The 57,671-nt window shown below is 33.8% G+C and carries 61 protein-coding genes (2 of these 61 cut by a window edge); 7 read left to right on the top strand and 54 right to left on the bottom strand.

What is annotated here, in order from left to right; translation table 11 throughout:
* The 8 genes in view from hflC to rluD are tightly spaced (at most 58 nt apart) and all read right to left on the bottom strand, a layout consistent with a single transcriptional unit that may run on beyond the window.
* Window positions 1-547: the 5' portion of a protease modulator HflC gene (hflC, locus tag K6112_00605; protein QZP17894.1), read on the bottom strand. 323 nt of this gene lie to the left of the window's left edge; the window shows 547 of its 870 coding nt (coding positions 1-547); its start codon is at window positions 545-547; its stop codon lies beyond the left edge, outside the window.
* Between the two features lie 5 nt (window positions 548-552).
* The gene (gene hflK, locus K6112_00600) at window positions 553-1,794 is read right to left on the bottom strand and encodes an FtsH protease activity modulator HflK (protein QZP17893.1); all 1,242 of its coding nucleotides are present in this window, start codon (window positions 1,792-1,794) and stop codon (window positions 553-555) included.
* Window positions 1,787-2,908, bottom strand: a complete 1,122-nt coding sequence (hflX, locus tag K6112_00595; protein ID QZP17892.1) for a GTPase HflX — start codon at window positions 2,906-2,908, stop codon at window positions 1,787-1,789. Before hflX ends, hflK begins: the two co-directional genes overlap by 8 nt.
* Window positions 2,909-2,910: 2 nt before the next feature.
* Window positions 2,911-3,120, bottom strand: coding sequence for an RNA chaperone Hfq (gene hfq / locus K6112_00590; protein QZP17891.1), 210 nt, complete (start codon window positions 3,118-3,120; stop codon window positions 2,911-2,913).
* 22 nt (window positions 3,121-3,142) lie between these two features.
* Complete coding sequence (gltX, locus tag K6112_00585) at window positions 3,143-4,534, bottom strand: glutamate--tRNA ligase (protein QZP17890.1); 1,392 nt, start codon at window positions 4,532-4,534, stop codon at window positions 3,143-3,145.
* Between the two features lie 15 nt (window positions 4,535-4,549).
* Window positions 4,550-5,326, bottom strand: coding sequence for a ZIP family metal transporter (locus K6112_00580; protein QZP17889.1), 777 nt, complete (start codon window positions 5,324-5,326; stop codon window positions 4,550-4,552).
* 58 nt (window positions 5,327-5,384) lie between these two features.
* Window positions 5,385-6,092, bottom strand: coding sequence for a peptidoglycan editing factor PgeF (gene pgeF / locus K6112_00575; protein QZP17888.1), 708 nt, complete (start codon window positions 6,090-6,092; stop codon window positions 5,385-5,387).
* Window positions 6,092-7,057, bottom strand: a complete 966-nt coding sequence (gene rluD, locus K6112_00570) for a 23S rRNA pseudouridine(1911/1915/1917) synthase RluD (protein QZP17887.1) — start codon at window positions 7,055-7,057, stop codon at window positions 6,092-6,094. The genes pgeF and rluD overlap by 1 nt, the downstream gene beginning before the upstream one ends.
* 38 nt (window positions 7,058-7,095) lie before the next feature.
* Between rluD and K6112_00565 the strand changes: the two genes are divergently transcribed.
* On the top strand, window positions 7,096-7,902 hold the full coding sequence (locus tag K6112_00565; protein QZP17886.1) for an outer membrane protein assembly factor BamD: 807 nt from the start codon (window positions 7,096-7,098) through the stop codon (window positions 7,900-7,902).
* Here the strand turns inward: K6112_00565 and der are convergent.
* Genes der through ndk form a run of 9 tightly spaced genes read right to left on the bottom strand, consistent with a single transcriptional unit; the run spans window position 7,899 to window position 16,978 of the window.
* Window positions 7,899-9,308, bottom strand: coding sequence for a ribosome biogenesis GTPase Der (gene der, locus K6112_00560; GenBank protein QZP17885.1), 1,410 nt, complete (start codon window positions 9,306-9,308; stop codon window positions 7,899-7,901). The two genes, K6112_00565 and der, sit on opposite strands and share 4 nt — an antisense overlap.
* 36 nt (window positions 9,309-9,344) lie before the next feature.
* Window positions 9,345-10,724: an outer membrane protein assembly factor BamB gene (bamB, locus tag K6112_00555; protein QZP17884.1), complete on the bottom strand. Its 1,380-nt coding sequence runs from the start codon at window positions 10,722-10,724 to the stop codon at window positions 9,345-9,347.
* The gene (locus K6112_00550) at window positions 10,721-11,344 is read right to left on the bottom strand and encodes a tetratricopeptide repeat protein (GenBank protein ID QZP17883.1); all 624 of its coding nucleotides are present in this window, start codon (window positions 11,342-11,344) and stop codon (window positions 10,721-10,723) included. Before K6112_00550 ends, bamB begins: the two co-directional genes overlap by 4 nt.
* Window positions 11,345-11,349: 5 nt before the next feature.
* The gene (locus tag K6112_00545) at window positions 11,350-12,150 is read right to left on the bottom strand and encodes an ATP-binding cassette domain-containing protein (protein ID QZP17882.1); all 801 of its coding nucleotides are present in this window, start codon (window positions 12,148-12,150) and stop codon (window positions 11,350-11,352) included.
* On the bottom strand, window positions 12,147-12,986 hold the full coding sequence (locus K6112_00540; protein ID QZP17881.1) for an ABC transporter ATP-binding protein: 840 nt from the start codon (window positions 12,984-12,986) through the stop codon (window positions 12,147-12,149). The genes K6112_00545 and K6112_00540 overlap by 4 nt, the downstream gene beginning before the upstream one ends.
* A 5-nt stretch (window positions 12,987-12,991) precedes the next feature.
* On the bottom strand, window positions 12,992-14,260 hold the full coding sequence (gene hisS / locus K6112_00535) for a histidine--tRNA ligase (GenBank protein QZP17880.1): 1,269 nt from the start codon (window positions 14,258-14,260) through the stop codon (window positions 12,992-12,994).
* Between the two features lie 7 nt (window positions 14,261-14,267).
* Entirely contained in the window at window positions 14,268-15,479 is a 1,212-nt protein-coding gene (gene ispG, locus K6112_00530; GenBank protein ID QZP17879.1) for a flavodoxin-dependent (E)-4-hydroxy-3-methylbut-2-enyl-diphosphate synthase, read from the bottom strand.
* On the bottom strand, window positions 15,476-16,567 hold the full coding sequence (rlmN, locus tag K6112_00525; GenBank protein ID QZP17878.1) for a 23S rRNA (adenine(2503)-C(2))-methyltransferase RlmN: 1,092 nt from the start codon (window positions 16,565-16,567) through the stop codon (window positions 15,476-15,478). The genes ispG and rlmN overlap by 4 nt, the downstream gene beginning before the upstream one ends.
* A 6-nt stretch (window positions 16,568-16,573) precedes the next feature.
* On the bottom strand, window positions 16,574-16,978 hold the full coding sequence (gene ndk / locus K6112_00520) for a nucleoside-diphosphate kinase (GenBank protein ID QZP17877.1): 405 nt from the start codon (window positions 16,976-16,978) through the stop codon (window positions 16,574-16,576).
* A gap of 100 nt (window positions 16,979-17,078) precedes the next feature.
* Between ndk and K6112_00515 the strand changes: the two genes are divergently transcribed.
* The 3 genes from K6112_00515 to K6112_00505 are packed head-to-tail and all read left to right on the top strand — an operon-like array spanning window position 17,079 to window position 19,656.
* Window positions 17,079-18,020 (top strand): rhodanese-related sulfurtransferase, encoded by a 942-nt coding sequence (locus tag K6112_00515; GenBank protein QZP17876.1) that lies wholly within the window; start codon window positions 17,079-17,081, stop codon window positions 18,018-18,020.
* Window positions 18,017-19,021, top strand: coding sequence for a Gfo/Idh/MocA family oxidoreductase (locus tag K6112_00510; protein ID QZP17875.1), 1,005 nt, complete (start codon window positions 18,017-18,019; stop codon window positions 19,019-19,021). The genes K6112_00515 and K6112_00510 overlap by 4 nt, the downstream gene beginning before the upstream one ends.
* Window positions 19,018-19,656 carry an HAD family hydrolase gene (locus tag K6112_00505; protein QZP17874.1) on the top strand — a complete coding sequence of 213 codons (639 nt, stop codon included), beginning with the start codon at window positions 19,018-19,020 and terminating at the stop codon, window positions 19,654-19,656. Before K6112_00510 ends, K6112_00505 begins: the two co-directional genes overlap by 4 nt.
* 7 nt (window positions 19,657-19,663) lie before the next feature.
* Here the strand turns inward: K6112_00505 and K6112_00500 are convergent, their stop codons facing one another.
* The 30 genes from K6112_00500 to K6112_00355 all read right to left on the bottom strand — a co-directional run bounded on the left by K6112_00500 (window position 19,664) and on the right by K6112_00355 (window position 49,082).
* Window positions 19,664-21,553 carry a polysaccharide biosynthesis protein gene (locus K6112_00500; GenBank protein QZP17873.1) on the bottom strand — a complete coding sequence of 630 codons (1,890 nt, stop codon included), beginning with the start codon at window positions 21,551-21,553 and terminating at the stop codon, window positions 19,664-19,666.
* Between the two features lie 84 nt (window positions 21,554-21,637).
* A complete protein-coding gene (locus tag K6112_00495) occupies window positions 21,638-22,198 on the bottom strand; it encodes a sugar transferase (GenBank protein QZP17872.1) in 561 nt (186 codons plus the stop codon).
* Between the two features lie 21 nt (window positions 22,199-22,219).
* A complete protein-coding gene (locus K6112_00490; GenBank protein QZP17871.1) occupies window positions 22,220-23,101 on the bottom strand; it encodes a glycosyltransferase in 882 nt (293 codons plus the stop codon).
* A gap of 119 nt (window positions 23,102-23,220) precedes the next feature.
* Window positions 23,221-23,958 (bottom strand): glycosyltransferase, encoded by a 738-nt coding sequence (locus tag K6112_00485; protein ID QZP17870.1) that lies wholly within the window; start codon window positions 23,956-23,958, stop codon window positions 23,221-23,223.
* Window positions 23,959-24,060: 102 nt separating this feature from the next.
* Entirely contained in the window at window positions 24,061-24,987 is a 927-nt protein-coding gene (locus tag K6112_00480) for a hypothetical protein (protein ID QZP17869.1), read from the bottom strand.
* A gap of 3 nt (window positions 24,988-24,990) precedes the next feature.
* Window positions 24,991-26,964 carry a hypothetical protein gene (locus K6112_00475; GenBank protein QZP17868.1) on the bottom strand — a complete coding sequence of 658 codons (1,974 nt, stop codon included), beginning with the start codon at window positions 26,962-26,964 and terminating at the stop codon, window positions 24,991-24,993.
* Window positions 26,961-27,956 (bottom strand): hypothetical protein, encoded by a 996-nt coding sequence (locus K6112_00470; GenBank protein QZP17867.1) that lies wholly within the window; start codon window positions 27,954-27,956, stop codon window positions 26,961-26,963. The genes K6112_00475 and K6112_00470 overlap by 4 nt, the downstream gene beginning before the upstream one ends.
* An 8-nt stretch (window positions 27,957-27,964) precedes the next feature.
* A complete protein-coding gene (locus tag K6112_00465) occupies window positions 27,965-28,819 on the bottom strand; it encodes an N-acetylneuraminate synthase family protein (protein QZP17866.1) in 855 nt (284 codons plus the stop codon).
* Window positions 28,820-28,834: 15 nt separating this feature from the next.
* Window positions 28,835-30,064 carry an ATP-grasp domain-containing protein gene (locus K6112_00460; GenBank protein QZP17865.1) on the bottom strand — a complete coding sequence of 410 codons (1,230 nt, stop codon included), beginning with the start codon at window positions 30,062-30,064 and terminating at the stop codon, window positions 28,835-28,837.
* Window positions 30,064-30,810, bottom strand: coding sequence for a 3-oxoacyl-ACP reductase FabG (locus tag K6112_00455; protein ID QZP17864.1), 747 nt, complete (start codon window positions 30,808-30,810; stop codon window positions 30,064-30,066). The genes K6112_00460 and K6112_00455 overlap by 1 nt, the downstream gene beginning before the upstream one ends.
* A 2-nt stretch (window positions 30,811-30,812) precedes the next feature.
* Window positions 30,813-31,781, bottom strand: a complete 969-nt coding sequence (locus K6112_00450) for a transketolase family protein (protein QZP17863.1) — start codon at window positions 31,779-31,781, stop codon at window positions 30,813-30,815.
* Window positions 31,774-32,607, bottom strand: coding sequence for a transketolase (locus K6112_00445; protein QZP17862.1), 834 nt, complete (start codon window positions 32,605-32,607; stop codon window positions 31,774-31,776). Before K6112_00445 ends, K6112_00450 begins: the two co-directional genes overlap by 8 nt.
* Window positions 32,608-32,636: 29 nt before the next feature.
* On the bottom strand, window positions 32,637-33,356 hold the full coding sequence (locus tag K6112_00440; GenBank protein ID QZP17861.1) for a 2-C-methyl-D-erythritol 4-phosphate cytidylyltransferase: 720 nt from the start codon (window positions 33,354-33,356) through the stop codon (window positions 32,637-32,639).
* Window positions 33,353-33,784: an NUDIX hydrolase gene (locus K6112_00435; GenBank protein ID QZP17860.1), complete on the bottom strand. Its 432-nt coding sequence runs from the start codon at window positions 33,782-33,784 to the stop codon at window positions 33,353-33,355. Before K6112_00435 ends, K6112_00440 begins: the two co-directional genes overlap by 4 nt.
* Window positions 33,785-33,819: 35 nt before the next feature.
* On the bottom strand, window positions 33,820-34,617 hold the full coding sequence (locus K6112_00430) for a nucleotidyltransferase (protein QZP17859.1): 798 nt from the start codon (window positions 34,615-34,617) through the stop codon (window positions 33,820-33,822).
* A 127-nt stretch (window positions 34,618-34,744) separates the two neighbouring features.
* Window positions 34,745-36,115 carry an aminotransferase class III-fold pyridoxal phosphate-dependent enzyme gene (locus tag K6112_00425; GenBank protein ID QZP17858.1) on the bottom strand — a complete coding sequence of 457 codons (1,371 nt, stop codon included), beginning with the start codon at window positions 36,113-36,115 and terminating at the stop codon, window positions 34,745-34,747.
* Window positions 36,066-36,824 (bottom strand): glycosyltransferase family protein, encoded by a 759-nt coding sequence (locus K6112_00420; GenBank protein QZP17857.1) that lies wholly within the window; start codon window positions 36,822-36,824, stop codon window positions 36,066-36,068. The genes K6112_00425 and K6112_00420 overlap by 50 nt, the downstream gene beginning before the upstream one ends.
* Window positions 36,821-37,687 (bottom strand): aldo/keto reductase, encoded by an 867-nt coding sequence (locus tag K6112_00415; protein QZP17856.1) that lies wholly within the window; start codon window positions 37,685-37,687, stop codon window positions 36,821-36,823. The genes K6112_00420 and K6112_00415 overlap by 4 nt, the downstream gene beginning before the upstream one ends.
* The gene (pseC, locus tag K6112_00410; protein QZP17855.1) at window positions 37,684-38,850 is read right to left on the bottom strand and encodes a UDP-4-amino-4,6-dideoxy-N-acetyl-beta-L-altrosamine transaminase; all 1,167 of its coding nucleotides are present in this window, start codon (window positions 38,848-38,850) and stop codon (window positions 37,684-37,686) included. The genes K6112_00415 and pseC overlap by 4 nt, the downstream gene beginning before the upstream one ends.
* 46 nt (window positions 38,851-38,896) lie before the next feature.
* Window positions 38,897-39,910, bottom strand: coding sequence for a UDP-N-acetylglucosamine 4,6-dehydratase (inverting) (pseB, locus tag K6112_00405; protein QZP17854.1), 1,014 nt, complete (start codon window positions 39,908-39,910; stop codon window positions 38,897-38,899).
* Between the two features lie 112 nt (window positions 39,911-40,022).
* A complete protein-coding gene (locus tag K6112_00400; protein ID QZP17853.1) occupies window positions 40,023-41,822 on the bottom strand; it encodes an ABC transporter ATP-binding protein/permease in 1,800 nt (599 codons plus the stop codon).
* 16 nt (window positions 41,823-41,838) lie between these two features.
* Window positions 41,839-42,729 carry a dTDP-4-dehydrorhamnose reductase gene (rfbD, locus tag K6112_00395; protein ID QZP17852.1) on the bottom strand — a complete coding sequence of 297 codons (891 nt, stop codon included), beginning with the start codon at window positions 42,727-42,729 and terminating at the stop codon, window positions 41,839-41,841.
* A 9-nt stretch (window positions 42,730-42,738) separates the two neighbouring features.
* Entirely contained in the window at window positions 42,739-43,293 is a 555-nt protein-coding gene (gene rfbC / locus K6112_00390; GenBank protein ID QZP17851.1) for a dTDP-4-dehydrorhamnose 3,5-epimerase, read from the bottom strand.
* Window positions 43,290-44,174, bottom strand: coding sequence for a glucose-1-phosphate thymidylyltransferase RfbA (gene rfbA, locus K6112_00385; GenBank protein ID QZP17850.1), 885 nt, complete (start codon window positions 44,172-44,174; stop codon window positions 43,290-43,292). The genes rfbC and rfbA overlap by 4 nt, the downstream gene beginning before the upstream one ends.
* On the bottom strand, window positions 44,171-45,241 hold the full coding sequence (gene rfbB, locus K6112_00380) for a dTDP-glucose 4,6-dehydratase (GenBank protein QZP17849.1): 1,071 nt from the start codon (window positions 45,239-45,241) through the stop codon (window positions 44,171-44,173). Before rfbB ends, rfbA begins: the two co-directional genes overlap by 4 nt.
* Complete coding sequence (locus K6112_00375) at window positions 45,234-46,241, bottom strand: NAD-dependent epimerase (GenBank protein QZP17848.1); 1,008 nt, start codon at window positions 46,239-46,241, stop codon at window positions 45,234-45,236. The genes rfbB and K6112_00375 overlap by 8 nt, the downstream gene beginning before the upstream one ends.
* Complete coding sequence (locus tag K6112_00370) at window positions 46,238-47,653, bottom strand: mannose-1-phosphate guanylyltransferase/mannose-6-phosphate isomerase (protein ID QZP18437.1); 1,416 nt, start codon at window positions 47,651-47,653, stop codon at window positions 46,238-46,240. Before K6112_00370 ends, K6112_00375 begins: the two co-directional genes overlap by 4 nt.
* 10 nt (window positions 47,654-47,663) lie before the next feature.
* Window positions 47,664-48,002 carry a MarR family EPS-associated transcriptional regulator gene (locus K6112_00365; GenBank protein QZP17847.1) on the bottom strand — a complete coding sequence of 113 codons (339 nt, stop codon included), beginning with the start codon at window positions 48,000-48,002 and terminating at the stop codon, window positions 47,664-47,666.
* 181 nt (window positions 48,003-48,183) lie between these two features.
* Entirely contained in the window at window positions 48,184-48,759 is a 576-nt protein-coding gene (locus K6112_00360; GenBank protein QZP17846.1) for a D-sedoheptulose 7-phosphate isomerase, read from the bottom strand.
* Window positions 48,760-48,938: 179 nt separating this feature from the next.
* Complete coding sequence (locus K6112_00355; protein QZP17845.1) at window positions 48,939-49,082, bottom strand: hypothetical protein; 144 nt, start codon at window positions 49,080-49,082, stop codon at window positions 48,939-48,941.
* A gap of 255 nt (window positions 49,083-49,337) precedes the next feature.
* Here K6112_00355 and tdh point away from each other — a divergent pair, with 255 nt between their 5' ends.
* Genes tdh through K6112_00340 form a run of 3 tightly spaced genes read left to right on the top strand, consistent with a single transcriptional unit; the run spans window position 49,338 to window position 52,410 of the window.
* Window positions 49,338-50,372, top strand: a complete 1,035-nt coding sequence (tdh, locus tag K6112_00350) for an L-threonine 3-dehydrogenase (GenBank protein QZP17844.1) — start codon at window positions 49,338-49,340, stop codon at window positions 50,370-50,372.
* Between the two features lie 14 nt (window positions 50,373-50,386).
* Window positions 50,387-51,580, top strand: coding sequence for a glycine C-acetyltransferase (locus tag K6112_00345; GenBank protein QZP17843.1), 1,194 nt, complete (start codon window positions 50,387-50,389; stop codon window positions 51,578-51,580).
* A gap of 2 nt (window positions 51,581-51,582) precedes the next feature.
* Entirely contained in the window at window positions 51,583-52,410 is an 828-nt protein-coding gene (locus K6112_00340; GenBank protein QZP17842.1) for a redoxin domain-containing protein, read from the top strand.
* A gap of 7 nt (window positions 52,411-52,417) precedes the next feature.
* Here K6112_00340 and K6112_00335 read toward each other — a convergent pair whose 3' ends face one another.
* From K6112_00335 to K6112_00305, 7 genes are all read right to left on the bottom strand, one after another.
* Window positions 52,418-53,137: an rRNA pseudouridine synthase gene (locus tag K6112_00335; protein QZP17841.1), complete on the bottom strand. Its 720-nt coding sequence runs from the start codon at window positions 53,135-53,137 to the stop codon at window positions 52,418-52,420.
* An 8-nt stretch (window positions 53,138-53,145) separates the two neighbouring features.
* Window positions 53,146-53,757: a PqiC family protein gene (locus K6112_00330; GenBank protein ID QZP17840.1), complete on the bottom strand. Its 612-nt coding sequence runs from the start codon at window positions 53,755-53,757 to the stop codon at window positions 53,146-53,148.
* A gap of 1 nt (window position 53,758) precedes the next feature.
* Complete coding sequence (locus tag K6112_00325; GenBank protein ID QZP17839.1) at window positions 53,759-54,772, bottom strand: MlaD family protein; 1,014 nt, start codon at window positions 54,770-54,772, stop codon at window positions 53,759-53,761.
* A gap of 13 nt (window positions 54,773-54,785) precedes the next feature.
* The gene (locus tag K6112_00320; GenBank protein QZP17838.1) at window positions 54,786-55,538 is read right to left on the bottom strand and encodes an ATP-binding cassette domain-containing protein; all 753 of its coding nucleotides are present in this window, start codon (window positions 55,536-55,538) and stop codon (window positions 54,786-54,788) included.
* A 4-nt stretch (window positions 55,539-55,542) separates the two neighbouring features.
* Window positions 55,543-56,688, bottom strand: coding sequence for an ABC transporter permease (locus tag K6112_00315; GenBank protein QZP17837.1), 1,146 nt, complete (start codon window positions 56,686-56,688; stop codon window positions 55,543-55,545).
* A 24-nt stretch (window positions 56,689-56,712) separates the two neighbouring features.
* Window positions 56,713-57,393, bottom strand: coding sequence for a TIGR00730 family Rossman fold protein (locus tag K6112_00310; GenBank protein QZP17836.1), 681 nt, complete (start codon window positions 57,391-57,393; stop codon window positions 56,713-56,715).
* 191 nt (window positions 57,394-57,584) lie between these two features.
* On the bottom strand, window positions 57,585-57,671 hold the final stretch of the coding sequence (locus tag K6112_00305; protein QZP17835.1) for a DNA starvation/stationary phase protection protein. Its footprint extends 402 nt past the window's final position; the window shows 87 of its 489 coding nt (coding positions 403-489); its start codon lies off the right edge, out of view; the stop codon is at window positions 57,585-57,587.

The following is a 57,671-nucleotide window of genomic DNA, read 5'->3' as shown; positions in this document are numbered from 1 at the left end:
TCTGGTATACAGACTGGCTGACTTCTTCAGGCAGATCTACCCTTCTTAATCTTACATCTAAAATCTCAACACCTATGAGTCTTGACTCACTGTCTGCTCTTTCTTGCAAGATACCCATAATCTCTGACCTTTGACCAGATACAACCTCTTGTATTGTCCTTTTACCAAATTCAGCTCGAAGTCCATCATTGACTGTTTGAGTGATTCTTCGCTCAGCTTGTCTTTCATCGCCATTAACTGAAACGTAATATTTAGACGGATCAATGATTCTCCATTTAATATATGAATCTACCAGTACATTCTTCTTCTCACTCGTTATAAACCTATCTGGCTGCTCTGATTCATAGGTTAATATCCTTTTGTCAAAGAACTTAACATTCTCAACTATTGGTGTTTTAAAGTAGAGGCCAGGCTCTTTTTTAACAGAGACAATCTCACCTAATCTAAAAACTAACGCAAACTCTCTTTGATCAACGGTGAACGTCGATAGGCTGAGTAAAATTAGTAGAACGATGATTGATACGAGTACTCTTGATAATTTTCCCATAATATTTACCTTATATCCCTTTCACGCGCTCTAAATGCTCCTCTAGAACGATCTGTTAATGAATTAATGACATCTGATGCAGATATATCAGGGTCTGTTTGGCTTGATGCCTGACTTGGATCGAGAGCTTCATTGTTATTTTTGCTTGAATTCTGAATAATTTTATCAAGCGGAAGATATATAAGGCTGTTTGAACCTTTTTGATCGATAATAATTTTACTTACTGTTGACATGATTTGCTCTTGAGTTTCTAAAAATAACCTTTTTTTAGTTACCTCAGGCGCTCTTATGTATTCAGCTAAAATCTGATCAAAACGGCTAGCGTTACCTAATGCCTCGTTTTCAATTGATATTTTATATCCATTAGCTTCGGCTGTTAGTCTTGAAGCGGTACCTCTTGCTTTTGGAACTATATCGTTAGCATATGCTTGACCTTCATTCTTTTGTCTTTCAAGATCTTGTTTTGCCTTAACTGCATCATCAAATGCCGCTTGAACTTGTTGCGGTGGCTGTGCATTCTGCATTGTCACACTCGTAATATTAATGCCTGTTTGGTATAGATCAAGAATTGACTGCATCAATGATTTTGTTTTTATTGCAATCTCTTCCCTGCCCTCGTATAAAACAAAATCCATATCACTCTTTCCGACAACCTCTCTGATTGCTGTTTCAGCTGCTCCTCTCACGGAGCTCTCAACTGAACGATTATTAAAAAGAAAATCCTCGACTGACTTTAAATTGTATTGGACTGCAAATTGAAGATCGATAATGTTTTCATCACCCGTTAGCATTAAAGATTCTTTCAGTTGTTGAGTTGCTCCCTCACCAAGTGAGCGGTAGCCTACCTCAATAGTTCTAACTTGCTCTTGATTGACAATTTCAACAGTTTCAATTGGATAGGGAATATGCCATCTTGGTCCGGGTTGAGTGATTCCTGTATTTTTACCAAATGTTAGGACAATGCCCCTGGAGCCTTGGTCTACGATATAAAACCCAGTTGCCAACCACACAAGAAAGATGACAATGATTATTGGTAGGGGTTTTATAATTCCTGAATCCCCAGAGTTATTTGATGGAGGTTGAGAGCCATTACCATTGCTTGTATTTTTGGGTTTTAGTTTAAAAACGTTGTTAACCTTAGACTTTAGATCCTTCACTAATTCGTCTAAATCTGGCGGACCATCATTATTAGCGTTTCTAATTACATTTGAAATTTTGTTTCCAACAAATCCGAATAATTTAAGCATATTTTCCATTTCTTTGATTGATAAAATCTAGACTTCTTTCGACAATGGCTTTCTTTAAAAATTCAATTCCATCACCGTTAATAGCTGACAACTGAACCCGGTTGATTTTACCATACTCATCTCTATCATATCCAGCGTTAAGCTTTATTTTGTCTATTTGATTTAATACTAGTATCTGTTGAATATTGTTTGCACCAATCTCGTTCAAGATTTTATCTACTTGAACAATTTGTTCAGCCTTATTTGCGTTACTTATATCAACAATGTGCAAAAGTAAGTCTGCATCTGATGACTCTTCCAATGTTGACTTGAATGCTTCAATGAGTGTCGTCGGTAATTTTTTGATAAATCCTACCGTATCCGAAATAACAAGATCATGCCCATGCTCAATAAATAATTTACGTGAGGTGGTGTCAAGTGTTGCAAATAACTTGTTTTCAGCCAATATTTTCTCACTCGTTAGTTTATTGAACAAAGTGGACTTACCGGCATTGGTGTAACCAACAATCGCAATAGTAAATACTTTTGACCTTCTTCGAGCATTTCGTTGATTTGCTCTTTGTTTTTCAAGTTTTGTTAATTTAATTTTAAGCTGCTTAATTCTCTGCCCAAGCATTCTTCGGTCAAGTTCGATTTGCTTTTCGCCAGGACCCCCCCGCACTCCTATGCCTCCTTTTTGCCTTTCTAGGTGACTCCAACCTTTTGTTAACCTTGATGACAGATGGTTTAGATGAGCTAACTCTACTTGCATTTTGCCCTCATGACTTTTTGCTCTCATTGCAAATATAAATAAAATCAAGGCTGTTCGATCATAAACTCGCATAGAAGTCGCTTTTTCAATATTTCTCTCCTGTGAGGGAGTAAGTTCATGGTTGAAGATGATTGTTTTTATGTTTTCTAAAGTCTTGATTTGTTGTAATTCTTTTAATTTTCCTGAACCGATGAAAAATTTAGCATCAGGGAACTTTCTTTGACTCTCAATTAATTCAGCAACTTTAAAACCCGCACTGGAGGCAAGGAGTTTAAATTCACTCGTATTTTCTTTATGATCAATATCGTCAATATTAAGACTAACTAATATCGCACTTTCACCATTCTTGGGTCTTTCAAACATTTCTATGATTGAGTTATGCTCACTTTCTTGGATGGAACAATAGTTGAAATAGAATGTTTGTAGATAAGCTGTGGGGCTTGGCCGTTTAACACAATGACAGATTGATCAAACGAGTGGATATTTCCTTGCAATTTTATTCCATTTAACAAATATATTGAGACAGAAATATTTTCTTCTATCACTTTGTTTAAAAAATTGTCCTGTAAATGCATATTAATATTTTCTTTATAGAATTTAAAGGCAGTCGCTGACCCTAACTTTTAACTCGTCAAGACCTAAGACAAATATTATACTCCCAATGTTAGGTGTATTAAGATTTCCTGCTAACCTCACTCGGAGTGGCATTGCAATTTCAGGAAACTTTAACCCATTGTTTTTTACAAAATCTTTAATACATTGATTAATGTCCTCCTCTTGCCACTTTATGCGTTCAAGGCTATCAACTAATGCTTTAATACTTTTTTTACTTACTTCATTTATATACTTTGCCTCCAATTCAACATCCCGATCCGGTTTTTTAAAAAAATAAACAATATTTTTAAAAAGTGAATTAAGATTCGTTTCTCTGTCCTTGTATAAATTAAGGGCATTGCGGATAATTTCGATATTGTTAGTTGAGCAATTAATTTCATTAAGCTTTAAAGCGGCCATTTCTGTTAACTTGTCTATGTCGTATTCTTTAATATACTCACCATTCAGCCAATCCAGCTTTGCCCTATCAAATTGAGCAGATGATGATGTGACATGCTCAAAATCAAACCATTCACAGAAGCTTTCCATAGAAAATTTTTCATCGTCACCATGTGACCAACCCAGTCTAGCAAGATAATTATTTAAGGATTCGGGTAGATAACCATCTTCCCTATACTGCATAACGTTAACCGACCCATGTCTTTTTGAGAGTTTTTGGCCATCTGGCCCATGAATCATTGATAGGTGAGCGTAATTTGGAATTGGAGCTTTTAAAGAATTAAGCAAATTAATCTGTCTCGGAGTGTTATTAATATGGTCGTCTCCCCTGATTACATGTGATATTTCCATATCCCAGTCATCAATAACTACACAAAAATTATAAGTTGGTGTTCCGTCTGACCTAGCAATGATAAAGTCATCTAACTCCTCATTATTTATCTTGATTTCACCTTTAACTAAATCAACCCATTTAACAATTCCTGTTTTAGGATTTTTAAATCTTACTGTTGGAGAAATATCTTTAGGAGGTTGAGGTAAGGCTTTACCATTCTCCGGTCTCCAACGACCGTCGTAACGTGGCTTATCACCTTTTTTTATTTGGTCATCTCTCAGATTATCAAGCTCTTCTTTGGAGGCATAACAATAGTATGCGTCCCCACTTTTAATCATGGTGTTAATATATTTTTTATATAAATCTAAGCGTTTTGTTTGATATTGTATTGTTTTATCATGCTCAAGCCCTAACCATTTCATGCCGTTTAATATGGCATTGATAGCATCTTCAGAAGATCTCTCAATATCTGTATCCTCAATTCTTAATAAAAAATCGCCCTTATTTTTTTTCGCGAAAGCATATGAAAATAGTGCCGTCCTGACACCTCCAACATGAAGGTACCCTGTTGGACTTGGAGCAAATCTAGTGACTACCTTCATAAAATAATCCTTATTTTAATGAATTGAATCATGAAGAAAATAGATGATAGCCACTCCAATCAAAATAAATGATATTTGCTTAAGAGAGTCTTTTGTATCAGTTTTCTCATGAAGATCTGGAATAAGATCAGATATTGCAACATATATCATGCTTGACGCAGCTATTGCTAAAACATAAGGAACGAGGTTCTCCATAATACTTAAAATATAAAAAGATAAAAGCCCACCCAATAGTGTGGCAAAACTCGATGCAATGTTCCACATATACGCCCTAAACTTTGATACACCCTGATGTAAAAGCACTGAAAATATGCTCATTTCTTGCGGTAAACAATGAAGTAGCATTGAAAGCGCAGTAATCAAACCAAGTTTAATATCAACCAAAAATGCACTCGCAATTAATATACCATCAACAAAGTTATGAAATAAATCACCAATCACAATAATACCGCTATTCCCACTGGGTTTACTTTGCTTTGATTGTGAGTCGCATTCTGTATGTTTGTGACAGTGAGAACCATGGCAATGACGCCATATCATTAACTTCTCAAGAATAAAAAGTATCAAAATTCCAATCAATACCGTAAAACTAATATCATGGAAATTATTATTTGAAGCCTCCATTGCATGAGGAATTATTTCAAGAAATGAGGCAGCTAATAGAGTCCCTACAGCTAAACTCACTAAATTGTTTGCTAAAGCAACATTAGCATTCTTAAAAATGATACTTGCAAGTAGGAGGCTCATTAATCCTCCAGCGAATGAAACAGCTATGATCCAGTATAAAGCCATTGTTTATCCATAAAAAAGTAATCTATTATAGTTTGAAGTTAGGTAAGATGAAATAAAATTATTCTTCTATCCATGCTAAGGAGGTCATCCTCTCTTTGGAAGCATCTCTGCGATATGAGTAATAATTATTAGCATTTTTGTAAGTGCAAAAATTTTTCGTAATGTATATTTTTTCTACACCTAAGTAAAATAACTTAAGCTCAGCTACTTTGAGCATAGAAAGAAAATATTTCCCGTTAGCTCCATTTTTAAATGCCTCTGCGGAAAATGGGTCATTTTCCAAAAAAATATTTCTTACTTCAGCACCTACCTCAAAAAAATCTTGGCTAATATGCGGACCAATCCAAACTATAAATTTGCCTTTTACATTAATTTTTTTTAAGGTATTTTCAATAATTCCAGATGTCAGTCCTCGCCAGCCTGCGTGAATAGCAGCAACAAAACTTCCCTCTTCATCTGTAACCAATAAGGGCATACAGTCAGCTGTTCTTATTGAGCAGATCACTTTGTTCTGTGTTGTGTATGAAGCATCAGCATCTCGTTCATCAGATGGTAACTCAATAGGAATATTGCTATGTGATTGATTTAACCGTATTGCCTTTTTATTAATAAATTCAAGACCAAAATTAGTTAATGGTTTTGTTTTATTTTTTTTTAAGGGCTCCTTACCGGAGTCAGAATTTCTTATTGTTTGTAAGGCGAAAATATTTTTGGGGACATCCCATTCGGGCTCAAATACATTTATGTTATCTATAGTATTAAGCATTAGTTAGAAATTGAGCTTTCATGCCTTATTAGATCAAGAAGTGTTTTCATATCTTCAGGGAGATCGATATCCCAACGCATATTCTCTTTAGTCTTTGGATGAATCAAGCCCAATGAACTTGAATGAAGTGCCTGTCTGGGAAAGTTAATAGTCGCATCCTTCAATGCTAATGATATTTCTTTTGTAGGGATGATTTTCTTGAGCCCATAAGTCTGGTCTCCAACAATAGGAGATGTATTGTGATTCATATGAACTCTTATTTGATGTGTTCTTCCAGTCTCAAGCTTGCACCTCAAATAACTATGCATTATGAACCGTTCAAGAACTTCATAATGGGTAACAGCATTCTTTCCATTATTTTTATTTATGGCCATTTTTGTTCTAACTGATGGGTGTCGCCCTATCGGAAGATCAATTGACTTATTTACAAGCACCTGACCCCAGACAATTGCCCTATATTCCCTAAATACTTTTTTTGACTGCAATTGTTTAATGAGATTTGATTGGGTTACTTCATCTTTTGCAACCACCATTAAACCTGTTGTATCCTTATCAAGACGATGAACAATTCCACATCTAGGTAAAGATTTATTCTTAGGAAAATGAAACAAGATTGCATTTAATATAGTGCCACTCCAGTTTCCAGCTGCTGGGTGAACAACCATATTCTGATTTTTATTTATTACAAATAAATTTTCATCCTCATAGACGATATTAAGTGAAATATTTTCTGGCTCGAATTGCAGTATTTTTTCATCTTGTTGAACTTCGACGCTGACTATCTCACCGCCTAAAACAATGTCTTTTGATGAGATTTTTTTGCTATCAAGTAAAATAAATCCTGATTTAATCCAAGCTTGGAGCTTTGCTCTTGAATAGTCTGCCATCAATTCTTGAAGTGCAATGTCTATTCTTTTTCCTGTTAATTTTTTTGGGATGATTAACTCTAATTTTTCTTGTTTCATAAGGTATAATTTACATCATCATTATCATTAATCAACCTATGAAATTAATTTCAACATTAATACTAACTTTTCTCTTATCGGGTTGTTTTATTTTTGGTGATCCCGTTGAATTTGATGAAACTACTGGTCAAACACCTCAGTGGATTCTATCCAGAGGTGAAGCTTATGCAGCTAGCAGTGACTGGCCCTCGGCAATTAGAGTGCTAGAAAAAGGAGAGCAACGTTACCCCAATTCAAAGCTTGCTCCACAGTTTAAATTAGACCTAGCTTATGCATATTATAAATTTTCTCAAGATGCTGAGGCTATTGCGATGCTTGATAAATTTATTAGACTATACCCTAATCATCCAACAGTTGACTATGCATTCTATTTAAAAGGAGTCGTTCTATTTGTAGATAGAGGCTTAATGGATAAATTCACCCTTCAAGACATTAGTGACCGTGATGTTTCACCACTTAAAGAAAGCTTCAAAGCCTTTGAAATTGTTGTAGAGAGATATCCTGACAGCAAATACTATGATGATTGTATAATCAGAATGACATACCTAATGAATAAAATGGCTGAAAACGAAATTCATGTAGCAAGATACTACATGAAACGTAAAGCCTACATTGCTGCGCTTAATAGAGCACAGTTTGTGCTTAAAGAGTATCCACAAACCATTCACCAAGAAGAATCTTTAGTTATTATGATTAGCGCTTATGAGTTTCTTGGAATTCATGATCTTCAGAAAGATACTGAAAAAATACTTAAATTAAATTATCCTAATAGCCAATTTCACACCAAAGACCTCCAGGCTAAAAAGAAAGATTGGTGGAATATTTGGGATAGTCTTTACGATTAATTAGAAATATTTTTTTTATTCAATTTTTCTCTATATTCGTTTTTAATTTTTCTTCTTGTCACAAGACCGGTTTTCCTCGGTTTTAAATCTTTTTTATCAAAAGGATTTTCAGAATTTTTTAATAAAACTCTTATTGGTGTACCAACTAATTGAAATGATTTTCTAAAAAAAGACTCCAGGAAGACAATGTAATCTTTTTTTATTTCATTTAAATGATTACCGTGAATAATAATTTGAGGCGGATTCAAGCCGCCTTGATGTGCATATTTCAGTTTTGGCCTTATACCCTTAATAATCTTTGGAGGATGAGAAATTAATGCGTTTTCAAGAACAGAATTAATTTGTGGCGTAGAAAGTTTTTTTTGCGATGATTGATATGCTTTTTTGATAGCTCTCATCATTTCTGAAAAGCCTCTTTTATTAATAGCCGAGATAAATACCACCTCAGCAAAATTGACAAATGAGAGTTTTCTATCTATCTGAATTTTTATTTTATCTTTTTCATAGTCATCTAACAAATCCCATTTATTAATAACTACAACCAAAGACCTTCCAGTTTCGATTACAAATGCAAGAATATGCAAGTCTTGAGCTGAAAGACCATCCTTTCCATCAATAAGTAAAACTACAATGTTTGACTGCTCTATTGCATTAAGTGTTTTGATAATTGAAAATTTCTCTATCGTTTCAAACACCTTCCCTTTCTTTCTTATACCTGCCGTATCAGTTAAGGTATAAGTATCTTTCCCCCAAAAAAATTCTGTTGAAATTGCATCTCTTGTTGTTCCAGGTTGGTCAAAAGCAATAAATCTATCTTCCCCAAGTAAGCCATTTATGAGGGTAGACTTTCCAACATTGGGTTTACCAACTATCGATATTTTTGGATGTTTTTCATCCTCAATTTCTTCTTCACGGTTTTCATCAAACGTTAATAAAAAATCTTTGAGGGCTGAAATTCCCTCTCCATGAGCTGAAGACAGTCTAATTAAATTTGAAAATCCGAGTGAATAAAAATCTACGAATGCTTTTTCATCTAAAATACCTTCTGCTTTGTTTACCGCAATAATTTTTGGCTTTTCATTCTTTCTTATAATGTCAGCAATATGTTCATCAGTTGGATGCAATCCTTTTCTAGAATCAACCATAAAGACAATAATGTCGCTTTCATCAATAGCTTGTTTTGTTTGAAGAGCCATTTCTTGCACAATTCCCTCTTTATTCTTTGGCTCAAACCCACCTGTATCAACTAGTAGAAATTGACTATCTTGAATTTCTAACTTCCCATAATGCCTATCTCTTGTAAGACCAGGCATATCAGCTACGATTGCATCCCTAGTTTTCGTTAAACGATTAAATAAACTCGATTTACCTACATTAGGTCTGCCAACTATGACGATACTCTTCATTTTTTTTTGACCAACTAATTTATTTTTAAACTAAGCCTAATAACAATTTTTTCTTTTTCTATTACCTTTATTTCTAATATCGCCTTCATCAACGTCACACATTTCGTTTGTTGGAGTTTCAACGGCCTTACTAGACTCATCAGGCACACTAGGCTCATTAAGTTCAGTAGGCTCCTTTATAGTATTTTCATCGATGTCTTGTTGTTCATCAATGTTATCTTTAATTATCTCTTCTGAAACATTTTTTACTTGCAAATAAAAAACATTACCTTCAAGATCAATTCCTAATATTTTATTATCTCCAATAGAGTGAATATTTTTTCCTATAGGGACACCAGATGTAATTTGAGCTCGACCTTCAACAATGCCTGTTTCAGAATTTAGAAGGTGAATGTATCCATCAAAATCACCAACTGCAATTTGGTCACCTACAATAATTGGATCAGTTATTCTTCGGAACTGTAAGTCAGCGTTTCGCCAATTTGTTTTTCCATTTCTTTTAGAGTCTAAGGAGTAAATTGAATCGCTCTTATGAGTTAGATATATATCAAAACCATCAAAAACAAAATTATTAAAGCTTGAAATTTTACGAGTCCAAATGATACTTGCGCTTCTTCTATCTATTGATGTTAAATCACCTGAAGTTGAAACTGCGTAAACTTCAGAATCGTTAATTATTGGCTTACTTAAAACATCAGTAAGTCTATCAATATCTGTAACTCCTTTTATTTGAGATATATTTGCCTCCCATATAAATGCGCCACTTTTTTGGTGGACCGCAACAAGCTTTCCTGCACCAAATCCTCCATAAATAACCCCATCTGAGAAGGTTAATGATGATGTACCATTGAATGTTAAAGAAGGTGATGAATGAGCATACCTCCAATCAATGTCACCTTGCTTTAAATCAATTTGTAAAATTTCATAGTTAGCAAGTCTAACGTAAGCTTTTTTATTATTAATGACTGGTGTGGTTAAAACCTCACCATCAACAAATATTTTCCAAATTGCATTACCTTCACTATCAAGGCACCATAGATAACTTTTTTCCGTAACAAACAGAATATATTCAAAATCCCCTCCTACACCGATCATTATCTCTTCAGAAATTTCTTTTTCCCATACAGTTTCACCTGTTGCCATTTGCATTTTTCGCAAGCTTCCATCACTAGTAGCAGCTATGACAAAATCTTCAGAAAATATAAGATTTAGATTGTGTGCATCATTGTCACCAACCTTATTCTCCCAAAGTAGCTCTATAGAAACTTTTTTATCATAAGGTTTTATTTCAGTTGGGATATTATTAAATTCATCTGCAAAATACTGATCATCCATTTGATCAACAAAGTCTTCAACTGGCCCAATAAAACAACCAAATAAGAGTGAAGTAAGAAATATTAGAGGGATTAACCTCATTGACTAATTGAATTTAATTTATTCTCAATTACTTTGTGAAGCTCTCCTTGACCGCCAAAGTAGTTAAGGGCAAGTTCATACGATTTGATTGCATTCTCCTTATCCCCCTGGGCGAGATAGATATCGCCCTTTAAATCATTTGCTAGGCCAATGTATCCCTCAGTAATGATTTTATTTGCTACCTCAAGAGCCTCTTCAAGCTTTTTCTCAACTAAATATAAATTACCTAAAAGATAATTTGCCATAGATTGAATTGATGGTTCAATATTTTCACCTGAAGCCCAAATAAGTTCTTTTGCAGCAGCAGAATAATCCCTAGTCTCTACTAAAAGCTTAGAATAATAAATACTTGCTCTGGCTGCATAGGGCGAATTGCTGAAATCATTTTGAAGTAAACCTACTTTCAATTTGATTTCATCAATATTGTCGATTTTAGATACCAACACATCCTGGAAAATTTGAGAAGCCTCTTCATCTCTAGACTCACTGACACTCACCAAGTATTGGTAAGTAAAAAAAGCGACTAGAAGTACTGCTATTGCTGAGAATATTTTAACTTTGTGTAAATTATAAAAATTTTTAAAGTATTCTGATTGTTGTTCATCATTATCAAATGCCATTTATTCTAATTCCTTTTTGAGACTAATCCTGGAATGGATTGGATTAAATCTTTTGTATATTGGTTCTTCGGATTTTTGAAAATTATATCAGTTTTTCCCTCTTCGACGAGCTTTCCATGTCGCATTACCATGACATCGTCTGCAACGTGTCTTACTATTCTTAAGTCATGAGTAATAAATAAATAAGTAAGTCCGAATTCTCTCTGCAAGTCCTTTAATAATTTTAATATCTGGGCTTGGACTGACACATCAAGCGCTGAAACAGGTTCGTCACAAATTACCAATTTTGGTTCAAGAATCAGTGCTCTAGCGATACCAATTCTTTGCCTCTGGCCACCTGAAAACTGATGAGGATATTTTTTTAAATCAGATGCTTTTAGTCCGACATGCTTAATGAAATTTTCAATTTTTTTTCTACGAGCATCCCTATCTTGAAAATTATGGATAAGGAGTGGTTCCTCCATAATTTGTAAAATGCTTAATCGTGGGTTTAGAGAGGCATAGGGATCTTGAAAAATCATCTGAATATCTTTTCGAACATTTTTTAGCTTTTCTCCTTCTAAGTTAAGTATATCAAGACCATTGAACTTAACACTCCCTTCATCAAGATTAACAAGGCGGACTAAACTTTTTGCAAGTGTTGATTTTCCACTACCCGATTCGCCTACAACGGCCATTGTCGTTCCTTGATTGATAGAAAAACTTACATTATCAAGCGCATGAATATTAGTCCTTACCCTAGAAAAAAATCCTTGAGTTTGCACATAGGTTTTTGATAAGTTATTTGTTTGCAAGAGCTTCTTCATAGTCTTTGTATAGCCCTATCTAACTTTTCATAATCTATTGGAGTTAATTGTTTTTTTCCTAATGCATCTGGAACGCATCCTAGTAAGGCTTTAGTGTATGGATGTTTCGGTTTTTTGAGCACTTGATTTACTTCCCCTCTTTCGACAATCTTTCCCTTAAACATAACAATCACATCGTCGGCAATATCCTCAACAACACCAAAATCATGAGTAATAAATAACATAGACATATTTAACTTACTTTTTAGATCATCTAACAATTTGAGGATTTGAGCTTGAACTGTCACATCAAGCGCAGTGGTAGGTTCATCAGCAATAAGTAACTTTGGATTACATGACATTGACATTGCAATCATGACCCGCTGTCTTTGCCCTCCTGATAATTCGTCAGGATAACTACTGATTCTTTCAACAGGAATCCCGACAAGCATTAACAATTCTTCAACTTTATTATTAATCTCATTATTTGGTAAATCAGAATGTACGGCTATGGCCTCTTTGATCTGATAACCAATTGTTAAAACTGGGTTAAGTGAGGTCATGGGCTCTTGAAAAATCATGGCAATATCAAGACCTCTCTTTTCTCTTATTTCAAGCTCACTCATTTTGCAAATATCTTCGTTGTTAAATAAAATTTCTCCAGACATTTTTAATTGTGGGGACAGTAATCTAATAATCGAGAGAGCAGTTAAGCTTTTACCGCTTCCAGATTCACCAACAATACATGTTGTTTTGCCACTCTTAACAGAAAAGGAAATATCATCAACTAAATTAAGTTTAGTATCTACTTTAGTTCTTATTGATAAATTATTGATTTTTAATATATATTTATTCATTTTTATTAAATATTTTGTTTAATAAAACTTAGTATATCTTTCTCTTTTACTTCTGTTTGAGAGCCATCTTTACGAATAAGTTTCACCTGGATAAGATTGTTTTTTAACTCATCTTCACCAATAATGAGTGCAATTGTTGCATTACTTTTGTCGGCTTTTTTCATTTGTGATTTAAAGCTTGCTGAATCAAGATTTACAGTGACTTTGTAATTTTGATTCCTTAAGTTTTCTGCAATAGTAAAAGACTTATCTCTCGATTCATTCCCTAAATTTACAATATAAATATCTGGGTTAATATCATTATTTTCAAAATCTGTATTCTCAAGCAATAAAATAATTCTCTCAATACCAATGGCAAAACCACATGCTGGCGTTGGTTTTCCACCTAATCTTTCGACTAAGTAATCATACCGTCCACCACCCGCAACAGTTCCCTGACTACCTAATTCACTAGTAATCCATTCAAAAACTGTTCTGTTGTAGTAATCCAAACCTCTGACCAGCCTTTTATTTAATTTAAAATTAACCTGATTGTCTTTTAAAATCTGACAGAGTGAATTAAAATGCTTGTTAGCATCTTCATTTATCGAGTCAATTAATTTAGGTGCTTTTTCAAGCATATCCTGCATACGAGGATTTTTACTATCTAATATTCTCATTGGGTTTTTATACAGCCTTCTTTTAGAATCCTCATCTAAGATCTCTGTATTTTTTTCAAAATAATCAATTAATTCTTTTCTGTAACGCTCTCTGTCATCAATATCACCAATTGAGTTAATTTCTAAGCGAATTTTTTTCTCTAAACCAAGCGATTTCCATAGCCTACTCAACATAATTATTTGTTCAGCATCGCTTGCAGGGTCTGTAAAACCAAACGATTCAATACCTAGTTGATGGAATTGTCTTTGTCTGCCTTTTTGTACATTTTCGTGCCTAAACATAGGGCCTCTATAAAAAAGCTTTATAGGTCCGTTATAGGTTAAGCTTCCTTGAATAACTGCCCTAACACATCCTGCCGTACCTTCTGGACGCAATGTTAACTTGTCTTCATTTAGCTTATCAGTCCAGCTATACATCTCCTTTTCGACAATATCAGTATGCGTCCCGACACCCGCTTCAAATAATTCTGTTGCCTCAATGATTGGGAGTCCAATCTCTTCATACCCATATTGATCAAAAATTGACAAGCACTTTGATTCAAAATAACGCCAGACCTTTTGAATATCTGGGGCAACATCGTAAAATCCTTTTATAGATTGAATCTTATTAACCATCTAAGATTTATTTTTTCTCATAATTGTTTTGAATATATTTTTCAATGATACCTTTAAAGTCTTCACTTATTGACGAACCTTTCAATGTAACGGTTTTTTTTCCATTTTCATAAACAGGCGCTACAGGGAGTTCACCTGTTCCTGGTAAACTGATACCAATATTAGCCATTTTTGACTCTCCAGGGCCATTAACAACGCAACCCATCACTGCTACGCTCATATCTTCAACATTATTATATTTCTTTTTCCAATCTGGCATAGCCTTTCTTAAATGACTTTGTATTTCACCAGCTAATTCTTGAAAGTAGGTTGAGGTTGTTCTTCCACAACCTGGGCATGAAATGACAAGAGGTGAAAAAGAGCGTATGCCCATGGTTTGTAATAACTCTTGCGCAACAATGACTTCATTTGTCCTTGATTCTTCTGGCTCGGGGGTTAATGAAATTCGAATTGTATCTCCTATCCCATGTTGTAAAAGATACCCCATGGATACTGCCGAGGAAACAATCCCTTTAGACCCAATACCAGCCTCTGTAAGGCCTAAGTGTAAGGGGTAACTACATCTTTTTGATAAGCTGGTATAGACCTCAATTAAATCCTGAACATCACTCACCTTGCAAGAGACAATTATTTTATTATTTGCTAGCCCCAGTTCCTCTGCTGCATTAGCACTGTCTATGGTTGATCTAATTAAAGTCTCCTTCATCACTGATTGTGATGTTAATGGATTTTTTAGTTTTGCATTTTCATCCATTAAACTCCTTAAAAGATCTTGATCTAAGCTTCCCCAATTTACACCAATTCGAATCGGCTTATCAAAATGTATTGCTGTTTTAATCATTGCTGAAAACTGTTCATCTCTCTTACTGCCTTTACCAACATTACCTGGATTAATTCGGTATTTATCAAGGGCATTTGCGCAAGCAGGATATTTTTCTAATAATTTATGTCCATTAAAATGGAAATCCCCAACAATTGGCGCATTACATCCATTATCAAGTAACTCTTTTTTTATATCAGGCACTGCCTTCGCTGATTCTTCATCATTCACTGTGATTCGAACGATCTCTGAGCCAGCGCTCCAGAGCTCCAATATTTGGGCTACCGTTTCTTTTTTATTAAATGTATGGGTGTTTGTCATTGACTGAATCACAATAGGAGCTCCACCGCCTACCGCGACATCACCTACCATCACTTGAGTCGTATTTTTTTTTATCATATTAGCTTGAGCCGTTGTGTTCTTTTAGTTTTGTCTTGAACTTGCCCTGCAAGTTGTCCGCAGGCAGCATCGATATCATCTCCACGAGTTTTTCTAATTGTCGTGACTACACCCGCATCCATTAAAATTTCTTGAAAAGATTTTATAACTGTCCTTTTTGAGCACTTGTATCCACTTTTCGGAAATGGGTTAAATGGAATTAAATTAAGCTTTGATGGAACATCCTTAATTAGCTTGATAAGCTCTTTAGCTTGTTCAGCTGAATCATTGATACCCTCCAACATGACATACTCAAATGTCACGAAGTCTCTGGGTGCCCTTTCAATGTATCTAACGCAAGAAGACATAAGTTTATCGAGAGGATATTTCTTATTTATTGGAACAATTATGTCTCTCAGTTCATTATTTGACGCATGAAGAGAAATGGCAAGGGAAACTGGACAATCAAGACTTAATTTATCAATCGCAGGAACTAGGCCACTTGTTGATAATGTCACCTTTCTTCGACTTAAACCATAGACAGCATCGTCTAATATCATTTCTAATGCATGAACGACATGCCTGTAGTTAGCTAAAGGCTCTCCCATCCCCATCATCACGACATTCGTGATGATGCGCTCATCACCGCTTAATAGCATATAATTTTCTTGCTCACGTAGTTTGTTGTTGGCTAGCCATAATTGCCCAATAATCTCAGCAGATGTTAAATTTCTATTAAAGCCCTGCCTACCCGTAGAACAGAATGTGCATTCTAATGCGCAACCTACTTGCGATGAAATGCACAGCGTGCCACGATTTTCTTCTGGAATAAAAACAGTTTCAATACCATTTTTAGTTCCCATATCTAATAACCATTTGCGTGTTCCATCAAAAGACAGATGATCAAATTCTATTGCAGGAATTTCAATTTTAGCTTTATTAATCAAAGATTCACGAAATGTAATCGCTAAATCAGTCATTTTGGAAAAATCTCTTTCCCCAAAATGATAAATCCACTTTAATAACTGTTTAGCCCGATAAGGCTTATGGCCGGATTTTTGGATATATTCGGTTAATTCATTGCAGTTAAAATCGAGTAAATTATCCAAAAAAGCTTAACCAAAGAAATATTCAATCTCTATTTTAGCATTTTCTAATGAATCAGAACCATGAACCGCATTTGCGTCAATACTATCAGCAAAATCTGCTCTAATAGTTCCGGCATCTGCTTCCTTAGGATTGGTTACTCCCATCAATTCTCTATTTTTTAAAACGGCATTATCACCCTCTAATGCCTGAATCATGACTGGACCAGATGTCATGAATTTGACTAAATCATTAAAAAAGGGTCTTTCCTTATGAACAGCATAAAAACCTTCAGCCTCCTCTTTTGTGAGATGAACCATCATAGCTTTTACAATTTTTAAATTCGCCTTTTCAAATCTTGTGTATATTTCTCCGATTACATTCTTTGCAACTGCATCAGGCTTTATGATTGATAATGTTTGCTCCAGTGTCATTTTAAAATTCTCCAGAAAATTTATTAAATAAACCTATTAAAAGAGCGTTAAAATAACATTTTTAAAGCATAAAATAAATTAAATTTAACCAATATTAATTATGTTCCTCACTATAGCCTTTTATCAGTTTGTTAGCCTTGAAAATATCGAGCAACTCAAAGCATTTATTTTAAAATTTTGTCAAAAAAATAGTATCAAAGGAACAATCTTATTGGCCTCTGAAGGAATCAATGGAACCATATCTGCGGATGAAAAAAAAATTCAGAAATTTATTAAATTTATCAAAGAAGATTCCTTTTTTAAGAATAATTTTAAAAATCTCGAACATAAAGAATCATGGGTATCAAAAAACCCTTTTTATAGAATGAAGGTGAGAATAAAAAAAGAAATTGTCGCTCTGGGAGTTAAAGGCATAAGTCCAACAAATAAAGTTGGTAAATATGTTAATCCAGAGGACTGGAATGCACTAATTGAAGATCCAGATACGATTGTTATTGATACTAGAAACAATTACGAAGTGGATATTGGTACTTTTAAAAACTCTAATAACCCTCAAACAAAAACATTCAGAGAGTTTCCTTCCTTTGTGGAAAAAAATCTCGAAGATAAAAAGCAGCAGAAAGTCGCAATGTTTTGCACTGGTGGAATTCGTTGTGAGAAAGCAACCTCTTTAATGCTAGAGAAAGGATTTAAGGATGTGTATCATCTCAAAGGAGGTATCTTAAAATATTTAGAAAATATTCCCAAACAAGAAAGTTTATGGGAAGGAGAATGTTTTGTCTTTGATCAGCGCGTCGCAGTCACACATGGTTTAGATGAGGGGCAATATGATCAATGTTATGCTTGCAGACACCCCCTATCACCAAAAGAAATAGAATCAAATCAATATACTAAAGGCATCTCTTGTCCCTATTGCTTTAATAAGCTAAGTGAGAAAAAAAAAGCTGGAGTAATTGAAAGGCAAAAACAAATTATGTTATCAAAATCAAAAGGTAAAAATCATATTGGTGATAATAAAAATTTAACAAAGGATAATTTATGAGAAAGATCGGATGGGGTATTTTAGGTGCAGCAAGAGTTAACCAGCGTCTTATGCCTTCGATTGCAAAATCAAACATGGGTGAGTTGATAGCGATTGGCAGTAGAAGGCCTGGTGCATCTAAAGAATGCTTAATAAAGAATCTACCAGAATATGAAGATAAAGTATCCTGTTTCGATGGATTTGATCAAGTCATCAGTCATGAAAAAGTCGATGTAATCTATATACCACTCGCAAACGAGGAACATACTGAGTTCGCCTTGAAAGCAATAAGAGCAAAAAAGCATGTTTTGATTGAAAAGCCCATGACGATAAAATCTGAAGAAGTAGAAACTTTAATCGAAGAAGCCGCTAAAAATAACGTCAAAATTATGGAAGGATTTATGTATGCTTTTCATCCACAATTTGATCGAATTATGAATACAATTAAATCAAATATTTTAGGTGAAATAAACTACGGACACTCAATGTTTTCATTTCCAATTCAACCTGCGAGGTTTTATCGTATAAATCGTCCGATGGCTGAAGGAGGTGGCGCACTCTGGGACATAGGTCCTTATGCAATTCATACAATAAGACAATGTTTTAAAGAAAACCCTGTGAGAGTTAAAGCAATTGCTAAACTTAATGACTATGGTGCAGATATTTCAACAAGTGGCTTAATTGATTTTGGTAACTCAAAAAGGGCAACGTTTGATATTAGTTTTGAATGTACGCGAAGATCAGAATTTGAGGTATTTGGACCTTTAGGAAGGGTTAAATGTCCAATAGTATGGCAATCGGAGGACAAACAAGCAAAAATAATTATCAATACAGAAAGTTCTGGCTTAACTGAAGAGGTTGTCCCAGCAGCTAATCACTTTAATTTAGAGATTAATCATTTCAATAAAGTTGTTAGTTCAGATATACCTGCCAAATTATCAAATGAAGACACATTGTGGAATGTAAAAACACTTGAAAGCATTCAACTTAGTATTGAAAAAAATGATTGGGTGCAACTTTGAGTAAAGCAATAATTTTTGACTTTGATGGAACGCTTGTTGATTCTGAAAAAACTATACGCAAATGCTTTCAAAACATAACTTATGAATTAGCCCCCGAACGAATCAAATTTGCAAAAAATATCCTGATTGGACCCCCATTAAGGGATACAGCATCTGAAATTTTAGGGCCTAGGAATCAAAATCAACTAGATCAATTTGTTAGGCAATTTATTCAAATGCATGATGATCAAGTTATTTTACACACCCAACCTTACATTGGTGTTCATAATCTTTTAAAGAAATTAGCTTTAATGAATATTCCCATGGCTATTGCAACAAATAAGAGGAAAGCACCTACGATCAAATTGATTGAACATTTTGAATGGGCCAGCTATTTCTATACAATACAATGTAGTGACACTCGATTTCCGACAAGGAATAAAGATAATATGTTAAAAGATATTATAAATACAGATAATATATTTATGAATTCTTTTTTTGTTGGTGACACAGTAAATGATGGATTAAGCGCAAACGCTCATAAATTAAAATTTATTAGGGCTAAATATGGTTACGGCCAAACTCAAGATTGGTCAAAAATTGATGTAATTAAGTCAATTGAGTCATTCTCAGAACTTGAAATAATCTTAAACTAAATTGTGATTAATCCAAAAAATCTTTAATCTTAAACTGTGGATTAAAATCAGGGACAAGTTTTTTTAAAAGCTCTTGAAGTTTTTCGTTGTCATTATCATTTACTGCATTTATTAATTCTTCCAAAATAAGCTCAAGCTTATCCCAAGCAATCATATCCTCTTCCGCACGCATTATCTTTGAATTGTCTGTATTGCTTACATTATCTCCTAACAAAAGCTCCTCAAAAAGTTTCTCTCCGGGTCTCAAGCCTATATACTTAATTTCAATATCCCCATCAGGATTAATCTTATCTTTTACTTTTAGACCAGAAAGTCTTACCAACTTCTCAGCTAACTCTTTAATTTTCACTGGCTCGCCCATATCTAGAACAAAAACATCACCTCCGGAACTCATAGCACCTGCCTGAATTACTAATTCTACAGCTTCAGGTATCAACATAAAATACCGCGAAATATTAATATCGGTTACTGTTATTGGCCCGCCCTCCTTTATCTGTTGTTTAAATAAAGGTATTACAGAGCCGCTCGAATCAAGAACATTACCAAAACGTACCATAGAAAATTTTGTAACAGATTGCTTAGAAGCCATTGCTTGCAGAATTAATTCAGCTACTCGCTTAGTTGCTCCCATTGTATTTGTCGGTCGAACAGCTTTATCTGATGAAATCAAAACAAAAGTTTCTATATTATATTCGATAGATGCGTTGACACAATTCAGAGTGCCGAAAATATTATTATTAACACCCTCCGTAATGTTTAACTCTACAATTGGGACGTGTTTATAAGCTGCTGCATGGTAGATTGTATTGACTCTAAATTTCTTTAAAACACTGTATAGCCTAGCTTTATTTAAAACGCTCCCCAATAAAGGATAAACATCAATTGAATTATTAATTTTAAAAAGTTCTTTTTCAATTGTATAAAGTGCAAACTCGCTAATCTCATATAATATTAAAGCCTTAGGTTTTAAGCGAACTATTTGCCTACATATCTCGGATCCAATTGATCCTCCTGCTCCCGTAACTAAAACAACCTTGCCAAGGATATTTTTATCTAATAGCTGTTTGTTTGGAAATACTTTGGGGCGACCAAGTAAATCCTGGATACTAACTATTCTTAAATCACCAACACTTACTTTACCCTCAGCTAGTTCTGCTACGCCAGGTAACATGCGGACCGTTACTCGAAAAAGTTCTAATTTACTAACAATCTCTAATTGTCTGGCTCGAGAAGCTGAAGGTATAGCAACTAGTATTTCATCGACATTATATTTATTAATTAAATTCGAAATTTCATTTGCTGAATATATATTTAGACCTGCAATAACATTACCTTGTAATTCTTTTGAATCATCTATAAAACCAATTGGATTGTATTCATGAGAGAGGGCTAATGCACTGGTTAACTGAATACCTGCATCACCTGCGCCATAAATTATAACTTTTTTACAATTTATGCCTAATTGTCTACTATCTTTAAGATCTCTTTCTTTTGTGAGGATCCAGTGTGCAACAATTCGCAAACCTCCAACAAATAGTAATGATAGAAACCAATTAATTATTATGACCGAGCGAGGAAAAATTCCTTCAAAAGGTACTATAAATAAAAGGATGCCCCACACGAGAGAATACAATGTAACTGCATTGACAATAATCCATAGAGCCTTAAAGCCAAGGAATCTAATGATTGAACGGTACAAACCAAATTTTATAAAGATAGGTATAGCAACAACTGGTGAAATCAAAATTAAATAAATTAGGTTGCTTTGAGGAAAATACCAATAACCAAGGCGAAGATAAAATGAAAGAAAAATTACTAATACAATTAACCAAGCATCGACGAAAAGCATAATAAGCTTTTTTTTGGCTCTTGATAAGTTAATAAGTGTATCTATCAAAATAAAATTGATTAATTAGTTAACTTGAAATTATAAGCTTTTTACAGGGCTAATGATATTAATCAATGAAGGTAAAAAAAATTACTAGTGTCTAATATTTTCTCGATTGAAAACCTTTAAAATAGTCATCCATATTATTTTCATATCAAACCAAAATGATTTTCTATTAAGATATTCAAAATCAAATTCTACTTTCTCATTTATTAATAACTCATCCCTACCATTTACTTGTGCCCAACCTGTAATTCCAGGTAGCAATTTATCTAAACCTTTTTTAGATCGTAAAGTAATTAATTTTTTTTGTTTAAAGAGTGCGGGGCGTGGACCTACAAAACTCATATCTCCTTTTAGGATAGAAAAAATTTGAGGTAATTCATCTAGGCTAGTTAATCGTAAAAATTTTCCAATAGGAGTAAAGTAAGAATCAGGATTTTCAAGAAGATGTGTCTCAATAAGTGGAGTATCTTCGATCATAGATCTAAACTTTGGCATCATATAAATTTTATTATCTTTACCAACACGTCTTGACCAGTATAAAACAGAACCTGATGAAGTAAGAAAATTTAAAGGACTTATCAAGATAATGATTAAAAGACATGGAAGTATCAATAAAACGGAAAATATAAGATCAAATACTCTTTTCATTTTTTTATTAAGTGAAATCTACTAAAAAACGTTCAATACAAGCATCAATAATAAAAATATAGCATGACTTGTTTTGCGTCTCAAATGCCAAAAGTTTTTTATTAAAAATAATCTATTAAGTGTAAAATTATATTTAGTATTTATTCTCAATAAAGAAAATATTTTTTTTATTTCATTACGATACCAATTATTTCTAATTTTTTTAATACGATTTATAAAGGCATTTATACCAAAATTAGCGCCAAAAGAATTATTTTTATGTTGACGATATTTCATCAATGATCTTGTATCAATGCCCCATTTAAAACCTTCATTTCTGCAAAAAGCATAAATCATCCAGTCATGAGATTCTACTTGATTAATTCTTTCCCAATTCCTTATTAGAAATTTTTTAAATTTTTCCATTGGCTGCTTACAAATAACATACGTACAACCAGGTCCCGCAGACTCAAAAAAATAATCGAACTTTTTTTGAGGTAAAGCTTTATTTATAGTTACTTCATTTCCATTTTCCCAGAATGCAATTACATTTGAAGAGTATCCATCTAATTTTTTTTCTATTATGTAATCTACAGCACATGATAATTTATTTAAAAGCCAAATATCATCTTGATCAGAGAATGCAATATAATCATAAATATTAAGATTTACATCTCTTATTAAACGAAAAAAATTTTTTCCCGCGCTGCCAAAAGATTCGCCATAAGGTAGGATAATAATATTCTTATAGGTGGATGCTAATTCCTCACATTTTTCTAATGTTCCATCATTTGATAAATCAATACTTACATAAATGTCAATATCTACATCTTTTTGATATAACAATGATTCTATTTGTTTTTCAATCCAAAAAATTCCATTATAAGCTGCTAACAGAACTGCTATTGATGGTCTTTTTTTCATGGATAGGTCTATCAAATAAATTGATTATAAAAAGGATAATTGATTAATCATTTTACTTTACTTTACTTTACTTTACTTTACTTTACTTTACTTTACTTTACTTTACTTTACTTTAGAAATTAAAACTTAGATTTATACTTTAAAACAATATATTTTTTTATCACTAAACTTAATAAAATAGACCTTAGTATAAAAATTTTTACAAGAGATCTTTTGGTAACAAGATTAGTTACATTTTTTGAGTGCCTACAATAGTAGCCTTGAACAGCATCGATATACATAGTTGTTTTTCTTATTAACGAAAATTGAGATATCCAATGATCGTAGTAACATATAAAATCTTTCGGAAACGGATATAGAGTCTCAAGAAAATTTCTCTTTATGGCAATTTGGCAACCAGTAAATCTATTTTTTGCTAAATTAATTAATGTAGAACTTGTGTAAGGATAATGGTCATTAACCGTTTTTTTAGAAACTATTCCAGAAACCTCAACAAAAGCATTAAGTGAAATTAATTCGACGGAGGGGTTTTTTTTAAAATTATTTTTTATATTTAAAAGCCTATCTTTAAACCAAAAATCATCTTGATCAGAAATTACAATAATCTCAGAAGTGGCTTTTGAAAAACATTTTTCAAAAGATCTATTAATACCTAATCTGTATATATTCTTTAAAATAATGAAATTTAGACCAGAATTCTGCAGCATTTTTTTTGCAATTTTGACGGTATTATCATCTGAAAAATCATCTAATAATATAATTTCATCTGGTAAATGTGTTTGTGAAAGAATCGATTTGAGTTGTCTCTCAATAAATGACTCTCCGTTAAAAGTAACTAAACAAACTGATATACTCATTTTTCTATCAACGTAACAAACCTATAAGTACAATTAAAATCTAAAGTTGAGATCATTAATTTTTTTATCATTAAAAACATCCTTTCATAATTTTTCTTTGATTTAAAAATTAAATTTACTAGTAAATTTATTTAATAAAAGATTGGCGGTCATTAACAGTTTTTTTGTATTATTTGCTTCAACTAAGTATTTTTTTATTTTACCTTTACTTGACCTATGTTCAGTGCCAAGCATATAATTTGCATATTCTTCAATCTCTTTTACTCCTTTGTTATTCCATCTCAAAACATGTTCATCAGCACCTCCATCTTTCTTTAGATGTAATTCATATATATTTTGAAGTTTTTTTGGGAATTTTTTAATAAGTTTTAATCTATTTTTTTTAATAATCTTTTGATCTCGTAAATCATATATCTCATCAATTATCTCAATTTTAACTCCTGAAGCAGCAGCATAAAAAAGATGTGATCCTCCTGCATTTGAAATCATTTCTTTTGTACTATAGAACATTTCGGATAACCTTGTTAATGATGACAAGTCACTAGCATGAGCCCCTTTTAAAATTTTTATATTTCCGAGGTCAATTCTTTTATTTTTAATATAAAAATAATCACTTAAGCCCAAACAAATGGCGTCACAATTATATTTTTTTATTATTTCCCTCCACTTGGTATAATCTTTTTTTTGGTTTCCAATAATTGAATGAGCTGGCATAAATAATTTATTAAAAAAAATTTTTTTCTTTTTTTCGATATGAGCCTTCGTATAGATAAATGGCATTCCTACTGCGATAGATTGCACATTTTGATCGCTTAAAATTTTTACTGTATCTTCATTATTCACAAGGTGTACTGGTAAATGTCTTTCGTTAAAATGAATTACAATTGAGCTATCAACTAAATTTTTTAAAATTGGAGATAGTCCATGCATCCAGGTAGCTTTGTAACAAATTGGTAATGATGAATTATTACCAAAAATTAATTTTGAGGCACCATAAAAATCTGCTTCCTGAAATAAAATTTTTCTCATTTTTTATGTTGAAATTTGTAAAGCAAATGAACTGATGCTTGATATATCCTTTGATGTGTCGTCAATTTCCTTAACAGAAAATAATATTCTGGAGAGGGATTCCTTATCAAAGGATTCATTATGAAGCATAGGGATTGTTGCATACTTGCTTGGGTCCCATTTAAAATTTAATTTTTTTCTTTTATTCGATAGTTGAATTATTCCTGTTGTGCAACCTAATCCTCTTGAAGAGGAAACAAGAGTTGATGCTGGTAGTGTATGATTAAAATCACCATCCAAATTAAATAGCTCATTATCTTCACCTCCATTTGCGCAAAATAACGTTGTGTTGCCATCACTAAATTGATTCAATAAAGTTATTATTCCAAGCCTAACACTTCCAATAATCTTTTTACATTTTGAGAAGTCATAACTTAAAAAAACTTTTTCAGTATCTGGTGAAACCTCAATTATTTTTACTATTGATCCAATATGAGTATTTATTCTTGAACTAATCTGAATATATCCATTACTTTTAATAGCGAATTTTGGATTTACTTTTTCAAGATCTGTAACTCGCTTTCTCTGAAGAGGTAACTCAACTATTAAACCTCCGGAATAATAATCTGCACCTAATGAAATACTTGAAAAATGTCCATGTGCTAATGTGCCAATACATTGTTCCATTTTATGGGATAAAAATGAAAGGCCTTTAATAGCCATTCCTCTTCTTATATTTAATTCTAGCCTTATTCTCTTTGTGGTGATGGTTAGAAAAATTCCCTCATCATCAAGACAAATTTTAAAATCACCGTAATGGCCAATAGCAGATTTTAAGGTGTCGCATTTCTTTTCTTTTTTAAAAATATTTCTAATAGAATTATTAATTGAGTTTTTATCTAACAAATACTTCATTTGAGCTAATGCTTTGTTCCATTTTTTGTCTGTAACATGTGTGCGTAAGTCACTTGACCATAATTCACATAATGCTTCCCAATCATAAGAATTATTATTTTTAAACTTATTGAAATGTTGTTCAATACGATGACAAATAGTATTAATCCAAATGTCATTTCTTCCAGTAAGAGCCCATCTTACTATATTATACTTATCCTGTTTTTTAACTGGTATTGGGTAAGCTGAACTAACTAACTTTGAGACATATTTATCATTATTATTTGTGCTGATTTCTAATGCCCTTGAAGGTGAAATAAATTCTATTTCAGTTTTTGAGGAAATAAAGTTAAGTAGTGTTTCGATCCTTATCCATTCCCCCTCATGATGAGTTGGTCTTTCTTCTTTAAACCTACCAGGACGATAATCAAAAACTTCGGCATCATTACAGTAAATAGGAAGAAGAATTTCGTTATTGCCAATACGTTTTTTAAGGTAATTTAAATAATCACTTATAGATAAATCACCATATGCAAAATGCTGTACTTTTTGAAATAAAATTGAATCAGACCATAATACAGGCATTTCCATAACATTGACTCCCTTAGCATGCGTTGGGACTTTGTTGGATATTTTTTTAGTATTTATTGCTAGATTAATATTATCTCGATCCATAATAAAACCTTTATAATTAAATTTATCATACAAATCTACAAGGCTACTTGAGAAAGCCATTTCATTTACTAAGGCTATTTGAGGTCTCTGATTGAGAATTTTTTTGTAAGTATTAATTCCTAATTTTTGATTCCATTCATTTGACTTAAAGGGGACTAAAGGTCCAATTATCTGGCAATAACCACTACCTATTAATTCACAATTTCCTGAATTCAATAATGCTTTAAATCTTTTAATCCAGAGATCATCGATACGTTCAATCTGCTTTAAAGTCCAGCCTGTTAATTCAATACCAACTGGAATACCAGTTTTTTCTATAAGGTTTAGCAATGGATGATAACAAGTTCGAATAACATCCTCCCATGCCTCTTCCTCAATAGACGAGAATGCTAGATTGAGGTGAAAAACCAAATATCCTTTTGCTTTCATTTAGGCCCTATAAGCGAAATAATTTTTTTTGACAGTTGTGATGTTCCATTAATTGACATTTTTTTTAATGCATTTATTGAATATTTTTTTGCAATCTTATCATTCTTCATAAGATTAATAAGGCCTTCAATTGCCTGCTCAGTTGTTTTTGTAACCATAGCTACATTCTCTTCAAATAAACTATTTAACTCGTCATTGTCTTTCATACCATATGGAGAGAAAACAACTGTTGGTACTCCATACTGAAGTACTTCAAAGAAAGATATTCCAAATACTGTCATTACATAGTTGCTTTTTACTATTAATGCATCAAGATGCTCTGGGGAGTCATGAATAATCCAATTTAGACGACATTTTTTTGGTAACTTTGGAGTTCTAGAAAATGGCCCTTTAACCCAGTGGATCTCAATATTATTAGCTAACAACCTATCTAATTTAGCAGGAAGCGTTTCTACTAAATTTGCAGCATCACTCCCACCCGTTAGGATTAGAACTTTTGATCCTGGTCTCCAGACCTTATGCTGAAGCCTCTTCTTAATCAAGAAGCTATCCCATCCTGACTTAAACTCACAAGTACAATCTGAATGTTTATCGCAATCAAAATTAAATGATGGAACCCAAATTAGATCAATTATATTGCAATACTCAATAAGTGAATCAATACTTATGATACATATATTTAGTTGCTTTAGTTTATAGAATAATTTGCCAAGATTATTTATATTATGCTTTGGATAAAGATCAAATACCAAAGCATCAAAACTATTTGAATCTAAGATATTTTCAATAATAGAACCAAAGTTCTTTTTAAGTGAAAAATTATGGACATTATAAGTAGCTAACTCATTTTTTTTAATTAGATCGCCAAAAATTAAGAACTCCGAAACAATACTTCTATCTTTTTTCAATGAGTCGGCTAATACAAGAAGTCTAGAAAGATGACCGATACCTATGTCTGGACTTAGAAAGCATACAAGAAGGATTTTAGACATCTATTAATTCATTTTGATGAAAAATTCTTCCGGATTGATTTTAATGGTCTCAATCCATCAGCTGGATCTGCTCGCCATAGGCGATCAGATAGCTCAGATGGAGTTGGTGCTTTAATACCATTTCCATCCGCGGCTTCCGCATGTCTAACTTGTTTAATTACTGACCCAATTTGGTCTGGGAGCCAGCAATGTCCAGATTTAAATTCCTGACCTTTGCCGTCTAAATCTAAATGAAATTCAATAACTTTTGCATCCCATTTATTTATTGCACGATGAATAACACCAGGCTCAACGGTATGATCTGACCAACCAACTGCACAGTCTAATGATTGACGTATAGTTTCTATCGCGGATAAATTTGCTTCTGTATAAGGTGTCGGATAAGACGATGTACAATGGAGTATGGTTGGTTCACAATCAATATTTCGTAAAGTCTTTACCGCATGCTTTATTTCATTTAAGTTCGCCATACCTGTAGAAATAATTACAGGCTTTCCACTACGTGCACAAGCAATAAGTAAGTCATCCCAGAGTAATTCATAAGAAGCTATTTTGTAAAAGTCGACATAGGGCTCTAATTCTTTAACAGCTTCAATATAAAATGGAGTGCAGCTAAACTGAATTCCGTTTTCTCTGCAAGAATCTGACAATATAGGCAAAAAATCTAAAGGTAATTCCCACTCTTCTCTATCTCTATGTTCTTTTGAGTTTTCTAAAATTTCGGGAGCAAACAGTTTATCAATTTTAAACAATTGAAATTTAACAGCATCGCAACCTATTTTAGAGGCAGCATCAATAAATTCGATTGCCCTATCAATATCTCTAGAGTGGTTGCTTGACACTTCTGCTATAAAAAAACTCATGATAGATATAATAAATTAAGAAACCGTTTCAATCAAAACCTCATCGACAACTTTTTTTGCTGTTTGTTGAGCTTCTTTAAGATTACTTCCCCTGCAAATGACTACACCTGCTCTGGATGGATGCTGAGTAACTTCAGGTATTATTTCTCCTACTTTTACTCTGATTTCACACATTATGACAGATTTGCTTTCACCAACCCATTTAGGTATTTCTATTTTTATAACCTTACCTGGTTTTGGAAAAAGATATCTTTGTGAAATAGGATTATTAGATTTAACTTTTAATTCTTCTTTTTTAATATCTTCACCTAATGCTATTTTTATTGCGTTACCAACAAAATTTACACCAGTATTTAATGGAATTTCGTGAGAACAAAAATAACCTCCTGACAATCTAGCAGCAACCTCAATGATATATGGATTCTGATTTGATAAAACCATATCTCCTTTTATTACTCCATTTTTAATATTAAGTGCTTTGGCTGTTTCTTCAACTGCTTCCCTAATTAAAGATTGTTCTTTTTCTTTTAGTTTGCTTGGTAAATCCCCTCCATTCTCAATCATATTTGGAGCGTATTTTTCAAGAAACTCATAATTTCTGTCTGAAAAACCTATAGTAAAGACATCTCCATTTATGATCAATGACTCAGTACTTACTTGAGGGCCTGGCATATACTCTTCTATCATTACTCTTGCAGTTGGAGAAAAAGATTTTGCGGTTATGAATGCCCATTCAATATCAACATTTTTGGTTACTTTAAATACTCCTCTAGCACCTCTACTATCAACAGGTTTAATCACAAATGGAAAGCCAAAATTTTTAGCTTTTTCTTTAAGCTCTATAATGCTGTGTATTTCTTGGTATCTAGGTATTGGAAGTCCAGCAACCTTAAAACAATTTTTCATTAAAAGCTTATCGGCCACAATTTTGGCTGAAGCGACTGGTATGCCAGGAAGGCTTAATCCAAAAGCTACTGTAGCAACCGTTAAAGGAATATCTGAAGCCATACATATCACTCCATCAATATTTCTTTTGGAATGATGAAATTTTTTTGCAGCTAATAAAGTATGCTTCTCGTCGTATGTGTCGGCGATAATGCAGTCATCAGCAACTGCCATACAAGGTGCCTCGAGATTCCTATCAGATACTATTACATTCAATCCCATTTTCTTAGCTAAATCTACTCCAGGAAGAGTTTCTATTCCACCACCAATAAATAATAATGTTTTTTGGCCATCTCCCATTAAAAATAAAGACCACCATTTACATTAATTGTTTGAGCAGTAATATAGCTACTTTCATCAGAAACTAAAAAGACAACAGCTTTCGCAACCTCATCGAAAGACCCAAGTCGTTTTAACACAATAGATTCTGCTGCTTTTAGGACAGTTGCTGATTTTAAACCCTCTGCAGCCATATCTGAAGAAATTAAACCAACTGCTATTGTATTACATCGAATACCTTCATCTGCACCAAATCTTGCAATTACTTGTCCAAGTGAGATTAATCCAGCCTTACTAGCAGCGTAATGAGCAGTTCTTGGCCCACCGTACTGACCGCTAGTAGATCCTATATTTACAATACTTGCTGCTTTGCTTTTCTTTAGTAAAGAAAATGTCTCTTGAGACGCAATAAATGGTCCTTTTAAATTAATTGATATAACCTCATCCCAATCAGAATCAGTAATCTTATCAAAATCTGTTGGCTTGTTAATTCCAGCATTATTTATTAAGGAATCGATAGATTCCCATTCATTTTCTATTTCCCCAACAACACTTCTCCAAGCTTTTCGATCTCTTACATCACATTGAAAATTTAAAACATCGATACCATAACTTTTCACTTCTTCAATCAAGCTTTTAACTGCATCGCCACTATTCCTATATGTAAAGGCAATATTAGCTCCCTCACTTGCTAATGCAATACAAATAGCCCTTCCTAAACCTCTTGACCCACCGGTTATCAATACTTTTTTTCCTTTCAATCTCATGTTTAGCTCCCTTTCTTTCTATCAATCACTTTTTTTGCTGCATCCACAATAAATTTTGCAGTTTGTCCATATTTTTCTGCCAACTCATCGGGCTCTCCTGACTCTCCGAAAACATCTTGAGTTCCAATAAATTCAATTGGTGATGGTTTGCTTTTTGCTAAGACTTCAGCAACAGCACCCCCTAAGCCACCAATTACACTATGATCCTCAGCAGTAACAAACGCACCTGTCTCAGATGAGCACTTTTCAAGCAATTCTGCATCAATTGGTTTGATGGTTGACATATTTACAACTCTCGCAGATATTCCATCATTTCTCAAAATTTCTGCAGCCTCTAGTGCTCTTGATACCTCTACCCCACAAGCAACGATAGTTAAATCTTTTCCAGGATATATAACTTTTCCCTTTCCTATTTCAAATTTATATTCATCATTAAGTATTCTTTTTGTATCACTTCTTCCAGTTCGCATATATACCGGGCCAATATGATCCAATATTGCTTTGGTAGCTTGCTCCATTTCATGTGGGTCACAAGGTGAGATAACGGTCATGTTAGGAATAGATCTAAAGCAGGCTATATCCTCCAAACATTGTGCTGATGCTCCATCTGGGCCTGTATCTAGCCCTGGGTGGCTAGCAACAATCTTTACATTCATATCAGCATATGCAATGGAGAGTCTTGCCTGCTCAATAGCTCTAAGCATAAATACTGCGAATGTTGTTACTATCGGAATTAAACCAACAGCTGCCATTCCTCCAGACATTGCCATCATATTTTGTTCAGCAATACCACATTGAACAAATCTATCCGGAAACTTTTCTCTAAAATGATGTATACCAGTACCTCCTGCAATGTCTGCATCCAAAACTATGACTTTAGGATACTGGTTAGCCAATGAAACCAGAGTTTTTCCAAATGATTCCCTCAGAGAATCTCCGCTAGTCGCAATTAGTTCTGGTTTTTTATTCATTAATAATTGCTCCAATCTCACTATTGGAGGAACCTAACTCTAAAAGCGCTTGTTTTAGATCGGCTTTGGTCATTTTTACGCTTCCATGCCAAGTAGGAGAATTTTCCATAAAAGATACACCCTTCCCCTTGATAGTATTTGCAATTATTATTGTTGGTTTTTTTTTTACATTTCGTGCACCATCAAAAGCTAATTTAATTTCGCTAGATTTATGGCCATCTATTTCTATAACATGCCAACCAAATGACTTCCATTTATTTACTAACGGCTCAAGTCTGATAATGTTTTCATTGAGATTATCGCTTTGCATTTTATTGTAATCCACGATAGCACACAAATTATCTAACTCGTGATGAGCTGAAAACATTGCTCCTTCCCATACCTCACCCTCCTGTAATTCACCATCACCAAGCATCACATATACTCTATTATCGATTGACTGCATTTTCATCGCCTTAGCTTCTCCGATTGCAAAAGAAAACCCCTGACCCAATGAACCTGTACTTGCTTCTACCCATGGGGTAGTTAGGCGATGCGTATGAGCTTGAAGCTCGTGATTTATTTTTCTTAAACCATTCAGTCTATCTTTAGAAATAATTCCAACCTTTGCACCAACTGCATAAAGTGCAGGTGCACTATGACCTTTGGATAGAATAAAACGGTCACGAGTTAAACTCTCAAAATTATCAATGCTATAGTTCATTTCGCTCTTAAATAAAAAGTCAATTATATCTATCGCAGACAAAACGCCACCAGGGTGACCTGATTTAGCATAATATATGCTCTCAAGAGCTTTTCTTCTGAGCCAATTATTTTCCTCAATCATTATCTACTAACCTCCTAGTTATTTTTTCGTTATAAAGAATTGGTTTTTTTAAGATTATTATCTATTGCAAGTCCTTCAAGGTAAGCCCTATCTTCTGGAAAAGTTAGTTTCGAGTTAAGTATAGAAGCAATGCATGTAATAGGATTAATTTCTATAAATAATGCATACTCAACAAGAGAGCTTAATATAAGATTACTGCTTTCTGTTGCTTGGGAAAGCTTGTCGAACTGAATAAATTCTGGAGTTACATATTCAACATATTTTGATTTTTCTGGCACACTTTTAATTCTTTCTAATTCTATTTCTGCTATACCATTAACTGCTGGCCGAACAGGACATGAACAACCAAATTCTTGAGCTAATTCGTATAATTTATCCAATTGACTTTTTGGCGTAAAGGGTCGATTTGCATCAAACAAGCCAACAATTGTTTTTTGATTTAATAAATTTGAATTTCTTAAAAGCTCTAAACCTAAAAAAAAAGACTCCATGCGCTCCTTCGAACCGCTTGTTACTTTAATAGATGATGAGCTTTCAGGAACATATTCCTTAATCGCCTTTTCTGTGTTTGAGATATCTTGATTTCTTGTAACCACCACAATTGAAGAGAATATTTTTGATTTAATGACTGTATTTAATGTCCAAATAAAAATAGGTAATCCTAGAATAGGAGTTAAATGTTTTGGAGTATTTTGTGCATCAAACCTCTCTCCAGAGCCGGAGGCAAGTACAACCGCGACTGCTTTCATTTTTTTTCCTTATTTTTTGTAATATTGTCGTATAACAAGCTAGCATCATTAATAATTTTCATGTGATCAAATGCAATACTTTTTCTTTTCCAATCAATAACCAATTCTACTGATGCTGCATCGTCTCCAGCCTGCAACATACTCAAATCTGCTTCTGCTAAATATGCAATACTTGCTGTATGTCTTCTCGGGTCTCGACCTGGCTTTGAATATACCCCAATAAGCTGTAGTGAGTTTTTATTAACCACTAAGCCCGTCTCTTCTTTTAACTCTCTAATACAGGCATCCTCTACAGATTCACCAATATCTACAAACCCACCTGGCAATGCATATTCTCCTTTAAAAGGTTCGCATCCACGCCGGATTAATACAACACCACTGCCATCAAAAACTACACTATCTACTGTTAATAAGGGAGTTTCTATCAATTTTCATCTCTTTAATTGTAAATTGCTAATTTTCTTTATGCCTTTTCACCACCATAATCCGAATAGGCAAAGTTAGGATTTGGTGTTTGCCATGTTTCACCGTATATCTTTCTTAAATATTTATCTACAGGATTTGGTATATTAAGCTTCACTCCGTGGACTTCGATTTCTGAACATTCTGTAAACATTTTTGTAGGCCATACCCATGAATAGTCCTCGAAAATATCGACAAAAGTATCTGTACCCCAATCTAATAGATCTATACCAATTGGGACTTCCACTCCGTTATCAAGAATCATTGTTGCTTTGATCGAATGAAGCTCATATTCTGGTTTGTACCCAAGGTTTTTTAAAAACTCAAACACTTCAAGCTTTGATCGAATTGGAGCAAAGAGATCAATATCTGAATCCCAAAGAATAAAGTCTTTATTTCGAGCAAACCCAAGAGCAGTCCCCCCTACCGCCACAATTTTACAATTTTCTCTTAATTCTGACATTATCTGGAAAAGTTTTTTTGCTGTTTGTATTCTATTTATTTGATCTTTAAATATATGAAAACCTAACAAGGATTTTGCTGGACTATGTATTTTATCTCTGTCAATCCCCATGCTTAAAAGTTGTGGCAGCATCTCTTTAACATATCCTGATGTAATTATAATTTTTTCTATCATGGTAGATTCCAAAACACTTGGCTGCTTAATCTCAATCCCCTCGATAAATGTTCCCCACTTACTTGAATCATTATCAATAAAGAAGTCGGGGTATGTTTTTGTATGCTGACAATATGCACGTCCCGATCCCGCGGCGCCAAAATAAATTGTTTTTCCTTTCATAACTAAAACCTATTTTTGCTTATATTAAAATTAATATCGACGAATTTTTTCATATAGCTTAATAATAAATGCATCACAAAAGAATTTATTTTGCTCCATTTAATTTTGCTCATCAATCTCCCCTACCTCATTCTGTTGTTAATCGTTTAAAAGTGGAGTGTGCTTTTTCAGAATTAAGTATTTTATCATTTGGCAAATTAGATAGTGTTTTAAAAACATCCTCTACTGCACTTTTGTATAATTTCAATTCAATTTGGCTATGAGCCAAGGATGGTTTAAATTGCCTAAAACCTAAAAATCCTTTTTGTAACATTTCTACCACAAATCGAGTATTCAAATCCATAGCATGCTGGCTTTTAAAACTAAAGGACGATAATGTTGGTAATCCACTAACTTCAATATCTAGTCTATTTTTTAGAGCAGCATTTTTCCATATTTCTTGAGTTTTTTCACCAATAGAAATAATGTGTTTATCTGTTTGTGTTTTTTGGTATTTCTTTAATGTTGCTAATGCTGCTGCTGGACCTACACGATCTGTCCAATTAGTACTGGAAATAAATGTTGATTGCGCTGCCTGCATAAACTCTTCTTTTCCAAGTATTGAAGACATTGCATAACCATTAGCCATAGACTTAGCAAAAACAGCCATATCTGGATATATTTTATATCTTCGATGTATACCTCCTGCGCACATTCTAAATCCACTTGTTATCTCGTCATAAATTAATACCGCACCAATTTCTGATGCAATTTCTCGTAAAGTTTGCAAATAATCTTCAGGTGCCTCCTCCCCTCTTGCAGGTTCGATCATGATTGCCGCGATTTCAGACTCATTTCCACTAATCGCCTCCCTTAAAGAATCTATATCATTAAAATGAAAAGGAATTGCTGTTCCTGCGAGCTCTCTAGGAACTCCATTAGGCTCAAGTCCAGGCATTAGCTGTCCATCTAGACCTGATTCATCATCAAGATTTGCTGCTAAATACCAATCTGTCCAACCATGGTAACCACTGAATAAAACTTTATCCCTCCTAGTTTTAGCTCGAGCAATTCGAACTGCAATAGCGAGAGCTTCACCTCCACCACGGGCGTAACGAACCATATCAAACCATGGATGTAAATCAATTAATGCTTCCGCTAACTCAACTTCTTCAGGGCAATTCAGTGAACTATTCACACCTTTATGAATTGATTCAATTACAGCTCCATCAACATCCTCATCTGAATATCCTAAAATACATGCACCAACCGCCATGATTGACATGTCAATAAACTCTCTTCCATCCAAATCCCAAACTTTGCAACCTTTTGCTTTTGAATAATAAGCAGGCCATATATCAGGTACAAACATCTCAGGTCTCTTTGATAATAATTGGGTACCCCCGGGAATTAACTTTTTTGCTTTTTCATACAGATTGGGCCCCTTACCATTTTTAAGTGTATTGATGTCAACCATTGTTAATATTTTCCTTCTGTATTGATTTTTGATATCCTTCATTACGAACAATATCAGAATTAATCGCTAGCAATTTTGGGTTTCTTTGAATGAATTGTAAAATTTCATGTGTTAGAAACGGTGAGTTTTCCCTATATAACTGATTAAATATTTTACTTAGTAACTCATAATCACTTGGCATATCAAGAGTCCATCGATGCTTATCTAATCCTTTAAACAATTCCAACATACCATTATTAAACATCTGGGGATTTTTTTCTATATAAGGACAAACATGCTCCCTTTCTGATTTTAATTTAGCCCTCTTCCATGCTTTCTCTAATGCGCTAAAAGAGAAAACCGTACAATCAAGGCCATCGGGAAATTCACCTCCAAGACCATATAAATCATATTTGTTTGAAAGATATCCAGCAATAACAGCATCAACAACTATTGGGTCAATTACAGGACAATCAGCAGTTATGCGAAGAATCGTTTCAGCATGATAAGTCTTAGCAGCCTGGTAATAACGATCTAGGACATCATCAAGACTTCCACGATAATAATCAATATTATTATTTTCACAATACTCGGCTATTGGGTCATCTCTATCTTCGTGAGAAGTAGCAATTAAAATATTTTCGACAAGCTTGCAATAAGATAGTCGCTCAACAATATGAGCCAGAACAGGTTTGTTTGCCAAAGGCATTAAGACTTTTCCTGGTAATCGCGCTGAATTCATTCGTGCTTGAACAATTGCAATTACCTTCATAGTGAGGCCCATTCAGATGGGTTTAAAAGTTTTGTATCTTCAACACTTAAGTCTTGTGGGAATTTATTTATATTACTATTTGACGCAGCAATAACCTCCTTCAGCTGACCAAGGCTATCAACACCAACTGTAACCTTTGTAATTCTATTATCTGATATTGAGAAAGAAACTGCGGCTTGAAGTGGACTAACATTATTACCCTCAAGCCAATCATGCCATCGATTCCAAACCTCAAGCCATTTATTGAATTTTTTTGGCCTAGCATTTTTATTCATTAACAATAACCCTTGTAAAAATATAGAGCGAATATGTATCTCAACATTTTCATTATATAAACGCTCTAACCATCCGCTAGTTTCTAGGCGTCGATCAAAAATACTATATGGAGCCTGAATTAAATCAGGTTTATATAAATTCCATAAATCATCTAATTCAGCAGGTGTATAAATGGAAAAACCAATTTTTTTGACAAGACCCTCATCCTTTAACCGAAGTAATATCGACCATAATTCATTCTTATCTGAATCAAGCAATTGACTTGGTCTGTGAAGGAGAAGACCTGATAATGATCCTACTGAAAGTGTTCTTAATGAATTTTTTATATGCTTTTGAACCCATGATTTTAAATTTCCATAATTATCAGGAATTTCTGGTAGCTTCGTAATCACTTGAAACCCATCCAATCCAATCTCACCTAAACATTTCTCACTTGTCCCATAAGCTATTGCTGTGTCTATTGAATTTATCCCTGAGCTTTTGGCATAGTCTAAAATATTTTTTGCTTCTTTTTTTTCTACCTGACCTTTAGAATTAGCAATTCCATAGGGAATCCCAAACTGAACTGTACCTAACTCAATCTTCATATTTGTAATGCTTTTTCCAGAGAACTTATAACAAAATCCTGCTCCAACTCAGTCATAGCGGGATATAAAGGAATACTGATCGCGTCTTTATAATATAGCTCAGATTGTTTAAGATCATGATATTCAGTATCTATCTCACTATAATATGGGTGCATATGAACAGGAATATAGTGTAAATTAACACCAATATTTTCTTTTCTAAGATGTTCGAAAGTCTGCTTATGTTTTTTTCTATCCCTAAGTCTAATGATATATAAGTGAAAAGATGAATAATTATCACTATTTTGATAAGGAATTATAAGGGGTAAATCCTTAAGAAGATTGTTGTATCTCATAGCAAGCTCATGTCGACGAGATACATAACTATCCAATCTTTTTAATTGACTTATCCCCAAGGCAGCTTGAATATCTGTCATTCGATAATTAAAACCTAAATCAATTTGTTGATAATACCAATCACCTTCTGGCTCATGAGTCATTAGCTTTGGATCTCTTGTAATGCCATGGCTGCGTAATATAGATATTCGTTCAGCAATGACGCTATTATTTGTCAATGCCATGCCGCCCTCACCCGTAGTAATAATTTTTACTGGGTGAAAACTAAAAACTGTAATGTCACTATATTTACAATTACCAACTGGCTCATTAAGATATTTCCCTCCAATTGCATGTGATGCATCTTCAATAATTTTAAAATTAAATTCTTTTGATAACTCATGAATTGCTTTCATATCACAAGACTGGCCACTGAGGTGAACAGGGACTATAATTTTTGGTAATTTACCAACTTTTTTTGCTTGAATAAGCTTCTTTTTAAGCGCTTTTGGGCAAAGATTGTATGTTTCAGGGTCAATATCGATGAAATCAACTTTTGCTCCACAATAAAGTCCACAATTCGCTGAAGCAACAAAAGTAATTGGGCTAGTCCAAAGCCAGTCTCCTGCTTTGAGACCAAGAGATAAGCAAGAAATATGAAGAGCGGAAGTTGATGAATTGAGTGCTACAGCATGTTTAACACCACAATATTCAGAGACTCTTTTTTCAAACTCTGGAACACAGGGGCCCTGAGTTAGAAAGTCAGATTTCAAAACATTTGCAACATTTTCAATATCGTCTTGGGTAATTTCTTGTCTTCCGTAAGGTATAAATGGTTTTCTTGACATAATATTTAAATTTGAATTTATTTGATGCTTTGTTATAGACAAAATATTACATAGGCTCAAAGCTTGAATCATACTCCTCTTTAATTAACTGTCTAAGCTGTTCAACTGAGAGAAAATCTGGATTAGTGCCAGAATTATAAGAAAATCCATCACCAACAGCTGTTCCCCCAAATTCCTTACAGTATCGTTCAACTGAATATTTTCCTGAACTTGATATAATTGCCCAGTAAATACCAAGATCGACAGTATTTAAACTATCGCTTTCAGTGATCATCTCTTCATGAATTTTTTCGCCAGGTCTGATTCCAACATTTACTAGTTTAGCACTTGGAGAAATTGCTTTCGCTAGATCAGTTATAAGATATGATGGTATCTTAGGAACAAATATCTCGCCCCCTTTTGAATTTTCCAAGGCCCATAGAACCATTTCTACTCCGTCCTTCAACGATATATTAAAGCGTGTCATTCTGGGGTCTGTAATTGGTAATTCTCCTTTTCGCCTTTTTTCAATAAAAAATGGTATTACAGAACCACGTGAACCCATAACATTGCCATAGCGGACAACGGAGAAAGTTAAAACCCTGCTTCCTTTGTAACCATTTGCCGCAACAAAAAGCTTATCACTGCAAAGTTTAGTGGAACCATATAAGTTTATAGGTGCTGCAGCTTTATCAGTTGATAGTGCCACAAGACCTTTTACATTATTGTCAATGCAGGCCTCAATTAAATTTTCTGAGCCAAGAATGTTTGTTTTAATGAATTCAGTAGGATTATATTCAGCAGCAGGCACTTGTTTCAATGCAGCAGCATGAATGACATAATCAACACCTTCCAAAGCCCTCCTTAAGCGATCTATATCTCTTATGTCTCCAATAAAATAACGCATGCAAGCATATTTTTTTTCAGGGAACTCTTGTGCCATATCGAATTGCTTTAATTCATCACGGCTAAAAATAATAAGTCTTTTAATCATGGGAAACCGATTAATTATCTCTTTAACCAAAGCCTTGCCTAAGGTTCCAGTACCACCTGTTATTAATAATGATTTATTATTTAACATAAACACCTCTTAAGTAATTTTTTCTAACGACCAATACATTGATTATCAAGTGATTACTGACTCTTAAGTCCAGTATTAAATTAATAAAATTTTTGATTTTCATAAGCCATTTTCAAGTAATTAAATTTGCCATTTTTTTAAACTTGATATTATTATTTAATAAGGTTTGAAAACTGCCTTTATCTGACACCTTGCCTTTATCAATAAAATAAATCAAATCACATTTTTTTAAAGTTGATAATCTATGCGCAATAATAATTATTGTCTTTAATCCAGAGAAGTTAAAAATTGAATCCATAATTACTTTTTCTGTATTGCTATCAAGTGCACTTGTAGCTTCATCGAAAACTAAAATTTTAGGATCATTATATAAAGCTCGAGCAATCCCAATCCTCTGCCTTTGTCCTCCAGAAAGTTGTACGCCTCTCTCACCAACGTCAGTTTCAATTCCATCAGGTAATTCATCAATAACTTTTTCAAGGCCAGCTAATCTAATTGACCTTCTAACTTTACGTTTATTAATTTTTTCTTTTGGAATTGTAAATGCTACATTTTCTAAAATAGTTGCATCTGATAAAAAAATAGACTGTGAGACAAAGCCTATTTCGTCTTGCCAGCTTGGAATATCTCCAATAGATAAAGGATTTTCATCAATTAATATCTCTCCTTTACTAGGCTGTATCAAACCAACTAATATATCAATAATTGTTGACTTACCAGATCCAGATTCACCTGCTAACCCAATTATTTTATTTACTGGAATTTTGATATTAATATCTTTGATTGTTGCTATATTTTTTTTAGGATAAGTGAACTTAATACAATTTAATTTTATTGACTCCTTTATTTTTATTTTTTTTCTCTTGTTTGATATAGGTATTTTAAGAAAACTAAGGCTTTGTTTCAGATCTTTCTCAATCAAACTAAAAGAAGAAATATGCCCACGTATTAAAACTGTACATGCATATATATGCTGCAATGCTGGGATGAGCTTAAAACTTGCTAATGTATAAACTGATAATATAGGTAAAACTTCGTCAAATTTACCATCATATTTAATTATTAAATAAAGTAAAAATAAAATTAAGCTTCCAAATGCAACTAATTCCATAATATACCTTGGGACGTGCGCCAATGCTAATGTTTCTCCTTGATAATGTGCGTATGAATTGCCAGACTTTTCAAATTTATCTATGTAGTGTTTCTGTGACCTTGATAATAGAATATCTCTTACGCCCCCAAAACCTTCAGCCATTAATTTAAATCGTTCTTTTGCGGCAGCAGAAACCATATCTCCATTTTTTGATAACCTATACCGAACTAATCTAAAAATCATAAAATATGAAAATGAAAAAATAATTAAGGCTACTAAAGTAACTAAAGGATTGTAAATTAACAAAGCGATGGATATAAAAAAACTAGTAACAATTTTTGAATTAAGTTGCATAAAAGGAGTAATAACTCCGTTAGTTATTCTGTTTACTTCAACTGTTATTTTCTTTGTAAGATTTGAACTGCTGGAAGTTGTGTGAAACAACCATGTTCTATGCAGATAAAATTGAAATAAGCGACTACCAAGCTTTACTCCAACTTCCTGACCAAAAATTGCTAACAACCAAGTTGTATACATTGATATTATACTTCCTATAAGTAGTAACATTAAAACAATCATTCCAATTAAAAATGCAAATTCAAAATGATTATTTAGTCCAGTTTCTAAGTAAAAATTTGCAATGATATTGTCTCCTTCTAGAACAGAAAAATCTGAGACAAGGATCATGAAGGGGCCAATTGAAGCAATACCAATGAGCTCAAATACAGCTGTAATTACAACTAAAATTTGTAAAAAAATAAATTTTTTTTGTTGCTTTTGGCTTAGTAAATTTAATAGATTTTTAAGTTTATTAATCATATTTTTTTAATAAATATTAAATATCCTTAGTTAATAAATATGCTTTTTTTAATGACTCTTTCCAAAAGATATTTTTTAAGTTTAAATATTTTTCAATTTTAGTATTATCCAATATTACCTTTCTTGGTCTTCTTGCAATTGTTGAATTTTTTTGCGTTTCTACAGAAATTGCTTTGCAATTAGACGATGCTATTTTTAAAATTTCATTAGCAAATTCATATCTACTTGTCTGCCCTTTATTTGAGAAATGATAAATCTGCGTGACTGGATTCTTTTTTCTAAATTCGTCATTATTAAGAATTTCTAAAATTAAAAAAGCTAAATCAGATGCGTAAGTTGGGGAGCCAATTTGATCATTTACCACACTTATTTCAGTTTGGTCTTTACCTAAACTTATAATCTTCTTAAAAAAATTATTACCGAACTCTGAATAAAGCCAACTGGTTCTTAAGATAATCGCATTTGTTGGCATTATTTTTTGTATTGATTTCTCACCAGCAAGTTTAGTCTTTCCATAGATATTTAAGGGATTCGTCTTTTCTATTTCTGTATATGGATTGTCACTTTCTCCATCAAATACAAAATCTGTAGATATATGTATTAATTTTGCATTTTTTTTATAAGCTATTTTAGCGAGCTGCTTAACAGCAAAATGATTTATATTTTTAGCAAAGTCAACTTCATGCTCCGCTTGGTCTACAGCTGTATATGCAGCACAATTGATAATTAGATCAAAATTTTTATTTTTAAAATAACCATGGATTCTATCCATATTGTTCATGTCTAAATCTTCTCTGCCAATAAAAATAAAATTTTCAAAACTTTTTTTAAAATTATCATTTAATTTAAGAATTTTATGAATGGACTTTCCTAATTGCCCATCTTTACCAATAATTAAAATTTTCATAACTCTTAACTATTTAAATATTTCTTTGGCATCAATTAAATTGGGATTTAGCTTATCTTTTTCTGAAAGATGAAAAAGCTCCGGAGATAACTTCCAATCAATGGCCAATTTACTATCGTTATATGCAATGCCTCTATCAAACATTGGCGCATAATAATTATCGACTTTATATGAAAAGGTTGCACTCTCACTAAGAACAATAAACCCATGTGCAAATCCGTGTGGCAAAAACATCTGTCGCTTGTTATCTGCTGAAAGCTCAGTTGCAATATGCTTGCCAAAGGTACGACTAGACCTTCTTATGTCTAAAGCTACATCAAGAATTTTCCCTTCAATGACTCTAACAAGCTTGGCTTGGGTATAGGGTGGAAGTTGGTAGTGCATGCCTCTCAATACACCTTTTTTTGATTTTGACTCATTATCCTGAATAAAATTTACTTTGTACCCTACAGTTTCTTCAAATAAATCCTGTCTAAAAGTTTCCATAAAATAGCCACGATTATCTATATGAACCTTTGGTTCGATAATAATTACATCAGGTATTAATTGGGGAATATACCTCACAACAACTCCTTTGAACGACTTAAAATATATTGCCCGTATTGGTTATTTGCCATAGATTGCCCCAGTTTTATAAATTGTTGTTTACTTATAAACCCATTCCTATAAGCAACTTCTTCAATACAAGCCACTTTAAGCCCTTGCCTCCTCTCGATGACTTCAATTAAAGCTGAGGCTTCTAATAAGCTCTCATGTGAACCTGTATCTAACCAAGAAAAACCTCTCCCTAGTAACTTGACAGTTAAACGTTTTTCACTCAAGTACATTTCATTTATAGTGGTTATCTCTAATTCCCCCCTCTTAGATGGCTCTATTTTTGGAGCTTTCTTTATTACATCATTTGGGTAGAAATAAAGCCCCGTTACTGCGTAGTTACTTTTTGGATTTTCAGGCTTTTCTTCGATACTAAGAACCTTTCCTGTTTGATCAAAATCTACTACACCATAACAATTTGGATTTTGGACGTGATATCCAAACACTGTTGCTATATTTTTTTCTTTAGCATTTGACACAGCGTTAGATAATATGTCAATCATGCCATGACCATAAAAAATATTATCGCCTAATATTAAACATACATCTTCATCACCAATAAAATTTTTACCAAGTATAAATGCTTGAGCCAGTCCATCAGGACTGGGTTGAATAATGTATTTAAACTTCATACCAATATCAGACCCATCCCCTAAAAGCTTTTTAAACCTTGGAAGGTCTTCAGGAGTGGAGATAATTAAAACCTCTTGTATCCCAGAGAGCATTAATACTGATAAGGGATAATAGATCATTGGCTTATCATAAACTGGCATGAGTTGCTTCGATACCACTTTGGTTAGAGGGTGAAGGCGTGTGCCTGATCCACCTGCTAAAATTATTCCTTTCGTCACTTTACAACTCCTAATCGCTCTCCCATGTAACTTCCATCTTTAACATGGTCAAGCCAAGCAGTGTTTTCTAAATACCATTCAACAGTTTTCTTGATTCCAGATGCAAATGTTTCATTTGGCCTCCATCCAAGCTTATTAGATATCTTTGAGGCATCTATTGCATATCTTGTATCATGCCCAGATCTATCTTTTACATAAGTAATGAGCTGTTCATATTTACCAATCCCTCGATGCTCACATGGTTTTAAATCATCTAAAATACTACAAATAATTTTAACAACTTCGATATTTTGGATTTCATTATGTCCACCAATATTGTATGTCTCACCAGTTTCCCCTGTCATGGCGACATGAATTAATGCTTTTGCATGATCATTAACATATAACCAATCTCGAATTTGTTTACCATCACCATAAATTGGTAAGCCTTTACCTTCTAATGCATTCAAAATAGTAAGAGGTATTAGCTTTTCGGGGAATTGATAAGGGCCATAATTATTTGAGCAATTAGTAATTAAAGTTGGGAATTTATAAGTTCTTTGCCATGCCCTTACTAAATGATCTGAGCTTGCTTTTGAAGCAGAGTATGGTGAGCTAGGTGCATATGATGTTTCTTCATTAAAAAGATCATCTGTTCCTTCCAAATCTCCATATACCTCATCAGTAGAAACATGATGGAACCTAAAGTTATTTTTTTTAGAACCCTCTAAGCAAGACCAATAATTTTTAGCTTCTTCAAGCATTACATAGGTACCATAAATATTGGTTTGAATAAATTCACCAGGAAGATCTATTGATCTGTCTACATGAGATTCAGCTGCCAGATGCATTACAATATCAGGTTGATGTACGTTAAAAACTCGATTCATCTCATTGGCATTACAAATATCTACGTGCTCAAATACATATTTTGAATCATTTTCTATAGACTTTAAGGACTCCAAATTACCTGCATAGGTAAGTTTATCAATATTAACCACGTAGTGATTGGTATTTTTAATAATGTGCCGAATTACTGCAGAGCCAATAAAACCAGCACCGCCAGTGATAAGTATTTTTTTACACATTGTTATATTCCATGTACCATTTAGCAAAGTTTTCTAGGCCTTTTTGAATGTTCGTGGTTGGCTTGTAGCCAAAATCTTCTGCAAGATCATCTATATCTGCATAAGTGTCTGGGACATCACCGGGTTGAAGGGGAAGTAGTTTTTTTTCTGTTTTTTCCCCAAGCGAGGTTTCTAATGTTTCAATAAACTCCATTAGCCCAACTGGGTTATTATTACCAATATTATAAACTCTATATGGCGCACTAGATGTTGATGGGTCCGGTTTGTTGCTATTCCAGTCTGGGTTTGGTTGTGCTGGGCTATCTAAAATTCTAATGATGGCTTCAATAACATCATCAATATAGGTAAAGTCTCTTCTATGTTTACCATAATTAAATATAGAAATAACTTCATTATTCATGATTGCTCTAGTAAATTTTTGCAATGCCATATCAGGTCTGTCATAAGGCCCATAGACTGTGAAGAACCTTAACCCTGTAGTTGGTAAATTATATAAATGGCTATACGCATGCGCCATTAACTCATTAGCTTTTTTTGTTGCTGCATAAAGGCTCACAGGATGATTAACCGCTTCGTGGGTAGAGAATGGCTGCTTAGTATTAAGGCCATAAGTAGAGCTTGATGAAGCATATAAGAGGTGTTCTACTTTATTATGTCGGCAACCCTCTAGAAGGTTTGCAAAGCCTACTAAATTAGAATCGATATATGCTGATGGATTCTCAATAGAGTACCTAACACCTGCCTGTGCAGCTAGATTAACTACGCCTTCGAATTGGTGGTCTTTAAATAGCTTTGTTATAGCCTCTCTATCTTCAAGATTCATTCTGAAATGAGTATAATTTTTATGATCAATATGTCTTGCTAATCGAGCATCCTTAAGTTTAGGATCATAATAATTATTATGGTTATCAATACCAATTACCGTATTGCCCTTATCAAGTAATTTAAGTGATAACGCTGATCCAATAAAGCCTGCTGAACCCGTTACTAATATTTTCACTTAACCCTCCCATAAAGATCTTCAAATCTCACAATATCATCCTCTTTTAAGTACATGCCACTTTGTATTTCAATAATTTCCAACTGTTCTTTTGTCTTATTTTCTAAACTATGTCTTTGCCCAACTGGGATGTAAGATGACTCACCTTGTTTTAATGTAAGAACATCTTTACCATTAACTACCGTCGCTGTTCCTCTCACTACTACCCAATGTTCCGCACGTTTGTAATGCATTTGTAGAGATAGCTTTGCGCCAGGTTTAATAAATAATTTTTTTACCTGGAAATTCAAACCTTTTTCAATTGAATCATACCAACCCCATGGACAATAAACCTTTTGATTTGTTACAGCTTCATCTCGTTGTTTACTATTTAGAAGCTTAACCATAGAGTTAACTTCTTTTGCTTTATCTTGAGTGGCTATGAAAGTTACATCAGGCGTATTTACTATAATTAAATTATCTACTCCAATAGTCGCAACCATATGATAATTAGAATTGACATAAGTATTAGTTGTATCTTGGATAATAGCGTCGCCCTTAATCACATTACCATTTGTATCTTTTTTACCGATATCATAAAGTGCATCCCAAGCTCCAATATCATTCCACTGCGCATCCATAGGAATGACAACAACCTCTTTGCTTTTCTCCATCAATGCATAGTCAATGGATTCACTTGGGGATGATTCAAATGCCTTCTTATCAAGACGAATAAAGTCAAGGTCTTTCTCAGCTTTCTTAACAGCATCATTAACTGAAAAAACAGTTTCAGGCGAATGGACAATAAGTTCATCAATTAACCTAGCAGCCTTAAACATAAATATGCCAGAGTTCCAAAGGTAATTATCTTGCTTTAAAAAAACCTGAGCATTTCTTTTATTAGGCTTTTCAACAAACCTTTCAACTTTGTAAGTACCATTAATACAGTCTTTTGAAGATTTAATATAACCATAACCGGTATTAGCAGCTGTTGGTTTAATACCGAAAGTTACTAATTTTCCTCTTTGTGCTTCCTGCAATGCAATATTTATTGTTTGATGAAATGCATCAATATCTTTAATCACTTGATCAGCTGATAAAACAAGCAATAAAGCATCATCTGCTTCTGTAAGTGATTGAAATGCAGCTGCAGCAATTGCAGGTGCGGTATTTCTCCCAACTGGTTCTAATAATATTGTTGGATTTTTAATATTAATTTGTTGGCACTGATCAGCTACTAAAAAACGGTGGATAGCGCTACAAACAATTATTGGATCTGCAAGACTTTCTAAGCCTCTCAAACGCAAAATAGTATCTTGCAACAAAGAATTTTTTGATTCTAAAGTTAGAAATTGCTTCGGGTAATCTCTTCGTGACAAGGGCCATAACCTTGTTCCTGATCCACCAGATAGTATAACTGGATGAATTTTCATGAGTTTAGATTTATCCATCTATTTCCTCTGAGAGCTTTTTAATTTCTATTTTCAATGCATCGAATTCTATTTTTTTACGACGCAAAAAATCTAAAGCTAATTTAGATTTTTGCGAAACCCCTTCCCGAGTTAATAAATATAAATAAATAGACTTATTTGGATTTCTTTTAAAATTTCCAGCCTTAACCCAGCCCTTTTTTACTAAAGCTTTAAGACAATAGTGAATGGAGCCTAAACTAACTCCAGTCTTTTTTGCTAATTCACGCTGAGTGATGTCAGGATTATTATGAATCAAGTTCATTATCTTAAAGTGAATATCTGGATGCTGAATCTTAGATGGAGAATTCATTTTTATCTAATTACTCTATAATTTGGCTAAATTATTGTTAATATAATTTAAATTTATGTTCAACATTGAACAAAACTATTCTAATCATAAATTTAAATAAATACAAGTTTATGAGGTAAAAATAGGCTAAATTAAAGATGAGTAATGTCTTAGGTTGATGTAAATCTTAAACACAAAAAAATTATTCTTTAAGATGTAATCCTTCTTCAATCAGGTCACAAAGTATATGACCGATTAATATGTGCATCTCTTGAACTCGTGCAGTGGATTCTGAAGGAACAATAATTGATTGTTTTGCAATGCTGGATGCTTTCCCTCCGCCTTTGCCTAACAGACAAATTGTCGTCATATGTTTTCGATTAGCAACTTTTAAAGCATTTAAAATATTTTGACTGTTTCCAGAAGTTGAAATACCAATTAATATATCTCCTTTTGAGCCTAATCCTTCAACTTGCCTAGAAAAAATATGCTCGTATCCATAATCATTAACTATACAGGTTGTAACCGAAGAATCTGCAGTTAAAGCAATTGACTTGAGCGGTCTTCTGTCTCCAACAAACCTACCAACAAGCTCACCTGCTAAATGCTGACTATCTGAGGCACTACCTCCATTGCCACACCAAAAAATAGTTCCATTATTTTTTAGGCAACGAATTAATAGATGTGCCACTTTTTCAATTGACTCACCCAACTCAGCAACTGAGTCAAGGGTGGCTTTATGCTCAATAAAATGCTCTTCAATTATTTTTTCATACATTTTTGAATATTTTGGATATTTTAGATATTTTGGGTTATATATTTTAAAAAATTACATTAAAAAAGTGTCTATTTATATTTTTTATATAAAAAAAAGATAAGTTGATAAATTTAAAAAATTAATGAACGTAAAAATTTATACTTACTTTTTTGAATACCTAGAATTTTGTAGGTTAAGATTTAATTTTTTTCTAGTTGCTCTTTAATTCTTAACTTTTCTTTCTTAAATTTTCTTATCTTTAGATCAGGCACATAATTTTTGAAGCTTAATTCGATGATTTCATCTAACTCTTTATGTCTACTTTTCAACTGCTTTATATCCATAAAACACCTCCGAAAATTGATTAAAAAATTACATAAAAACTTTTTTTTACTGGAACCTATATATATATTAATTACATTTATACTTTATACCGATTTTTTTATTAATTCTAGCTTTTTATTTACAATAAAAATCTTGAACAATCATTTGTAAAAGCTGTCATTAAATACTGATTAAATAGTAGAGAAAACCAAACATATTTTTTGTACATAGCTTATTTGTCATATAATTAGGTTTAAATTTTTAAATGGAGTTACATGAAGGCATTAGTTAAAAGTCAGGCCAAAGAGGGTATTTGGTTAGAGGATGTTTCTGAGCCAGATCTTGGCAACAATGATGTATTAATTAAAATACACAAGACTGCTATATGCGGAACAGATATCCACATATACAACTGGGATGAATGGGCAAAAAAAACTATACCTATCCCAATGACTACAGGACATGAGTATTCTGGTGAGATAGTAGAGCTTGGTTCGAATGTAACTGATTTAAAAATTGGAGATATTGTTTCTGGTGAAGGGCATATTACTTGTGGCAGGTGCAGGAATTGTCTAGGGGGAAGAATCCACCTCTGTCCAAATACCATTGGTGTTGGTGTTAATAGAACAGGTGCTTTCGCAGAGTATTTGTCAGTGCCATCAAAAGTAGTTTTTAAACCTAGTCGGGATATACCAACCGATCTATTATCCGTATTCGATCCTTACGGTAATGCTGTTCATACAGCTTTATCCTTTAATATGGTTGGAGAGGATGTTTTAATAACGGGTGCAGGGCCAATTGGGATCATGGCAGCAATGGTTGCTAAACATGCTGGGGCCAGAAATATTGTTATTACTGACCTTAATGAATATCGATTAAAACTTGTAAAAAAAATCCTGCCAAGCGTCATCACAATAAATGTAACCATGCAAAAAATTGATAAGAAACTAATGGAATCTGTTGGAATCTATGAGGGTTTTGATGTTGGTCTTGAAATGTCAGGATCGCCAATTGCATTTAGTGGGATGCTAGAGTTAATGATTAATGGTGGGCATATCGCTATGCTTGCAATAATGCCACCTGGATCAGGTATTGATTGGGATATGGTGGTTTTTAAAGGCCTTACAATCAAAGGAATTTATGGCAGGGAAATATTCGAAACCTGGTACAAGGGTTCAATGATGGTTCAATCTGGGTTACCTCTTGAAAAAATAATTACGCATCGTTTTTCATATAAAGATTTTCAAGAAGGTTTTGATGTTATGAGGTCAGGACAATCTGGAAAAGTTATTCTTGATTGGATTAATTAAATTAAAGGAATCAAATGAGTTTTGAGAAAGTAAGAGAAAGTCTAGCTAGTGATTTAGAGGAAATAAAGTCGGCAGGTCTTTGGAAAAGTGAAAGGAACATTAACTCAAATCAAGCAAATCATATTTCGCTTGAGGATGGCCAGCATGTAACCAATATGTGTGCCAACAATTATTTAGGGTTAGCCAATGACAAAAGAATTATCCAAGCAGCCAAAGATAGTTATGATCATTGGGGGTATGGGCTCGCCTCAGTCAGATTCATTTGTGGTACGCAAACAATTCATAAGACACTAGAAAAAAAAGTCAGTGAATTTTTAGGGATGGAAGAAACTATTCTTTATGCTGCCTGTTTTGATGCAAATGGTGGCTTGTTCGAAACAATCCTAAGTGCTGAGGATGCGGTGATATCTGATGAATTAAATCATGCATCAATTATTGATGGCGTGAGGCTGTCAAAGGCCCAAAGATATCGATACAAGAATAATGATATGGATGACCTCAGATCAAAACTCATTGAAGCTAAAGAAAAAGGTGCACGAAGAATTCTAATCACAACAGATGGTGTATTTTCAATGGATGGAACAATCGCTCAACTGGATAAAATATGTGACCTTGCTGATGAATTTGATGCGATGGTTCATCATGATGATTGTCACGCAACTGGGTTTATGGGTAAAACAGGAAAAGGAGTTCATGAATACTGCAATGTTATTGATAGAGTTGATATCATTACTAGTACATTCGGTAAGGCTCTAGGTGGTGCATCTGGTGGTTTTACTTCTGGCAGGAAAGAAATTATTGATATGCTAAGACAACGTTCTAGACCCTATCTATTTTCAAATACATTAGCTCCCTCAATTTGTGCAGGAACACTTAAAGCGATAGAAATCTTACAATCTTCAACAAAACTAAGAGACACATTAGAGGAGAATACCCACTATTTCAGAAAAGGCATGCAAGAAGCAGGTTTTGAGGTTAATGACGGGGATCACCCTATTGTCCCTGTGATGCTGGGTGATGCAAACCTAGCTCAGACTATGAGTCAAAAGCTCCTTGAGCATGGAATTTATGCAATTGGTTTCTTCTTCCCTGTTGTACCCAAAGGTAAGGCTAGAATAAGAACGCAAATTTCTGCTGCACATACCAAAGAAGATTTAGATAAGGCGATTAATGCTTTCGCAACTATCAGAGATGAACTTCAAAATTAAATATGAAATTATCTTTTTACCTAATTACAAAATTATTAGTTTTTTTCTTTGTGTTACTTACCCTTCAAGCAAATGCGCTTCAAATTGGTGATAAAGCACCTAATTTCAAAGCTGATACGACATTAGGTAAATTAGATTTTTATGATTGGAGTCAAGATCAATGGATTATTCTTTTATCTCATCCTGGAGACTTCACACCTGTCTGCACAACTGAACTCGCAGAAGCTGCAAAATTACAACCATTACTTAAGAAAAAAAATGCAAAAATACTCACATTAAGTGCAGATTCAGTTGAAGATCACCTTGAATGGGTTGAGGTGATTAATAATTATAAAAATAAAACAACCACAACGGATGATTTAAAAAATCTTTTTCTAGGGACAGAAGGTGATACTGATGTTAATTTTCCTATTATTTCTGATCCAGATTTAGAGGTTGCAACACTTTATGGGATGTATCATCCAAAAGCATTACCAAATGCTAGTTCTTTGGGAGGTGAAAATAAGTCAACCATCAGAGCAGTGTTTATAATTGACCCTAAAAAGAATATTCAAGCGATGTTGACTTACCCTAAGAATATTGGCCGTAACTTTAGTGAAATTGTAAGAACATTAGAGGCGCTTCAAGTATCTTCAGAACTAAACGTCTCTACTCCGGCAAACTGGGAGTTTGGTGATGATGTTATTGTTTCAAATGACATTCCCGACGAGGATATAAAAGAAAAATATGAGGTTGATGAATACAATGTTTTTGAGACATTCCTAAGAACCATCAAGCAACCTGGTCATTATGATGGGAATGATGCCCGACGAAACCGCGTCAGAAACTAAACGCTAGTTATTTTTTTAAAAAACGCCATTGCCCTAGTGGCAAATTCCCTAATTTGATATCCCCAATACGCACCCTTTTAAGACTAGTGACTTTAAGGTTAACCATGGCGCACATCTTTCTAATTTGACGATTACGTCCTTCAATGAGTACAAACTTGAGTTGGTCTTCATTTTGCCAGGATACTTTTGCAGGTTTTAACTTATAACCATCTAAAGTGAGTCCATGGTTTAAAAGTCTTAAGTTTTCATCAGTTAAATTGCCCTGCACCTTCACTAGATATTCCTTTTCAACAACGACATTCTCGCCAATAATTTTTTTGGCCATCGTGCCATCTTGAGTCAGAATTAACAGTCCTGTTGAGTCAATATCTAGCCGGCCAGCAGGAGCTAAGCCCTCCCTATTAAATAAGGGATCGCGATTGTTTAACTCATTGGAGAAATAATTATCTTGATTTATTAAGTCTGAGGCAGGTTTAAATTCTTTATCGTCATCCAGGTGAGAAATATAACCCACGGGCTTATTGAGCAGAATGGTTAATTTTTTTGATTGTTTAAGCTTGCCCTTCTTATTTAGCTCAACCTTTTGTGAGCGGTAAGCCTTGGTTCCTAGCTCATTAACCACCTTTCCATCAAGCAAAACCTGGCCTTGCTTTATATATTCGTCAGCTTCTCTTCTGGAACATAAGCCAAGCTCGGATAATATTTTTGAAATACGGACTTGTTCCAAGGTATTTTTTACTTAAGTAAGGGTTTGAGATTTACTACTATTTCTTGACCAAGTTGAGTCAGACACTCACTCTGTGCTTGGACCATTTTATCAATATCCGTTGTTGAGGCTTGAGCTGTAAATGTGGATCTTTTATTTAAGATTGTTTTGTCGTTGGATTTAATTGACCACTGAGCCACCAACTGACTTTGACCATCCTGGTCAACATTTAACTCTAAAATATCAATCTTGACCTGAAAATCAACACCTGGTCTTTGTGGCCAGGGGTAACGGATCATTCTATCAGTGCCTAACTGTGAGGGAAGTGTCTTAAACAATGCTAAGGAAATATTTTGGTCTAATTTTTCTGCCCATCGATGACCGTCTATCAACTTATATTTATTTTCAGAGACAGCGACAACCATTTGAAATCGGTCTAAGTATTCCGGTAATCTAATCGGACCTAATCCAATCATGGGGCCTTCATCACCCTTTGAAGTTTGGTTGTTGTCTATTCCAACTGAGGCATCTAGCATATAGTACTCAACCGGCTTACTGCTTTTAGCACAACCTAAAATTAGAAATGTTAAACATAATAAAAAAGTATATTTAAGAAGTCTTTTAGTTAAGTATAGATTCATTTTATTCATCACCCTTACCGTAAATTATTGACTCAGGATTTCTTTCCAGCGTATCTGTTAAATTTTTAGTTGATTCAGCCGCCTCTTTAAGTGCTTCTAATGCCTGCCATAGTGGTGCTTCAGGTGACGAAAAATCCTCAAATGAGCGCACTGCGTATTGCGATTCAGATAATAGTTCAGTTGCCTTGTTTAATGTTTTTTCTAAGGAACTCAAAACAGGTTTTATCTCCCTTGAAAATTCCTGCACGACCACCCGAGTATCCTTCATTGTCCCGTTTAAATTTAACATGAGTGGTGTAAAGTTGTCGTTTAAGTTTATTAACAACTTTTCCATCTCTTTAATGGATTGATTAACCCCTTGTCGATTTTCTTTAAGTGATTTTGATGTCAAAATCACTTTTATCTCATGCATGTTGACTGCTAAATCCTCAACAATCTCTTCGAGAGGGAGTTTACCAATTCTATCTGCTACTTCCTGGGCCTCCCTTTTTAGGTCTTCAGTGACATTTGTTGTGGTAGGAAGCTCTTGTAAGTCACGAAAATTTCTTCCACTCATCACCACTTCATCCTGAGGGCTGAATTGAAACTCAATATACAATAAACCTGTCAACAAACTTTGTGTTTTTAATTGCGCTTTCAATCCCTTTTTAATAAAATTCTTTGTTGATTGATTGTGTTCATCGCCATCTTTTGATTCAAAATCAGTATCATCACCATCATCATTTATAATGTTTGAGTAATCTAACTCAATTACCACAGGCTTAACAACATCTAGCGTTTTTTCATCCAGTAAGAGCGCGACTTCCTTGACCTCGCCTATCTTTACCCCTTCAAGCTTGACTGGCGCACCTACATTTAAGCCATTTAAATTATTTTCTGTATGAAAAAATAAAACAAACTGATGATGTTTTTTAAAATAACTACCTCCACCAAACATCAAAATAGCAATAATCACAAGACCTAAGGCGGCAAGAAAAAATGAACCTATTAACGTAGGGCTTACTTGCTTACTCATTATTTTAATACTCTCATAATTTTTTACTTCTTGATAAAAATTTAATTACTCTCTCATCCTGAGATGTTTTCAATAATTTTTTTGGGTCGCCCTCAGCTATCATTGTCCTAGATTCCGGGTCAAGAAAAACCGAATTGCTCCCGATTGCAAATATACTTGCGAGCTCATGCGTCACCATCACTATAGTAGCATTTAAATTATCCCTTAAACTTAAGATCAAATCATCAAGTAATTTAGAACTTATCGGATCAAGGCCAGCGGATGGCTCATCAAAAAATAAAATTTCAGGATCTAGCGCCATCGCTCTTGCGAGCCCCGCCCTCTTTTGCATGCCGCCACTAATTTCAGATGGATAAAAATCACTAAAGCCTGACAGACCCACAAGGGAAAGCTTGTAGTCAACGATTTCTTGAATATTTTTTTTATTTAATTCGGTATGCTCAGAAATTGGTAGAGCAATATTTTCACCCAGTGTCATTGAGCTTAATAAAGCACCGCTTTGAAATAGGACACCCGTCTTATTTAATAATAATCTCTGGTTTGAAGCATTAGAGCCCCACAAATTTTCATTACCATAGTGAATGCTCCCTTTTGAAGGTGCAATCATTCCAATTAGGTGCATCATTAAGGTACTCTTACCGCAACCACTTCCGCCCATGATGACAAAGATATCGCCTTGATTGATTTTAAAATCCAAATCCCTTTGGATAATGAAATCACCATAAGCCATGGTCATTTTTTTTATCGTAATACAAGCTTGTGACATTTACTTATATTCCAAGTTGATTAAATATTATCGTGATAAGTGAATCGGAGATAACGATTAAAATAATTCCCGTAACTACTGCAGATGTCGCAGCATCGCCGACCGCTGAAGCACTTCGACCACATTGCATACCCCTTATACATCCCGAGTAGGCTATTAATATCCCAAAAATTGATGCTTTAAATAAACCAACTAGCACATCTTTAAACTGGACAGCTAATTCAGTTCTTGTCCAATACTCTGTTGAGGAAATATCAAATAAGCCGATAGCTACAGCTGCTCCTCCTAACATACCCATAAAGTCAGCATAGAGACACAGCAGTGGCATCACTAAAATGAGTGCCAACATGCGTGGCATCACTAAAAATTCCATAGGATTAAATCCCATTGTTTTTAAGGCATCTATCTCGCTATTTACGTTCATGGTACCAATCTGCGCAGCATATGAAGCACCCGTTCGTCCAGCCATGATAATGCCAACCATAAGCGCACCCATTTCACGCGTCATACCCAAGCCAACGAGATCTGCCAGATACATTTGGGCCCCAAATAATGACAATTGGAGTGCTCCTACAAATGCCAATATCAGACCAACTAAAAAACTAATTAAACTGACGATAGGTAATGAGCCAGGCCCACAGTCCTGTATATATGTCATCAAATCAACAAAACGGAAACGCCCTGTTCCTTTGATTAGAGAAAATGCGCTTTGAATAAGGTCTCCTAGAAAGGTGACTAAATTTTTAAGCTCAACTTTTGCAGCCAACAAACTTTTTCCGATTAATTCAATCAAGGATGTTTTTTTCTTTTGCTTTCTTGCCCCATCTCTCTCTGGAACAGAATAAGCAAGCGCTAGGAGCCCTTGAATACCTTTTGGAAGAGATTTAATATCAACAGTGATTTTTTTGGTCTTAGCAAAATCGATGATTAGTATTAACTGAGACATAAAAAAACTATCCCATGAGTCTAGCTTTTTCGTAGAAAATGTCAGTTTTTTAATTTTAGGATAGTCGACCAAGTTTGAAAGTAATTCTTCCACTCCCTGATTAGCCGAACCTGCCGTCCAATGACCAAAAAAATTTATCTCAAAAAGCTCTTTTTTGATAATTAACTTTATTTCATTTTTCGCAGTATTATTAATATTACGCACTCAACTATTTAGATTTTGTATTCATTATAGTAAGTTTTTGTGCTCAATCAGACAATAGTTATTACCTTCACTTGTATAAAAATCCTCTATACATTGTTTAATATCATCTTTATTGTCGACAAGCTTTATTAAATTTAAATCTTCGTCGCCAACAAGACTATTTCCTAGCAGTTGCTTTTTAATCCATGCCAATGATTCTGACCAGAAATCTTTACCGACAAGTATGATAGGAAATTGTTGAATTTTTCTTGTTTGCATCAAAGTCATCACTTCAAATAATTCATCAAGCGTTCCAAAGCCTCCCGGAAAAACGACATATGCTGATGCATACTTCACAAACATCACCTTTCTAGTAAAGAAATATTTAAAGTTAAAACTAATATCTTGGTAACTGTTTGGTGCCTGCTCATGAGGCAAGATAATATTTAGGCCAATACTGTTGGACTTCCCCTTGTAAGCTCCTTTATTGATAGCCTCCATAATTCCAGGCCCACCTCCAGAGATAATAGAAAATCCTAGGTTAGATAAATCATATGCGACCTCCTCAGCCATTAGGTAGTACTTATCTGTCGTTTTGGTTCTTGCACTTCCAAACATAGATATTGCTGGCATTATTTTTTTAAGCTCTGACGTTTCCATCAACTCTCGCATGATCTCAAGAAACTGGTCATTTTCTGGATTGTTAATATCTATTGTTTTTTTCATAAAATATTATCTTTGGTTATCTAGGTGAAAATAAATATTACAGTAATATTCATTGTTGGAGTGGTTATTGATTTTGCTGATGATATAAAAAAATGGATCTCGTAATAAAGGATCATCCATATAAATGGTGGAACAAATTAAGCTAAAATAAGAGATATGCTATCTAAATTTTAACCTTGGTTTATTTAGAATTATTTTTCTAGAAGGCTTCTAAGCATCCACGCGGTTTTTTCATGAACATTTATTCTTTGTGTCAACATATCCTCTGTTGCCTGATC

The sequence above is a fragment of the Methylophilales bacterium genome, from assembly GCA_019823025.1.
Classification (GTDB): domain Bacteria; phylum Pseudomonadota; class Gammaproteobacteria; order Burkholderiales; family Methylophilaceae; genus BACL14.
The sequence above is the reverse complement of the archived record's forward strand: the minus strand, read 5'-3'. Positions and strand labels throughout refer to the sequence as shown.

Coding starts and splice junctions, on each gene's coding strand:
- hflK (QZP17893.1), bottom strand. CDS start 1,794: ATGCTTAAATTATTCGGATTTGTTGGAAACAAAATTTCAAATGTAATT.
- hflX (QZP17892.1), bottom strand. CDS start 2,908: ATGTTTGAAAGACCCAAGAATGGTGAAAGTGCGATATTAGTTAGTCTT.
- hfq (QZP17891.1), bottom strand. CDS start 3,120: ATGCATTTACAGGACAATTTTTTAAACAAAGTGATAGAAGAAAATATT.
- gltX (QZP17890.1), bottom strand. CDS start 4,534: ATGAAGGTAGTCACTAGATTTGCTCCAAGTCCAACAGGGTACCTTCAT.
- K6112_00580 (QZP17889.1), bottom strand. CDS start 5,326: ATGGCTTTATACTGGATCATAGCTGTTTCATTCGCTGGAGGATTAATG.
- pgeF (QZP17888.1), bottom strand. CDS start 6,092: ATGCTTAATACTATAGATAACATAAATGTATTTGAGCCCGAATGGGAT.
- rluD (QZP17887.1), bottom strand. CDS start 7,057: ATGAAACAAGAAAAATTAGAGTTAATCATCCCAAAAAAATTAACAGGA.
- K6112_00565 (QZP17886.1), top strand. CDS start 7,096: ATGAAATTAATTTCAACATTAATACTAACTTTTCTCTTATCGGGTTGT.
- der (QZP17885.1), bottom strand. CDS start 9,308: ATGAAGAGTATCGTCATAGTTGGCAGACCTAATGTAGGTAAATCGAGT.
- bamB (QZP17884.1), bottom strand. CDS start 10,724: ATGAGGTTAATCCCTCTAATATTTCTTACTTCACTCTTATTTGGTTGT.
- K6112_00550 (QZP17883.1), bottom strand. CDS start 11,344: ATGGCATTTGATAATGATGAACAACAATCAGAATACTTTAAAAATTTT.
- K6112_00545 (QZP17882.1), bottom strand. CDS start 12,150: ATGAAGAAGCTCTTGCAAACAAATAACTTATCAAAAACCTATGTGCAA.
- K6112_00540 (QZP17881.1), bottom strand. CDS start 12,986: ATGAATAAATATATATTAAAAATCAATAATTTATCAATAAGAACTAAA.
- hisS (QZP17880.1), bottom strand. CDS start 14,260: ATGGTTAATAAGATTCAATCTATAAAAGGATTTTACGATGTTGCCCCA.
- ispG (QZP17879.1), bottom strand. CDS start 15,479: ATGATAAAAAAAAATACGACTCAAGTGATGGTAGGTGATGTCGCGGTA.
- ndk (QZP17877.1), bottom strand. CDS start 16,978: ATGACACTGGAGCAAACATTATCAATCATAAAGCCTGATGCAGTTGCA.
- K6112_00515 (QZP17876.1), top strand. CDS start 17,079: ATGTTCCTCACTATAGCCTTTTATCAGTTTGTTAGCCTTGAAAATATC.
- K6112_00510 (QZP17875.1), top strand. CDS start 18,017: ATGAGAAAGATCGGATGGGGTATTTTAGGTGCAGCAAGAGTTAACCAG.
- K6112_00495 (QZP17872.1), bottom strand. CDS start 22,198: ATGAAAAGAGTATTTGATCTTATATTTTCCGTTTTATTGATACTTCCA.
- K6112_00490 (QZP17871.1), bottom strand. CDS start 23,101: ATGAAAAAAAGACCATCAATAGCAGTTCTGTTAGCAGCTTATAATGGA.
- K6112_00485 (QZP17870.1), bottom strand. CDS start 23,958: ATGAGTATATCAGTTTGTTTAGTTACTTTTAACGGAGAGTCATTTATT.
- K6112_00480 (QZP17869.1), bottom strand. CDS start 24,987: ATGAGAAAAATTTTATTTCAGGAAGCAGATTTTTATGGTGCCTCAAAA.
- K6112_00475 (QZP17868.1), bottom strand. CDS start 26,964: ATGAAAGCAAAAGGATATTTGGTTTTTCACCTCAATCTAGCATTCTCG.
- K6112_00470 (QZP17867.1), bottom strand. CDS start 27,956: ATGTCTAAAATCCTTCTTGTATGCTTTCTAAGTCCAGACATAGGTATC.
- K6112_00465 (QZP17866.1), bottom strand. CDS start 28,819: ATGAGTTTTTTTATAGCAGAAGTGTCAAGCAACCACTCTAGAGATATT.
- K6112_00460 (QZP17865.1), bottom strand. CDS start 30,064: ATGGGAGATGGCCAAAAAACATTATTATTTATTGGTGGTGGAATAGAA.
- K6112_00455 (QZP17864.1), bottom strand. CDS start 30,810: ATGAGATTGAAAGGAAAAAAAGTATTGATAACCGGTGGGTCAAGAGGT.
- K6112_00450 (QZP17863.1), bottom strand. CDS start 31,781: ATGAATAAAAAACCAGAACTAATTGCGACTAGCGGAGATTCTCTGAGG.
- K6112_00445 (QZP17862.1), bottom strand. CDS start 32,607: ATGATTGAGGAAAATAATTGGCTCAGAAGAAAAGCTCTTGAGAGCATA.
- K6112_00440 (QZP17861.1), bottom strand. CDS start 33,356: ATGAAAGCAGTCGCGGTTGTACTTGCCTCCGGCTCTGGAGAGAGGTTT.
- K6112_00430 (QZP17859.1), bottom strand. CDS start 34,617: ATGAAAGGAAAAACAATTTATTTTGGCGCCGCGGGATCGGGACGTGCA.
- K6112_00425 (QZP17858.1), bottom strand. CDS start 36,115: ATGAAGGATATCAAAAATCAATACAGAAGGAAAATATTAACAATGGTT.
- K6112_00420 (QZP17857.1), bottom strand. CDS start 36,824: ATGAAGGTAATTGCAATTGTTCAAGCACGAATGAATTCAGCGCGATTA.
- K6112_00415 (QZP17856.1), bottom strand. CDS start 37,687: ATGAAGATTGAGTTAGGTACAGTTCAGTTTGGGATTCCCTATGGAATT.
- pseC (QZP17855.1), bottom strand. CDS start 38,850: ATGTCAAGAAAACCATTTATACCTTACGGAAGACAAGAAATTACCCAA.
- pseB (QZP17854.1), bottom strand. CDS start 39,910: ATGTTAAATAATAAATCATTATTAATAACAGGTGGTACTGGAACCTTA.
- K6112_00400 (QZP17853.1), bottom strand. CDS start 41,822: ATGATTAATAAACTTAAAAATCTATTAAATTTACTAAGCCAAAAGCAA.
- rfbD (QZP17852.1), bottom strand. CDS start 42,729: ATGAAAATTTTAATTATTGGTAAAGATGGGCAATTAGGAAAGTCCATT.
- rfbB (QZP17849.1), bottom strand. CDS start 45,241: ATGTGTAAAAAAATACTTATCACTGGCGGTGCTGGTTTTATTGGCTCT.
- K6112_00370 (QZP18437.1), bottom strand. CDS start 47,653: ATGAAAATTCATCCAGTTATACTATCTGGTGGATCAGGAACAAGGTTA.
- K6112_00365 (QZP17847.1), bottom strand. CDS start 48,002: ATGAATTCTCCATCTAAGATTCAGCATCCAGATATTCACTTTAAGATA.
- K6112_00360 (QZP17846.1), bottom strand. CDS start 48,759: ATGTATGAAAAAATAATTGAAGAGCATTTTATTGAGCATAAAGCCACC.
- K6112_00355 (QZP17845.1), bottom strand. CDS start 49,082: ATGGATATAAAGCAGTTGAAAAGTAGACATAAAGAGTTAGATGAAATC.
- tdh (QZP17844.1), top strand. CDS start 49,338: ATGAAGGCATTAGTTAAAAGTCAGGCCAAAGAGGGTATTTGGTTAGAG.
- K6112_00345 (QZP17843.1), top strand. CDS start 50,387: ATGAGTTTTGAGAAAGTAAGAGAAAGTCTAGCTAGTGATTTAGAGGAA.
- K6112_00340 (QZP17842.1), top strand. CDS start 51,583: ATGAAATTATCTTTTTACCTAATTACAAAATTATTAGTTTTTTTCTTT.
- K6112_00330 (QZP17840.1), bottom strand. CDS start 53,757: ATGAATCTATACTTAACTAAAAGACTTCTTAAATATACTTTTTTATTA.
- K6112_00325 (QZP17839.1), bottom strand. CDS start 54,772: ATGAGTAAGCAAGTAAGCCCTACGTTAATAGGTTCATTTTTTCTTGCC.
- K6112_00320 (QZP17838.1), bottom strand. CDS start 55,538: ATGTCACAAGCTTGTATTACGATAAAAAAAATGACCATGGCTTATGGT.
- K6112_00310 (QZP17836.1), bottom strand. CDS start 57,393: ATGAAAAAAACAATAGATATTAACAATCCAGAAAATGACCAGTTTCTT.